The sequence below is a fragment of the Novosphingobium sp. BL-S-24 genome, from assembly GCF_055521575.1.
Genome location: NZ_CM145488.1, coordinates 848,336 through 903,564 on the forward strand (window position 1 = coordinate 848,336; position 55,229 = coordinate 903,564).

At 61.6% G+C, this 55,229-nt stretch carries 57 protein-coding genes, 3 tRNA genes, 1 other RNA gene and 1 pseudogene (2 of these 62 running past the window's edge); 14 read left to right on the forward strand and 48 right to left on the reverse strand.

Annotated features, from left to right (window positions below; all coding sequences use genetic code 11):
- From ACZ1JM_RS09270 to ACZ1JM_RS09285, 4 genes are all read right to left on the reverse strand, one after another.
- On the reverse strand, positions 1-338 hold the 5' portion of the coding sequence (locus ACZ1JM_RS09270) for an ABC-type transport auxiliary lipoprotein family protein (protein ID WP_465135023.1). Its footprint begins 235 nt before the window's first position; the window shows 338 of its 573 coding nt (coding positions 1-338); its start codon is at positions 336-338; the stop codon falls past the left edge of the window.
- Positions 339-424: 86 nt separating this feature from the next.
- On the reverse strand, positions 425-1,363 hold the full coding sequence (locus ACZ1JM_RS09275) for an MlaD family protein (RefSeq protein WP_465134535.1): 939 nt from the start codon (positions 1,361-1,363) through the stop codon (positions 425-427).
- A 10-nt stretch (positions 1,364-1,373) separates the two neighbouring features.
- Complete coding sequence (locus ACZ1JM_RS09280) at positions 1,374-2,300, reverse strand: ABC transporter ATP-binding protein (RefSeq protein WP_465134536.1); 927 nt, start codon at positions 2,298-2,300, stop codon at positions 1,374-1,376.
- Positions 2,297-3,412 (reverse strand): MlaE family lipid ABC transporter permease subunit, encoded by a 1,116-nt coding sequence (locus ACZ1JM_RS09285; RefSeq protein WP_465134537.1) that lies wholly within the window; start codon positions 3,410-3,412, stop codon positions 2,297-2,299. Before ACZ1JM_RS09285 ends, ACZ1JM_RS09280 begins: the two co-directional genes overlap by 4 nt.
- Before the next feature lie 182 nt (positions 3,413-3,594).
- On the opposite strand from ACZ1JM_RS09285, the gene ACZ1JM_RS09290 reads away from it, so the two are divergent.
- From ACZ1JM_RS09290 to ACZ1JM_RS09300, 3 genes are read left to right on the forward strand one after another with little or no spacing between them, the layout of a single operon-like run.
- The gene (locus tag ACZ1JM_RS09290; RefSeq protein ID WP_465134538.1) at positions 3,595-6,297 is read left to right on the forward strand and encodes a valine--tRNA ligase; all 2,703 of its coding nucleotides are present in this window, start codon (positions 3,595-3,597) and stop codon (positions 6,295-6,297) included.
- A 42-nt stretch (positions 6,298-6,339) separates the two neighbouring features.
- On the forward strand, positions 6,340-7,086 hold the full coding sequence (locus tag ACZ1JM_RS09295; RefSeq protein ID WP_465135024.1) for a 7-carboxy-7-deazaguanine synthase QueE: 747 nt from the start codon (positions 6,340-6,342) through the stop codon (positions 7,084-7,086).
- On the forward strand, positions 7,083-8,537 hold the full coding sequence (locus ACZ1JM_RS09300) for an MATE family efflux transporter (RefSeq protein WP_465134539.1): 1,455 nt from the start codon (positions 7,083-7,085) through the stop codon (positions 8,535-8,537). The genes ACZ1JM_RS09295 and ACZ1JM_RS09300 overlap by 4 nt, the downstream gene beginning before the upstream one ends.
- Positions 8,538-8,554: 17 nt before the next feature.
- On the opposite strand, the gene ACZ1JM_RS09305 is transcribed toward ACZ1JM_RS09300, so the two are convergent.
- The 6 genes from ACZ1JM_RS09305 to ACZ1JM_RS09330 form a co-directional block, all read right to left on the reverse strand.
- Positions 8,555-10,231 carry an ATP-binding protein gene (locus ACZ1JM_RS09305; RefSeq protein ID WP_465134540.1) on the reverse strand — a complete coding sequence of 559 codons (1,677 nt, stop codon included), beginning with the start codon at positions 10,229-10,231 and terminating at the stop codon, positions 8,555-8,557.
- 80 nt (positions 10,232-10,311) lie between these two features.
- Entirely contained in the window at positions 10,312-11,076 is a 765-nt protein-coding gene (locus tag ACZ1JM_RS09310) for a TIGR02186 family protein (RefSeq protein WP_465134541.1), read from the reverse strand.
- Positions 11,073-11,987 carry a sulfite exporter TauE/SafE family protein gene (locus tag ACZ1JM_RS09315; protein WP_465134542.1) on the reverse strand — a complete coding sequence of 305 codons (915 nt, stop codon included), beginning with the start codon at positions 11,985-11,987 and terminating at the stop codon, positions 11,073-11,075. Before ACZ1JM_RS09315 ends, ACZ1JM_RS09310 begins: the two co-directional genes overlap by 4 nt.
- Positions 11,988-12,034: 47 nt before the next feature.
- Positions 12,035-13,201, reverse strand: a complete 1,167-nt coding sequence (locus ACZ1JM_RS09320) for a hypothetical protein (protein ID WP_465134543.1) — start codon at positions 13,199-13,201, stop codon at positions 12,035-12,037.
- Entirely contained in the window at positions 13,198-14,670 is a 1,473-nt protein-coding gene (locus ACZ1JM_RS09325) for a glycosyl transferase family protein (RefSeq protein ID WP_465134544.1), read from the reverse strand. Before ACZ1JM_RS09325 ends, ACZ1JM_RS09320 begins: the two co-directional genes overlap by 4 nt.
- 120 nt (positions 14,671-14,790) lie before the next feature.
- The gene (locus tag ACZ1JM_RS09330; RefSeq protein WP_465134545.1) at positions 14,791-15,222 is read right to left on the reverse strand and encodes a VOC family protein; all 432 of its coding nucleotides are present in this window, start codon (positions 15,220-15,222) and stop codon (positions 14,791-14,793) included.
- Positions 15,223-15,333: 111 nt separating this feature from the next.
- On the opposite strand from ACZ1JM_RS09330, the pseudogene ACZ1JM_RS09335 reads away from it, so the two are divergent.
- Positions 15,334-15,912, forward strand: a pseudogene (locus ACZ1JM_RS09335) (metallophosphoesterase); the annotation flags it as partial.
- 212 nt (positions 15,913-16,124) lie between these two features.
- Here the strand turns inward: ACZ1JM_RS09335 and rnpB are convergent.
- The 4 genes from rnpB to ACZ1JM_RS09355 form a co-directional block, all read right to left on the reverse strand.
- Positions 16,125-16,573, reverse strand: an RNA gene (rnpB, locus tag ACZ1JM_RS09340) — RNase P RNA component class A.
- 8 nt (positions 16,574-16,581) lie between these two features.
- Entirely contained in the window at positions 16,582-17,286 is a 705-nt protein-coding gene (locus tag ACZ1JM_RS09345) for an N-acetylmuramoyl-L-alanine amidase (RefSeq protein ID WP_465134546.1), read from the reverse strand.
- An 18-nt stretch (positions 17,287-17,304) separates the two neighbouring features.
- Positions 17,305-17,949, reverse strand: a complete 645-nt coding sequence (locus ACZ1JM_RS09350) for a histidine phosphotransferase family protein (RefSeq protein WP_465134547.1) — start codon at positions 17,947-17,949, stop codon at positions 17,305-17,307.
- Between the two features lie 60 nt (positions 17,950-18,009).
- Positions 18,010-18,414 carry a M67 family metallopeptidase gene (locus tag ACZ1JM_RS09355; protein WP_465134548.1) on the reverse strand — a complete coding sequence of 135 codons (405 nt, stop codon included), beginning with the start codon at positions 18,412-18,414 and terminating at the stop codon, positions 18,010-18,012.
- Positions 18,415-18,432: 18 nt separating this feature from the next.
- On the opposite strand from ACZ1JM_RS09355, the gene ACZ1JM_RS09360 reads away from it, so the two are divergent.
- From ACZ1JM_RS09360 to mtgA, 3 genes are all read left to right on the forward strand, one after another.
- Complete coding sequence (locus ACZ1JM_RS09360; RefSeq protein ID WP_465134549.1) at positions 18,433-19,401, forward strand: RluA family pseudouridine synthase; 969 nt, start codon at positions 18,433-18,435, stop codon at positions 19,399-19,401.
- 96 nt (positions 19,402-19,497) lie between these two features.
- A complete protein-coding gene (gene rpoH / locus ACZ1JM_RS09365) occupies positions 19,498-20,400 on the forward strand; it encodes an RNA polymerase sigma factor RpoH (protein ID WP_465134550.1) in 903 nt (300 codons plus the stop codon).
- Between the two features lie 172 nt (positions 20,401-20,572).
- The gene (mtgA, locus tag ACZ1JM_RS09370) at positions 20,573-21,238 is read left to right on the forward strand and encodes a monofunctional biosynthetic peptidoglycan transglycosylase (RefSeq protein WP_465134551.1); all 666 of its coding nucleotides are present in this window, start codon (positions 20,573-20,575) and stop codon (positions 21,236-21,238) included.
- On the opposite strand, the gene ACZ1JM_RS09375 is transcribed toward mtgA, so the two are convergent.
- The 9 genes from ACZ1JM_RS09375 to ACZ1JM_RS09415 form a co-directional block, all read right to left on the reverse strand.
- Positions 21,235-21,888: a tetratricopeptide repeat protein gene (locus ACZ1JM_RS09375; RefSeq protein WP_465134552.1), complete on the reverse strand. Its 654-nt coding sequence runs from the start codon at positions 21,886-21,888 to the stop codon at positions 21,235-21,237. The two genes, mtgA and ACZ1JM_RS09375, sit on opposite strands and share 4 nt — an antisense overlap.
- A complete protein-coding gene (locus tag ACZ1JM_RS09380) occupies positions 21,885-22,295 on the reverse strand; it encodes a cytochrome c-type biogenesis protein (protein ID WP_465135025.1) in 411 nt (136 codons plus the stop codon). The genes ACZ1JM_RS09375 and ACZ1JM_RS09380 overlap by 4 nt, the downstream gene beginning before the upstream one ends.
- Before the next feature lie 11 nt (positions 22,296-22,306).
- The gene (locus ACZ1JM_RS09385) at positions 22,307-22,861 is read right to left on the reverse strand and encodes a DsbE family thiol:disulfide interchange protein (RefSeq protein ID WP_465134553.1); all 555 of its coding nucleotides are present in this window, start codon (positions 22,859-22,861) and stop codon (positions 22,307-22,309) included.
- Entirely contained in the window at positions 22,858-24,828 is a 1,971-nt protein-coding gene (locus ACZ1JM_RS09390; RefSeq protein WP_465134554.1) for a heme lyase CcmF/NrfE family subunit, read from the reverse strand. The genes ACZ1JM_RS09385 and ACZ1JM_RS09390 overlap by 4 nt, the downstream gene beginning before the upstream one ends.
- Positions 24,825-25,274 (reverse strand): cytochrome c maturation protein CcmE, encoded by a 450-nt coding sequence (gene ccmE / locus ACZ1JM_RS09395; protein ID WP_465134555.1) that lies wholly within the window; start codon positions 25,272-25,274, stop codon positions 24,825-24,827. Before ccmE ends, ACZ1JM_RS09390 begins: the two co-directional genes overlap by 4 nt.
- Positions 25,274-25,414 carry a hypothetical protein gene (locus tag ACZ1JM_RS09400; protein WP_465134556.1) on the reverse strand — a complete coding sequence of 47 codons (141 nt, stop codon included), beginning with the start codon at positions 25,412-25,414 and terminating at the stop codon, positions 25,274-25,276. Before ACZ1JM_RS09400 ends, ccmE begins: the two co-directional genes overlap by 1 nt.
- A 4-nt stretch (positions 25,415-25,418) precedes the next feature.
- Positions 25,419-26,150, reverse strand: a complete 732-nt coding sequence (ccmC, locus tag ACZ1JM_RS09405; protein WP_465134557.1) for a heme ABC transporter permease CcmC — start codon at positions 26,148-26,150, stop codon at positions 25,419-25,421.
- Between the two features lie 106 nt (positions 26,151-26,256).
- Positions 26,257-26,333 (reverse strand) — tRNA-His (locus ACZ1JM_RS09410).
- 280 nt (positions 26,334-26,613) lie between these two features.
- Positions 26,614-27,087, reverse strand: coding sequence for a superoxide dismutase family protein (locus ACZ1JM_RS09415; protein ID WP_465134558.1), 474 nt, complete (start codon positions 27,085-27,087; stop codon positions 26,614-26,616).
- Between the two features lie 59 nt (positions 27,088-27,146).
- Here ACZ1JM_RS09415 and ACZ1JM_RS09420 point away from each other — a divergent pair, with 59 nt between their 5' ends.
- Positions 27,147-27,491 carry a hypothetical protein gene (locus tag ACZ1JM_RS09420; RefSeq protein WP_465134559.1) on the forward strand — a complete coding sequence of 115 codons (345 nt, stop codon included), beginning with the start codon at positions 27,147-27,149 and terminating at the stop codon, positions 27,489-27,491.
- Here ACZ1JM_RS09420 and rpmE read toward each other — a convergent pair.
- From rpmE to ACZ1JM_RS09495, 15 genes are all read right to left on the reverse strand, one after another.
- Complete coding sequence (gene rpmE / locus ACZ1JM_RS09425; protein ID WP_465134560.1) at positions 27,478-27,705, reverse strand: 50S ribosomal protein L31; 228 nt, start codon at positions 27,703-27,705, stop codon at positions 27,478-27,480. The genes ACZ1JM_RS09420 and rpmE overlap by 14 nt on opposite strands.
- Positions 27,706-27,820: 115 nt before the next feature.
- Positions 27,821-28,276, reverse strand: a complete 456-nt coding sequence (gene fabZ, locus ACZ1JM_RS09430; protein ID WP_465134561.1) for a 3-hydroxyacyl-ACP dehydratase FabZ — start codon at positions 28,274-28,276, stop codon at positions 27,821-27,823.
- Between the two features lie 19 nt (positions 28,277-28,295).
- Positions 28,296-29,003: an OmpH family outer membrane protein gene (locus ACZ1JM_RS09435; protein WP_465134562.1), complete on the reverse strand. Its 708-nt coding sequence runs from the start codon at positions 29,001-29,003 to the stop codon at positions 28,296-28,298.
- Positions 29,003-31,651: an outer membrane protein assembly factor BamA gene (gene bamA, locus ACZ1JM_RS09440; RefSeq protein WP_465134563.1), complete on the reverse strand. Its 2,649-nt coding sequence runs from the start codon at positions 31,649-31,651 to the stop codon at positions 29,003-29,005. The genes ACZ1JM_RS09435 and bamA overlap by 1 nt, the downstream gene beginning before the upstream one ends.
- A 174-nt stretch (positions 31,652-31,825) precedes the next feature.
- Positions 31,826-33,205 (reverse strand): RIP metalloprotease RseP, encoded by a 1,380-nt coding sequence (rseP, locus tag ACZ1JM_RS09445; RefSeq protein ID WP_465134564.1) that lies wholly within the window; start codon positions 33,203-33,205, stop codon positions 31,826-31,828.
- A 15-nt stretch (positions 33,206-33,220) separates the two neighbouring features.
- The gene (gene dxr / locus ACZ1JM_RS09450) at positions 33,221-34,372 is read right to left on the reverse strand and encodes a 1-deoxy-D-xylulose-5-phosphate reductoisomerase (RefSeq protein ID WP_465134565.1); all 1,152 of its coding nucleotides are present in this window, start codon (positions 34,370-34,372) and stop codon (positions 33,221-33,223) included.
- Between the two features lie 5 nt (positions 34,373-34,377).
- The gene (locus tag ACZ1JM_RS09455) at positions 34,378-35,154 is read right to left on the reverse strand and encodes a phosphatidate cytidylyltransferase (RefSeq protein WP_465134566.1); all 777 of its coding nucleotides are present in this window, start codon (positions 35,152-35,154) and stop codon (positions 34,378-34,380) included.
- Complete coding sequence (gene uppS / locus ACZ1JM_RS09460; protein ID WP_465134567.1) at positions 35,141-35,830, reverse strand: polyprenyl diphosphate synthase; 690 nt, start codon at positions 35,828-35,830, stop codon at positions 35,141-35,143. The genes ACZ1JM_RS09455 and uppS overlap by 14 nt, the downstream gene beginning before the upstream one ends.
- A gap of 30 nt (positions 35,831-35,860) precedes the next feature.
- The gene (gene frr / locus ACZ1JM_RS09465) at positions 35,861-36,418 is read right to left on the reverse strand and encodes a ribosome recycling factor (protein ID WP_465134568.1); all 558 of its coding nucleotides are present in this window, start codon (positions 36,416-36,418) and stop codon (positions 35,861-35,863) included.
- 2 nt (positions 36,419-36,420) lie between these two features.
- Positions 36,421-37,143: a UMP kinase gene (gene pyrH, locus ACZ1JM_RS09470; protein WP_465134569.1), complete on the reverse strand. Its 723-nt coding sequence runs from the start codon at positions 37,141-37,143 to the stop codon at positions 36,421-36,423.
- 189 nt (positions 37,144-37,332) lie between these two features.
- Positions 37,333-37,875 carry a carboxymuconolactone decarboxylase family protein gene (locus ACZ1JM_RS09475; RefSeq protein WP_465134570.1) on the reverse strand — a complete coding sequence of 181 codons (543 nt, stop codon included), beginning with the start codon at positions 37,873-37,875 and terminating at the stop codon, positions 37,333-37,335.
- 206 nt (positions 37,876-38,081) lie between these two features.
- Positions 38,082-39,005: a translation elongation factor Ts gene (gene tsf, locus ACZ1JM_RS09480; protein WP_465134571.1), complete on the reverse strand. Its 924-nt coding sequence runs from the start codon at positions 39,003-39,005 to the stop codon at positions 38,082-38,084.
- A 115-nt stretch (positions 39,006-39,120) separates the two neighbouring features.
- Complete coding sequence (rpsB, locus tag ACZ1JM_RS09485) at positions 39,121-39,873, reverse strand: 30S ribosomal protein S2 (protein ID WP_465134572.1); 753 nt, start codon at positions 39,871-39,873, stop codon at positions 39,121-39,123.
- 979 nt (positions 39,874-40,852) lie between these two features.
- Complete coding sequence (gene pssA, locus ACZ1JM_RS09490) at positions 40,853-41,581, reverse strand: CDP-diacylglycerol--serine O-phosphatidyltransferase (protein ID WP_465134573.1); 729 nt, start codon at positions 41,579-41,581, stop codon at positions 40,853-40,855.
- Positions 41,582-41,673: 92 nt separating this feature from the next.
- Positions 41,674-42,423 (reverse strand): phosphatidylserine decarboxylase, encoded by a 750-nt coding sequence (locus tag ACZ1JM_RS09495; protein ID WP_465134574.1) that lies wholly within the window; start codon positions 42,421-42,423, stop codon positions 41,674-41,676.
- Between the two features lie 385 nt (positions 42,424-42,808).
- On the opposite strand from ACZ1JM_RS09495, the gene ACZ1JM_RS09500 reads away from it, so the two are divergent.
- Positions 42,809-43,876: a hypothetical protein gene (locus ACZ1JM_RS09500; protein WP_465134575.1), complete on the forward strand. Its 1,068-nt coding sequence runs from the start codon at positions 42,809-42,811 to the stop codon at positions 43,874-43,876.
- A gap of 39 nt (positions 43,877-43,915) precedes the next feature.
- Here ACZ1JM_RS09500 and ACZ1JM_RS09505 read toward each other — a convergent pair whose 3' ends face one another.
- On the reverse strand, positions 43,916-44,494 hold the full coding sequence (locus ACZ1JM_RS09505; protein ID WP_465134576.1) for a recombinase family protein: 579 nt from the start codon (positions 44,492-44,494) through the stop codon (positions 43,916-43,918).
- Positions 44,495-45,683: 1,189 nt separating this feature from the next.
- Here ACZ1JM_RS09505 and ACZ1JM_RS09510 point away from each other — a divergent pair.
- The gene (locus tag ACZ1JM_RS09510; protein WP_465134577.1) at positions 45,684-45,899 is read left to right on the forward strand and encodes a hypothetical protein; all 216 of its coding nucleotides are present in this window, start codon (positions 45,684-45,686) and stop codon (positions 45,897-45,899) included.
- A 772-nt stretch (positions 45,900-46,671) separates the two neighbouring features.
- Here ACZ1JM_RS09510 and ACZ1JM_RS09515 read toward each other — a convergent pair.
- Positions 46,672-46,757 (reverse strand) — tRNA-Tyr (locus ACZ1JM_RS09515).
- 183 nt (positions 46,758-46,940) lie between these two features.
- Between ACZ1JM_RS09515 and rlmB the strand changes: the two genes are divergently transcribed.
- Positions 46,941-47,765: a 23S rRNA (guanosine(2251)-2'-O)-methyltransferase RlmB gene (rlmB, locus tag ACZ1JM_RS09520; RefSeq protein ID WP_465134578.1), complete on the forward strand. Its 825-nt coding sequence runs from the start codon at positions 46,941-46,943 to the stop codon at positions 47,763-47,765.
- 75 nt (positions 47,766-47,840) lie between these two features.
- Here rlmB and ACZ1JM_RS09525 read toward each other — a convergent pair whose 3' ends face one another.
- From ACZ1JM_RS09525 to ACZ1JM_RS09560, 8 genes are all read right to left on the reverse strand, one after another.
- Positions 47,841-48,113: an HU family DNA-binding protein gene (locus ACZ1JM_RS09525; RefSeq protein ID WP_465134579.1), complete on the reverse strand. Its 273-nt coding sequence runs from the start codon at positions 48,111-48,113 to the stop codon at positions 47,841-47,843.
- Positions 48,114-48,464: 351 nt separating this feature from the next.
- Positions 48,465-48,827, reverse strand: a complete 363-nt coding sequence (gene rplS / locus ACZ1JM_RS09530; RefSeq protein WP_465134580.1) for a 50S ribosomal protein L19 — start codon at positions 48,825-48,827, stop codon at positions 48,465-48,467.
- Entirely contained in the window at positions 48,824-49,570 is a 747-nt protein-coding gene (gene trmD, locus ACZ1JM_RS09535) for a tRNA (guanosine(37)-N1)-methyltransferase TrmD (protein WP_465134581.1), read from the reverse strand. The genes rplS and trmD overlap by 4 nt, the downstream gene beginning before the upstream one ends.
- Entirely contained in the window at positions 49,567-50,082 is a 516-nt protein-coding gene (gene rimM / locus ACZ1JM_RS09540; protein WP_465134582.1) for a ribosome maturation factor RimM, read from the reverse strand. Before rimM ends, trmD begins: the two co-directional genes overlap by 4 nt.
- Before the next feature lie 3 nt (positions 50,083-50,085).
- Positions 50,086-50,514, reverse strand: a complete 429-nt coding sequence (gene rpsP, locus ACZ1JM_RS09545) for a 30S ribosomal protein S16 (RefSeq protein ID WP_465134583.1) — start codon at positions 50,512-50,514, stop codon at positions 50,086-50,088.
- A gap of 39 nt (positions 50,515-50,553) precedes the next feature.
- The gene (ffh, locus tag ACZ1JM_RS09550; RefSeq protein WP_465134584.1) at positions 50,554-52,017 is read right to left on the reverse strand and encodes a signal recognition particle protein; all 1,464 of its coding nucleotides are present in this window, start codon (positions 52,015-52,017) and stop codon (positions 50,554-50,556) included.
- 155 nt (positions 52,018-52,172) lie between these two features.
- Positions 52,173-52,248 (reverse strand) — tRNA-Ala (locus tag ACZ1JM_RS09555).
- A gap of 164 nt (positions 52,249-52,412) precedes the next feature.
- Positions 52,413-52,733, reverse strand: a complete 321-nt coding sequence (locus ACZ1JM_RS09560; RefSeq protein WP_465134585.1) for a TIGR02300 family protein — start codon at positions 52,731-52,733, stop codon at positions 52,413-52,415.
- Between the two features lie 216 nt (positions 52,734-52,949).
- On the opposite strand from ACZ1JM_RS09560, the gene aroA reads away from it, so the two are divergent.
- The 3 genes from aroA to rpsA form a co-directional block, all read left to right on the forward strand.
- On the forward strand, positions 52,950-54,266 hold the full coding sequence (gene aroA / locus ACZ1JM_RS09565; protein ID WP_465135026.1) for a 3-phosphoshikimate 1-carboxyvinyltransferase: 1,317 nt from the start codon (positions 52,950-52,952) through the stop codon (positions 54,264-54,266).
- Positions 54,263-54,889, forward strand: coding sequence for a (d)CMP kinase (locus ACZ1JM_RS09570; RefSeq protein ID WP_465134586.1), 627 nt, complete (start codon positions 54,263-54,265; stop codon positions 54,887-54,889). Before aroA ends, ACZ1JM_RS09570 begins: the two co-directional genes overlap by 4 nt.
- Before the next feature lie 220 nt (positions 54,890-55,109).
- Positions 55,110-55,229: the 5' end (the start) of a 30S ribosomal protein S1 gene (gene rpsA, locus ACZ1JM_RS09575; RefSeq protein ID WP_465134587.1), read on the forward strand. Its footprint extends 1,596 nt past the window's final position; the window shows 120 of its 1,716 coding nt (coding positions 1-120); the start codon lies at positions 55,110-55,112; its stop codon lies beyond the right edge, outside the window.

The following is a 55,229-nucleotide window of genomic DNA, read 5'->3' on the forward strand; positions in this document are numbered from 1 at the left end:
CCGGTAACCTCGAAGTCGCCACCTTCCACGACCAGCCGCCCGGTCCGCGCCCGCAACGTTTCGCCAAGAAGAGAGCGGAACTGACGTGAAGGCTTCTCGATCCACAAGGCGTCCTTGAGGTACGCCACGCTGGAGGAATCGACTGTGACCGGAACGCGCAATACGTCCAGCCCGCGATCCGCCTCCGGATCGAGAACGACGATCGCGTCGGTCAACTGGCCACTGGCGGTCGAACCCGCAGGCGCCGACTCCGCAGGGGTCAGACGCATCAGTTCGTCCGGCGGTTTCGCCCCGAAGCTGATGCAGCCTGACAACGTCAGCGCGGCGGCTATCGCCATGAAGCCGGATGCGTGAACTCCGCGAATACGCATGCCGCCCAAACGGATCCCTGAACGGGTCATCGCCTTTTCCATCGTGCCCCTCGTCATGGCTTATAGTCCGGCAGCTTCTGCCCTTTGAGCAGCGCGCCCGCACCCTGTTCGTCGATCTTTTCGGTAACGCTGCGCAACGCCTTGCTGGTGGCCCGCAGATCGCGGATCGCCGCCTCAGCGGCCGGCAGCGTTTGCTGCGAGACCTGATCAAGCGCGGGTTGTGCATGCTGCATGGTCACGTCCAGCTGATCCATCGACTTCTGAGCCGACGCCAGCGTCTTGCGCAGCTGATCCGCCAGAGAATTGCCTTCGCTACCCAGCAGATCGTCAGCTTTGCCCGCCACGCCTTCAAACGCCTTCAACGTCTGCGTCGCTTGCGCCAAAGTCTTGCGCATTTCGACCATGGTGGTCCGGAATTCCGGCGTTGCCTGCGAGATATCGCGGGTCATCTTGTCGGTGTTCTTGAGAATGCCGGATATCGAGCGCCGATTTTCATCGCTCAACATCTGATTCAGGTTTTCGGTGAGCGTTGCCAGACGCTCCAGAAGAAGCGGCGCGTTGGACAGGATTTCCCCGAAACCACCGCGCTTGGTCGGAATAACAGGCACGCCTTCGGGCCCCGGTTCGGTCAGCAGCGGCGCGCCTTTCACGGCGCCTTCCAGCTGGATGTCGGACACGCCCGTAAAGCTGGCCTGGATCGTCGCGGTGGTGCCCACCGTAATTGGCACCTTTTCATCCACTTTCACACGAACGCGCACGAAGCTGGGATCCTGCGGCCACAACTCGATCTTCGTCACCTGACCAGACGGAACGCCTGCGTAGGCGACTTCCGACCCTTTCGCCAAGCCATCGACCGATTGTTTGAAGAAGATGTCGTACTCGTTCTGCGAGCCTTCGTTAAGACGCGCGATCCAGATGACGAACGCAGCCAGCGCCGCCAGCAACACCAGCGTAACGGCGCCGACCCAGACGTGATTGGCCCTTGTTTCCATCGTCTGTGCCCTATGCCCCTGTCTTGCCGCGGTCCGGATCGGACGGCTGCGCCTCGTTCGAGGTCGAAGAAGTTTCAACGGATCGGGTTGTCCCGTGTTCCGCCCCGTGTTTCGCGTCACGGTCCGGCATCACCGCCGGATCGTCCTTGGTGGCGAGTGCCGCCCGGCCGCGAGGGCCGTTGAAGTATTCCTGGATCCATGGATGGTCCAGTGCCAACAGTTCCGGGATCGTGCCCACGGCGATCACCTGTTTGTCCGCCAGCACTGCCACCCGGTCACAGATCGCATAAAGAGTGTCGAGATCGTGGGTGATCAGGAACACCGTCAGGCCGAGCGTTTCCTTAAGTTCCCGGGTCAGGCTATCGAAGGCCGCCGCCCCGATCGGGTCGAGCCCGGCGGTTGGTTCGTCAAGGAACAGCAGCTCCGGATCCAGCGCCAGCGCACGGGCAAGGCCAGCACGCTTTTTCATGCCGCCAGAAAGTTCGTTCGGATACTTGAACGCCGCCTCTTCCGCGAGACCGGACAGCCGGACCTTGAAGCGTGCGATGTCGGCCCGCAGCGAATCGGTAATTTCCGGGAAGAACTGCTTGAGCGGCACTTCCACGTTCTCACCCACCGTCAGCGTCGAGAACAGAGCGCCGCCTTGAAACAGCACACCCCAGCGCGACCGCAGGTCGATCGAATCTTCCTCGGTCGAATCGCCCATCTTGTGACCAAGGACGGTGATGTCGCCCGCTGTCGGCTGCTGCAGGCCGATGATCGAGCGCATCAGCACGGATTTGCCCGTACCGGAGCCGCCAACGACGCCCAAAATCTCGCCTTTGCGGACCTTTAGCGATAAATCTTCATGAATCACGTGATCGCCGAAGGTATTGCGCAGCCCTTCGACAATGATGGGGTATTCGCCCCGATCGGTATTGGTGGAAAGATCCGTCATTCCCAACCGATCTTCGTGAAGAACACGGCGAAGAAGGCATCGAGCACGATTACCGTGAAGATCGCGGTCACCACGGCCTGCGTTGTTCGCGCGCCAACTTCCTCGGCGTTGGAGGTGACCTGCATGCCCTGATAACAGCCTGCCAGCGCCACGATCAGCGCGAAAACCGGCGCCTTGATGAGGCCGACCCAGACGTCGGTGATCGGCACCACTTCCTGCGTGCGCTGGAGGAACGTCCAGAACGGGATGTCGAGAGCGAAGTTCGATATGAACGCGCCGCCGATGATCGCCAGCACCGTGCTGTAGAAGCCCAGCATCGGCATCATGATCATCGAGGCCAGCACGCGGGGCACGACCAGCGCCTCCATCGGCGACACGCCGATGGTGCGCATGGCGTCGACTTCCTCGGTCAGCTTCATGGTGCCGATCTGCGCGGCGAAGGCCGAGCCGGACCGGCCAGCCACCATGATCGAGGTCATCAGGATGCCCAGTTCGCGCATCGAAAGGCGGCCGGTCAGGTTGATGGTATAGATTTCTGCGCCGAACTGAGCGAGCTGCACCGCGCCCTGCTGCGCGATCACGATACCGATGAGAAAGCTCATCAAGCCGATGATCCAGAGCGAATTTACGCCCACGTACTGCATGTGGAAGACCAGCGCCGTGCCCCGCAGCTTCGATGGGCGGCGGATAACCGCGCCGAACGCGACCATCAGCTCGCCCAAAAAGCCGACCAGTTTGTAGAGGCCGTGCCCCCAGTTGGACACCAGATCGCCCAGTTCCCCTAGGGTTCGGGTGACCAATGGCAGTTGCGGTTCGGGTTTCGCCTGTTCTTCGCCGATATCTCCCAGCGAGGCGAAGAGGCGGCGGGCCTGGTCGCTTTCGCCGGTGATTTCGAGGCCCCGTTCGCTGGCGTAGCGGCTGACGAGCCAGGCGCCGGTCGTGTCGATGTCCGTCACACCGGACATGTCTATCCGCTTGAAATCCCCGGATAAACCGGCCAGCTTTGCATCGATGTTGCCAAGAGAATGGACGCGCAGCGGTCCCTTCAGCGCAAGGACATGGTCGCCGCCTTGGTCGTTTTCCGACAGGGTGAAGTCAGCCCATTCCCGCATGTATGCTCGTATCTGCGAAAAACCCCTAACCGGCAAGAGGTTCCATGCCAGCGACGAATTGTTCGTAAAGTCCCAAAACGCGGCACCTAAAACTACATAGGCCGCACCTACAACCACAGGACCGCCCTGCCCCTCCACTGTTGTCTTGCGCGCCATCCCGCGCGCTGGCAAAGCCCCGCGCCATGACCGACGCCATTACAGATGCCGCGCCCGAGGGCGGACTCGACAAGACTTTCGACCCCGCCCGGATCGAGGCGAAGTGGTACGCCCACTGGGAAGCGGGCAATCTGTTCCGGCCGGAACGCCCGGACGCCGCGCCCTTCACCATCGTCAATCCGCCGCCGAACGTCACCGGCTCGCTGCACATCGGGCACGCGCTCGACAACACGCTGCAGGACGTGGTGATCCGGTACGAGCGGCTGCGCGGCAAGGATGCGCTGTGGGTGGTCGGCACCGACCATGCCGGGATCGCCACGCAGATGGTGGTCGAACGCCAGCTGGAAGCCGCGCAGGACAAGCGAACCAACTATTCGCGCGAACAGTTCATCGAAAAGGTGTGGGACTGGAAGCGCGAAAGCGGCGGCACCATCACCGGCCAGCTGCGTCGCCTGGGCTGCTCGATGGACTGGAGCCGCGAGCAGTTCACCATGGACCCGCATTTCACCCGCGCCGTGGTGAAGGTCTTCGTCGATCTGCACAAGCAGGGCCTGATCTATCGCGACAAGCGACTGGTGAACTGGGACCCCAAGCTCAAGACCGCGATCAGCGACCTTGAGGTGGAAACGCGCGAAATTCAGGGCCATTTCTGGCACTTCAAATATCCGCTCTCGGACGGTTCGGGCCACATCATGGTCGCCACCACCCGGCCCGAGACGATGCTGGCCGACATGGCCGTGGCCGTTAATCCGGCGGACGATCGCTACAAGCCGCTGCTCGAACGCGGGGCGACCGTCACCCTGCCGATCACCGGCCGTGAAATCCCGATCATCGCCGACGAGCACGCCGACCCGGAACTGGGTTCGGGCGCTGTGAAGATCACGCCTGGGCATGACTTCAACGATTTTGAGGTAGGCAAGCGCGCCGGATTCAAGGCGGCGGACATGCTCAACATGCTCGATGCCGAGGCGAAAGTCTGCCAGACGTCGGACGGGCTGATCCCGCACGCTTTCCTTGGGCTCGACCGCTTCGACGCCCGCGCCGCCGTGATTGACCAGATGAAGGAGCTGGGTCTCCTCATACCGCACATCACGAAGGACAAGGAAGGCAACGAGGTTAAGCACGACGCCGAGCCGCGCACCATCGCGACGCCGTATGGCGACCGTGGCGGCGTGGTGATCGAACCTTGGCTGACTGATCAATGGTACGTCGATGCGCAAACCCTCGCCAAGGCGCCGCTGGAAGCGGTGCGCACCGGCCAGATCGAGATCGTCCCCAAGACCTGGGAAAAGACCTTCTTCAACTGGATGGAAAACATCCAGCCGTGGTGCGTTAGTCGCCAGCTATGGTGGGGACACCGGATTCCGGCGTGGTTCGCGGATGACGGGGAAATCTTCGTCGCCGAAACGGAAGAAGAAGCGCAGGCGCAGGCCGGCAACAAGAAACTGGTTCGTGACGAGGACGTGCTCGACACCTGGTTCTCCTCGGCGTTGTGGCCTTTCGCCACGCTCGGGTGGCCCGATCAGGACGCCCCGCTCCTTGCCAAGCACTACCCCAACGACCTGCTCGTCTCGGGCTTCGACATCCTGTTCTTCTGGGATGCGCGCATGGCGATGCAGGGCATCCATTTCATGAAGGAAGTGCCGTGGAAGCGGCTCTATCTGCATGGGCTGGTGCGCGCCGCCGATGGGCAGAAGATGTCCAAGTCCAAAGGCAACGTGGTCGATCCGCTGGGCCTGATCGACCAGTACGGCGCCGACGCGCTCCGCTTTTTCATGACCGCCATGGAAAGCCAGGGCCGCGACGTGAAGATGGATGAGAAGCGGGTCGAAGGGTACCGCAACTTCGCCACCAAGCTGTGGAACGCGGCGCGTTTCTGCCAGTCGAACGGCATCGGCGCGAGCACGTCGCTCGCCGCCCCCGCCGCCACGTCCGCCGTCAATCGCTGGATCATCGGCGAAGTGGTGGAGACCGTCGCCGCGCTCGACAAGGCGATGGCGGACTTGCGCTTCGATGCCGCCGCCAACGCGATCTACCACTTCGTGTGGAACCAGTTCTGCGACTGGTACATCGAACTGATCAAGGGCCAGTTCGATGACGAGACGAAGGCCGTCGCCGGCTGGGTGCTCGACCAGATCCTCGTCATGCTCCACCCCTTCATGCCGTTCGTCACCGAAGAACTGTGGAGCAAGATGGGCGCGCGCGAGAACGAGCTGATCGTCGCGCGCTGGCCGCAGCCGGGGGTGAAGGTCGATGCGGCCGCCAAGGTCGAGGTCGAGTGGCTGATCGCCCTTGTCGGCAACTTGCGCGGCGCGAAGTCGGAACTGGGCATTTCGCCCGGCGCGCGGCTGACCGCCTATCTCGCCCAGCCATCGGATGAGACGCGGGCCATCATCGAGCGTAACGCCCGGGCGATCGATCGCCTGGCGCGGCTGGATGCGATCCACTTCGAGGCTGCCCCTGCGGGCGCCGCGATGCAGGTGGGCGCAGGTGATGCGATGCTGGCGATCCCGCTGGAAGGCGTGATCGACATCGGAGCCGAAAAGGCGCGTCTGGAAAAGGCGCACGCCGCCTCAGTAAAGGAGCGCGATTCGCTCGCCAAGCGGCTCGACAATCCGGCCTTCGCGCAAAAGGCCAAGCCCGAGGCGGTGGAAAAGGCCCGCGCCGACCACGCCGCGCATTCGGCCGAGGCCGAACGGCTGGCAGCGGCGCTGGCGCGGTTGGGGTGAGTGATGCCGCCTGGACCTTGCTGACGCGCTGATGCTGACGCCCTGATGCTAACTCTAGCCACCACAACGCCGGGGCAACCGGAGATATTCGCCTCCCTTCAGGGCGAAGGTCCGTCGTTGGGGCGGCCGAGCACGTTCGTGCGCCTCTCCCGCTGCAATCTGGCGTGCCACTGGTGCGACACGGCCTATACCTGGCGCTTCACCGGCGACAATCGCCCCCATGACGACGGTCTGGCGTTCGAGCGTGCCGACAATCAGGTGACGATGGACGAGGCGGAGCTGGCCCGGAACGTGGCTGCGCTCCCCCCGGATCGACTGGTCATCACCGGCGGCGAGCCTTTGCTGCAGGGCGCGGCGCTGGCGCGGATGGTCATGGCGCTTGGCGATGTGCGGCCGGGCATGCACATCGAGATCGAGACCAACTCCACGGTCCCGCCGCATGCCGCGCTTGATCCGCTGGTCCACCAGTACAACGTCAGCCCGAAACTCGCGCACAGCGGCAATGCCGCCGAGCTGGCGCTGGTCCCTGCCCGGCTGGCGGCGTGGGCGGCGGAACCGCGGGCCTTTTTCAAGTTCGTGATCGCGCAGGAAGCGGACCTTGCCGAGATCATGGACCTGCAACAGACCTATGCCATCCCCGGCGAGCGGCTGTTCCTGATGCCGGAAGGCCGGTCCAGCGACGTGATCCGGGAACGATCCGGCTGGCTGGCCGATTTCTGTTCGCGCAACGGATTGCGGTTCTCGGATCGCTTGCACATCCATCTGTGGGGCGACACGAGGGGCACATGAACGAAGCATCCCCGATTCCCATCGCCGAGGCTCAGGCCATCGAGGCAGAGGCCAAGGCCCGGGAAGAAGCCGCGCGTCAGGGGCCGGCGCTGAAAGGGGACCTGACCCAGGGACCGATCCTCAAGACGCTGCTGATGTTCTCGGTGCCGATGCTGCTGTCCAACGTGCTGCAGACGCTGAACGGCTCGGTCAACGCGATCTGGGTGGGCCGCCTGCTGGGCGAAAGCGCGCTGGCGGCAACGGCCAACGCCAACATCGTGATGTTCCTGGTCTTCGCGGGCGTCTTCGGCTTCGGCATGGCGACCACCGTGCGCGTGGGCCAGCATTTCGGCGCGCGCAACATGGACGCGGTGCGCCGCACGTTCGGCACCGGCATGGGCTTTTGCATCGGCATCTCGATCGCGACCGGCCTGATCGGCTGGTTCGGTGCGGGTCCGCTGCTCGACACGCTGGGCACGCCCGAGGCCAGCCGCGCGGATGCGCTGTCGTACCTGCGGGTGATCTTCCTGACGATCCCGCTCGCGACGATCAGCATGATGGTGTCCATGGGCATGCGCGGGGCGGGCGATTCCAAGATCCCGCTCTATGCGATGATCCTGACGGTGGTGCTCGACATCGTGCTCAACCCGCTGCTGATCATCGGTGTCGGCCCGCTGCCGACGCTGGGCGTGGCCGGCTCCGCGATCGCGACGGCGCTGGCGAACACGGCGGGGATGCTGTTCCAGATATGGTTCATCTATCGCCGCGACCTGCCCCTGCGGCTGCGCGGCCCGGAGCTGGAGTACCTGATACCGAGCGGGCCGGATCTTCGCTATGTGCTCGGCAAGGGCCTGCCGATGGGCGCGCAGATGCTGATCATGTCGTCCGCCGGGCTGGTGATGATCAGCCTTGTCAACCGGCAGGGCCTGAACGCAGCGGCGGCGTACGGAGCGTCGTTGCAGCTTTGGAACTACCTGCAGATGCCCGCGCTGGCGATCGGCTCCGCCGTCAGCGCGATGGTGGCGCAATCGCTGGGCGCGGGCGATCATGGCCGGGTGGACAAAGTGACGCTCACCGGCCTCGCGACCAACCTCGTCATGTCGACCGTCGCGGCCGCGCTGATCGTCGGCTTCGATCGCCCCCTGCTTGCGCTGTTCCTGGGCGGCGACAGCCCGGCAATGCCGATCGCGGAACATATTCAGGTGATCTGTACCGCGTCCTTCGTGATCGTGTCCGTCACCATGATCCTGACCGGCACGATGCGCGCCTATGGTGCGGTCGTGGCTCCGCTGGTGATCCTGTTCCTGGGCCTATACCCCGGACGCCTGGGCTTTTATGCTCTGGCGGTGCCGTATCTGGGGAGCGATGCGGTGTGGTGGGCCTATCCGGTCGGATCGGCGCTCACCGTGGCGATTACCCTGGCGTACTATCGCTTCGGCAACTGGCGGGCGGCGTACAAGGCCCCCGCCTGAAACGGAAGCCTACGCGCTCACCGCCCCTGTGCGCGCCAGCGCTGGACGGTGCGCAGGACCATGTCCTCTTCCCCGCCGCTCGAATTCCATAGCTCGGTGAAGGACGGATCGGCCGAAGCGGGCCGCTTTTCCTCTTCCAGATCATCGAACGCAACGCGCATCGGGATGGCCACGCCTTCCCCGCAGATGATGCACTCGCGGTTGCGCAGCGCTGGGATCGAATCGAGGAAGCCGCGCGCGCCCTCGGGCATGGCGGCGCGCACGAACGCCTGATCGCGGTCGTTGTTGAGGCGCATCGAGATGATCGTGCCGCACTGCGACAGCACGCCTTCGGCAAGGTCGGACGGGCGCTGCGTGATCAGGCCGAGCGAGATGCCGTATTTGCGCCCTTCCTTGGCGATACGCGACAGGATGCGGCCGACGGAGGAACCATCCGCGTTCTTCTCGTTGGGCACGTAACGGTGTGCTTCCTCGCAAACGAGGAGGATGGGGCGCGTCTTTTCCTCACGCGCCCAGATGGCGAAGTCGAACACCAGTCGGCTCAGCACCGCGACCACCGTGGACGTGATCTCGGTCGGCACGCCGGACACGTCGATGATCGAGATCGGCCGCCCGCGCGACGGCAGGCGGAACAGGCGCGAGATGAACTCGGCCATGGTGTCCCCCACCAGCATGCCGGAGAACATGAACTGGTAGCGCGGATCGCCCTTCAGCTCGTCCAGCTTGTTGCGGATGCGCAAGTACGGCGCGCTGTTGTGACCCTTGTCCAGCTTGCCCATCGCGTTGTTCAGGATCATGCCCAAGTCGGACAACAGATAGGGGATCGGCGAATCGACCGTGATCCGGCCCAGCTGCTCGGCAAGCCGGTTCTTGGAACGCGCCTCCAGCAGCGCCTTGCCAAGGATTTCGGCGTCGAGCTGCCGGTCATCCCCGCGCGAGGTGAGGAGGACTTCGCACGTCTCCTCGAAATTCATCAGCCAATAGGGCATCTGCAGGTTCGACACGTCAAGAATGACGCCGGTATCCTGGAACGCGGCGGCGTATTCGCCGTGCGGATCGACCATAATGACATGGCCTTCGGGCGCGTGCTGGCAGATGCGATGCAGGATCAGCGCCACGCTGGTCGACTTGCCGGTGCCGGTCGATCCGAGCAAGGCGAAGTGCTTGCCGAGCAGCGCGTCGACGTACAGCCCGGCGCGAATGTCACGCGTAGGATAGACGTTGCCGATCTGGATCGCCGAGCGTCCGTCGCTGGCGTAGATCTGGCGCAAGTCGTCGCTGGTGGCGGGGTAAACGAGGGCGCCGGGAATGGGATAGAACGTCACGCCGCGACGGAAGGCGTGGATGCGGCCGGTCAGGCGTTCGACCTGGCCCTCACCCAGAAAGTCCGCATCCGAGAGGACGCCGCCCGCCATCTTGGCGTCCTGCCGCTGGTTGCGGACACTGGCGAGGAGCCAGCCGTTGCCGACGCGGATCTTGACCTGGCTGCTCACCTGTCCTGACATCGCCACTGACGGATCGCGGTCCTGCGCGATCTGGCCCAGCCGCTCCAGATCGAAAGCAATGCGCGTGCCCGATCCGCTGACATCAAGGATGACGCCGATCGGCTCCTGATCGCTGTGAAACGCGTGATCCGTCACCGGCGGGGCCGATGCGTGCGGGGTGTGGACCGGATCGAGACCATCGACATACATCTGCGTTCAACCGTCGGAAAAGAGGCAACCGATCCGGGGGGTTAGACGCGTTCCAGTTAATTTCAGACTAAGAGCCGAACTCAGATCAACGCAAACAGACGCCCCGCCAGCCAGCCCATGCCGACCGACACGAACACCGCCATCAGGCCATAAGCAAACCCGTAGTTCTCGGCAAAGTTGGCGATCGCCCGCTCCGCCCCCTGCTTGCGCACTTCGACCTGGCTGGTGGCAGAGGCGACGACGCGCCCTTTGGATATGGCGAACGTCTCGGCGGTGTAGACGCCGATCGGAACGCTGGACGGCAGGTCTATGCGCGCCTGATAGAGAACTTGCTCGCTCACTTTCACGCCGCCCTCCTCTTCGCGATAGAGGCCGTTTCGGCGGTTCAGATCGACCAGCCCGGCGGAAAACCGGGTCTGCTCCTCGGGATCGATGACGCCGATGGGAGAGAGCTGGAGCCATTTGAGGCCGAGTTCGTAGATCGCCGCCGTCTTGTCGTCCACGATCTGCGCGATCGGCCGGGTGGAGGCGATGGCGTAGTAACTGGGCGCGCTGCGCAATTCGGTGCTGTCCGCGTTGATCCAGATGCCGGCGACCTTTTCCTTTTCACGCAGAACGATAGATTGCGTCGGCCCTTTCAGCACCACCACGATGTCATAGTCCTGCGCGGCGCGCGAACCCTCCGGCGTCAGGATCGCGCCGAACAGCAGCAGTTCGGTGCCGGTGAAGCCCTGTTGCAGGTCGACTTCGTGCTGGGACACTTCGGTGACAAGGATCGGATCGCGCGCGCCGGTCAGCATCACCAGCGCGAGCGGGACGAACAGCAGGCTCAGCCACGCTCTCATAACGCGCCGACCGTGTAGATCTCGTCCGGGCGATAGCCGAGGCCCAGCGCCATGCGCCCCGCCACCAGCAGGACGATCACCGCCAGGATCAGGCGCAGCTTCACCGGGCTGGCCTTCTGCGCGAACTGCGCGCCGACTTGCGCGCCCGTCACAGAACCGAGCAGCAGCAGCGACGCCAGCACGATATCGACGGCGCGGGTCGTCAGCGCGTGCATCATCGTCGTCGCCATCGTCACGAACAGGATCTGGTACAGCGACGTGCCGACGACCACGTTGGCGCTCATGCCCAGGATATAGAGCATCGCGGGCACGAGGATGAAACCGCCGCCCACGCCCATCAGCATCGTCAGGATGCCGGTCCCCATGCCGAGCAGCAGCGGGGCGAGCGGCGAGATGTAGAGGCCCGAGCGATAGAACCGCCAGCGCATCGGCAGGTTGGCGACCATCGGGTGGTGGCGGCGCTTGCGGGCGGGCAGCGGCACGCCGGAACGCTCGGCCCGGATCGACTGGATGCTTTCCTTGCCCATCAGCCCGCCGATCGAACCGAGCATCACCACGTAGAGGATGTTGATGACGGTATCGATCTGGCCCCATTGCTGCAGCAGGTTGAACAGCAGCGCGCCAAGGCCGGTGCCGATGATGCCGCCGGCGACCATCACCGACCCCATCTGGTAGTCCACGTTGCCGCGTCGGGTATGCGCGAAGACGCCCGACACGCTGGCGCCGGTCACCTGGCTGGCGGCAGATGCGGCGGCGACGGTGGGCGGGATGCCGTAGAAGATCATCAGCGGCGTCGTCAGGAATCCGCCGCCCACGCCGAACATGCCCGAAAGCACGCCGGTCAGCGCGCCAAGGGCAACGATGATGAAACCGTTGACCGACAGGTTCGCGATGGGAAGATAAACATCCATTAGTGCCCTCTCGCTACCGCAGCGTCACGCGAGAGAAAAGGCGGGAATCAGAAACCTGCGGATAGCGTGAGCGCAGGCCCCGACCCCGGCACCGCATCGCCCGCCACGCGGAAGCGCCAGTCGAACGCGGCGCGCCCGAACAGACCGCGTCCCAGCGGCAGCGTGATCATCGCCGATGGCCCTGTGTCCAGCCGCGCCGCGCCTTTCTGGATGCCGCCCCAGATCCCGCCGCCCAACCGCGCGTCGACTTGTCCGAAGCTGAACAGGGAGCGGTCTGCCCGCAGTTGCCCATCGGCAAACGGCGTCGCGAATTTCCCGGCGACATAGCCTGCCTGCCCATACGCCTCGCCCCGGAAGTCCATCGGCAGGATGAAGGGCGGCAATTGGGTGACGGCCATGACCACGGGCTGGATCCGCTTCTGCCCGCCCGATTGAGTGAGCCGCCCCTCCACCGCCGCGATGACCGGCAGCGAGGGCAGCGGCCGCGCCGACAGGCCCAGCGCGGCGGACGTCTCCTGAAAACGGCCGGTCGTGGCGGTCGTGCGCAGATAGACGCTCGGCTGGTACGGGTTGGTGGTGGACAGGCGATAGCGCAGCACCGCGCCGGTCTGGCTGCCCCCGTAGGTCGAAGGCAGCAGGCCGGGTGACACTGCGCCGCCATCCTCGTCGCGGCGCAGGAACGCCCAAGCGTCCACCGACCAGCGTTTGGGACGAGGCGCGGCTGTCGGCGCGCCGCTGCCCACGGTCTGCCCCGCCATGCCGGGCGGCTCCGGCGCATAGAACGGCGGCAGCGGATTGGCGGGCGAGAATTCGTCCCCCATGCTGCGGGCGACACGCGGATACGGCTGCAATCCGGCGATGGCGCCTGATGCCGCGCGTGGTGCCATCCTGTAACTCGGCGCGGCGGCGTAGGGGTAATACATCATCGCAGGCGCATATCCACGCGGCGCATACCCCTGCGGCGCGTATCCCGGTGGCGGCCCATATTCGGGATAGCCGCCGTAAGCGGGCATCGATCCGGCGTAAGACTGGGGGCCGGGGCCAGTGTCGACGACATAGGCCGCTTCCTCCAGCGGCGGGGCGATCGGGGCGGGCTGCACCACGGCGCTTGCCGCAGGCTGCTCCCACGTGGCGGTGCGTCCGCCGATCCAGCCGCCGACGACGGCCAGCAGGGCAACCAGCGGATGGCCGCGCGTAATGGCCTGCCGGTTCATCGTACCAGCCCTCCGAGCGAGGACGCAGCGAGCGCGGGGTGCCCTTCATGGCGCGTCTTTTCCCAGCGCACCGCAACCCCGCGCAGCGACTGGACATAGCCCGCCAGCGCCCGGCGCCCCGCGAAAATCGCGATGAAGTTCGCCACGGGTATCCGCGCGATGGCGTTCAACCCCTCGATCAGGTCATACTCACGCGTGGTGAAGAAGACGCGAAAGGCGCTGCGCCACAGCAGCCCCAACAGGCACAGCCAGGCAACCCACTGCGTCAACGAGGACATCGGCTGGGGGGCGCGGATCCCCGCGAAACCGGCCAGCGCCAGGACCCCTTCGATCACGACGAGAAGGTAGGCGCAGGCCAGCACGATGGCGGTCAGCGGGCCGCGCCGGTCGCGCAGCGCCATCCATAATTCGGCCATCCGGCTGGCGGACCAGCCACCGTCGGTCCACCCCAGCCGGTCCCAGCCCTGAAAGGCGATGCCGTGGATCCAGCGCGACTTCTGGCGCACCGATGCCTCCAGCGTATCGGGGAAGTAGGCACGGGTCGCGACCAGCGCGCCGTCCGCATCGCGCATGCGCAGAAAGCGCGACCGGGCTCCTTCGCGGCGGACCAGCAGGCCCAGCTCGTAGTCCTCGGTCAGGCATTCGGCGGCGAAGGGACTGACCTGCCCGTGCGAGCCGTCGGCCCGTCCACGCCGCCGGGCGATGCGGGCGATCATGGCGCGAGAAAAACCGCAGCCGACGCCCGCTGCCGGGATCGAGACGCCCAGCGCATCGCGCACGACCATCACCTTTGCATGCGCTTCGGCAAACTCGTCGGAATAGTGCCCGGCGACCCACGGCGAGGATGGCTGCGTCTCTGGCAGGACCGGCAGTTGCACAAAATCGGCGTCGGCAAGGCCCGCGTCGATCGCCGCCAGTTCGGCCGAGTGCACCATGTCTTCGGCGTCATGCAGGATGATGGAACGAAACTGCCAGCCATACCGGCGCTCATCCGCGCAGAGCGCCGCATAGACCCGGTTGAGGCAGTCGGCCTTGGTGGTCGGCCCCGGGCGATCGGTGATGACCAGCCGCACGCGCGGATCGTCCCCGGCAGCTTTCATCGCCGCCGCGATCGTATCGGGATCGTTGCAATAGCAGCCGAGATAGAGCGTCACCTCGCGCTGCTTCCAGGCGGACAAGGCATGCGTGATCGTGGCGCCGATGACGCCCGCTTCCTGCCACGCCGCGATGAACACCGCCGCCCGGCCGGACAGCGGCGCCGCGGCGGCCTGGGCGGTGACCGCCCCTTCGCGCGCCCGGCCTGTCAGCTTCAGCCACAGCCAGCAGACGTCGATGCCGAAATCGTCGAGCGCGCCGAGGATGAACCAGAAACCTGCAAACAACAGCAATTCGTGCCGTATCGTCGCCAATGTGGCGACGACGTACTCCAACGCCTGCATTTCCTGAAATTCCCCTTGGTCACGGCGCATCCATCGGACGCCCCTCGCCAGTCACCACGGGGAACTATTACGAACCTTTATGGCTATTTAGCCAGAGCTTTCCGGTCAGGGTTTCAGTTTCTTAACCATGACCAGAATCGGCTGAGGACATTACCAGGACCCGACGTTGGGCATGTTCATCCACGGTTCCGCCGGTTCCAGATGCCCGTCCTGCAGCAGTTCCACCGAGATGCCGTCCGGACTTTTGACGAAGGCCATGTGGCCATCGCGCGGGGGGCGATTGATGGTAACGCCCGCATCCTGCAGCCGCTGGCACGTCTCGTAGATGTTATCCACTCGGTAGGCGAGATGGCCGAAGTTGCGACCGCCGGTATACTCCTCCGCCGGGGCGCCATCGGCCTGCCAGTTGTACGTCAGCTCTACTTCGGCGCCTTCCTGTCCCGGCGGGGCGAGGAAGATCAGCGTGAAGCGGCCCTGCTCGCTGGAAAAGCGCCGCGTCTCCTTCAGTCCGATCAGTTCGAAGAACCGGATCGTCGCGTCCGGGTCGCTCACGCGGATCATGGTGTGGAGGTAGCGGGTCATGGTCTGTCACTCATCGAATTGATTGCGAAAGCCCAAGATAGACGCCGTCGAACGCCACACAAGTGCGCGTCTTGTAAGCGGTGATGCGCAGATGTAATGTCGCCGCCTGCCATGCTCACCAAAATCCGCACCTTTCTGGCTCGCCGCGATCCCGGGCCGCCGCCCGCGATTCCAGCGGGCGAGCGGGTCTATGCGATCGGCGACATCCATGGCCGCCTCGACCTGTTCAAGGCTCTGATCGACCGGATCGAGCGGGACGATGCCGCGCGCGGGGCTGCGCGCACCACCATCGTGCTGTTGGGAGACCTTGTCGATCGCGGTCGGGACAGCGCCGGAGTGATCGCCCGCGCACGGCGCTGGCAGCAGCAGCGAGCGGTCGAGATCATCCAGGGTAACCACGAGGAGATGCTCCTCGCGAGCCGGGAGGATACCGCCGCTTTGCGCGGGTTCCTGACGTTCGGCGGGATGGAGACGCTGATATCCTACGGCGTCGATCCGCACGCGCTGGCGGCCGCCGACATGGACGAGGCCCAGCGCCTGATGATCGCGGCGATCCCGCCTGCTGACGTCGATTTCATTGCCGGATTCCGCCCCAGCATCGCCATCGGGGACTACCTGTTCGTCCACGCCGGGGTGCGCCCCCGCGTCCCGCTGGACCAGCAGGACGAGCGCGAGTGCCGATGGATTCGCGAGCCTTTCCTCAATCATCGCGGCGATTTCGGCGCGTTCGTGATCCACGGCCACACGATCAGCGCGGAGCCGGAAATCTGCGCCAATCGCATCGGCATCGACACCGGCGGATACCTCTACGGCACCCTCACCGCGATCGGGCTGGAGGGCGAGGACCGCTGGTTCCTGCAGGCCAACGAGGGGGCCGAGCGGGACGCCCAGGGGATCAGTAGTGCGCCGGGGAGCCTGTAAGCCGGGTTCTGTACCTGGCGTGGTCTCCCAATCGAGGGGACCTTACGCCGCGGCGGCAGCCATTCCTCTAGGCGACGCATTGCTGCGCCGCTCAAGCGACCAACCCGGGCTGCCTGGGTCCGAAACGAACCCGCCGATCCCCCCACTTGCGTGGACGCCGACGCGCAGCCCCTATTCGGTCTTGCTCCGGGTGGGGTTTGCCTTGCCGCTTGCCGTTACCGGTAGCGCGGTGCGCTCTTACCGCACCCTTTCACCCTTACCTGTTTCCTGACGGAAACGCGGCGGTCTGCTCTCTGTGGCACTTTCCCTAGGCTTCGCGAGGCCTGAAAACCCCACTCGCCCGGCGGGCGTTACCCGCCACCCTTGTTTCGTGGAGCCCGGACTTTCCTCGCGGTCCCAAAAAGGACCCCGCGGCTGCCCGGCTCCCCGGCGCGGGGGTCACCTAGCACGGCCTATGTCGCGCTCCAACAGGAGTTCGAACAGAATTCCGCCGATCTCGCCGTCGATCTCGCCATCGATGATCTGAGGCCGCCAGCGCCGCTGGAACGCCCGCACCGCCGCGCGGCCATCGGTGATGTCGTAGCCGAACCGCTCCATTCCCAGATAGAACGCGCCCGGATTGTCGTAGAACAGGTTCATCTTGGCCTTGGGCGTATCGAGCGCCAGGCCAAGGTCCGCCAGCCGGTTCCAGTCGAAATATTCGCCCGGATCGTCCTTGCGGGCAGGCGCGATGTCCGAATGGCCGACGACATTGGCGCGCGGAATGTCATGCCGGTCGAGAATGTCGCCGAGGAGCGGCAGCAGCGCGTCCATCTGCGGCTCGGGAAACGGGCGGTATCCCCATTCATGCCCCGGATTGACCAGCTCTATCCCGATGCTGGCGGAATTGACGTCGGTGATCCCGCGCCAATAGGACCGCCCGGCATGCCAGGCCCGCTTGTCTTCCGGGACCAGCGATGTGACCGTCCCGTCCTCGTCGATCATGTAATGGGCCGACACTTCCGCCGCCGGATCGCACATCCGCTCCAGCGCCTCGTCAGCGGTTTTCATGCCGGTGTAATGCAGCACCGCCATCGTGACCGGCAGCTTGCGCTCGTTGCAGTTGGGGGAGGAAACCCTGCGGTTGACGAGCCAGCGGTTCATCCCTTCCCCTCCCGATTATCAGGCCCCGGGCAGCACCGCGCCCAGCACGAGCGCGTCGTCCGCCAGAACGTACTGCAATTGTCCGCCGGTTGCCTTCGACAGCTGATGCAGCATTGCCGCGGGCGCCGTGCGGCTGGACAAGTCTCCATCCGGCAGGCTGCCTTCCAGCGCGCGGCCTACATCGCGATCGAAAGCGATGCGCGGCCCGGCCGAGCGGACCACGATCTCGCTCGCCCCGCCGCGATATTCCGCCGCGATCTCCAGCGTGCCGCCGCGGGGCAGCGCCTCCAGCCCGATCAGCGCGAAGTTCAGCAGCGTCTTGATCGCGGGCTTGGGCAGCGAATCGCTGTTCAGCGCCCAGTTCAGCGTGATCCGCGCGTTGTAGGCGACCAACGCATCGACCAGCACTTTGGCCTCGCTCACCGGCACCATCTCGCCAAAGCCGCCAGCCGCCCCGAACGCGAGGCGGAAGAACTTCAGCTTGTCTGCCGAGATGCGCGCGCTCTGCTCCAGCAGTTCGAAGCACCGCTGCCGCATGTCCGGGTCCTTCTCGTCCGCGAGAAGTTCCAGCCCGTTCGACAGCGCACCCACCGGGCTGAGCATGTCGTGGCAAAGGCGCGAACACAGAAGGCTGGCAAGTTCGACCGAACTCGATGAAGTCATGGGATTAGGGTACTTTCCGTATTCTTGTCGGGCCGGTTTCGGGCGATGCCACCCGCGCCGTCAATCGACGATGCGAATGGTCAATTGCGCAAATCCATTCCCGCTATCGCGCCAGAATGCAACCTCGCTCTCGCCGATGATCGCCCATACGCGCGAATCCCCGGTGGAATGTTCGCAGTCCGTGGCGGACGGAACCGGATGGCCTTTGGGGTGCGAGTGGTAATAGCCAAGAACGCGCGGGCCGCCATTACGCGCGGCCTTGTGTGCGCCCAGCAGCGCCAGCGGATCGATCTCGAAACGAATGAGGCGGTTTTCCGCGACATTGGCGGCGGCCTGCGCCCCTGCGATGCGCTCCAACCCCTCCTCCGGCGCGCCGAGCAGCAGGCCGCAGCACTCTTCCGGTGCGGCCTTGCGCGCTTCTTCCAGAAGTGTGGCGAGCACGCCTCTTGTCACCTCGATATCCATACCCAAATCCTACAAGCAATGGGGGCCGAAGCAATCAGCAACGACGCGCAGGACGGCGGCAGGATCGAAGGTCTTGTCGGCGATGCCGGTGGCCGCGTTGACAAGGCGCTGGCCGACGCGAGCGGCCTGTCGCGCGAACGGGTAAAGGCGCTGATGGGCGAAGGCCGCGTGCTGCTGGCCGGAAAGCCCGCAAAACAGGCGTCGCTCAAAGTCGAACCCGGTACCGCGTTCGTGATCGACGTGCCGCGGGCGATCCCCGCCGCAGCGATCGCGCAGGACATTCCCCTCTCCGTCGTTTTCGAGGACGAATACCTCATCGTGGTCGACAAGCCCGCCGGGCTGGTCGTCCATCCGGCAGCGGGCAATCTGGACGGCACGCTCGTCAACGCGCTGCTGCATCATTGCCGGGGGCAGCTTTCCGGCATCGGCGGCGTCGCGCGGCCCGGCATCGTCCACCGGATCGACAAGGATACGTCCGGGCTGCTGGTCGTCGCCAAGACCGACAAGGCGCACGAAGGCCTGGCCGCACAGTTCGCCGATCATTCCATCGCACGCGCCTACCTTGCTGTCGTTGGCGGGCGGCCCGTTCCGGCGGCCCGCACCGTCACCGGGGCCATCGCCCGCTCGCCTCACGACCGCAAGAAGATGGCGCTGGTCGAGGATGGTCGGGGCAAGCACGCCGTTACTCACTTCAAGACGCTGGAACCCCTGCGCGCGGCCACTTTGGTAGAGTGCAGGCTTGAAACCGGACGCACGCATCAAGTGCGCGTTCATATGGCGTCAATAGGTCATCCGCTATTAGGAGACCCTGTATATGGGCGAACTCCTTCAACGCTTCGGACGATTCTCCAGGGACTCGGTTTCTCCCGCCAGGCGCTCCATGCTGCGGAACTTGGCTTCGTCCATCCCGTTAATGGTAAAAGCGTCCATTTCGCGAGCCAACTGCCCGACGACATGCGGACATTGATCGACGAACTGCGACACTGAAATCGCTTTTATGTGCTATCACCATAAGGTGGCCACAAGCTAAGACGCCTTCAAGGGTCTTTGACCGTGGGCCGACCTAGAAAGGACGGATTTACCGTGAGCAACAATCGAAATCTGGCGACTGTGCCGGCTTTAGGCGGTGAGCAGAGCCTGAACCGCTACCTGTCCGAGATTCGCAAGTTCCCGGTGCTGGCTCCTGAGCAGGAATATATGCTCGCCAAGCGCTATGCCGAACATGAGGATCCCGCCGCCGCTGCGCAGCTCGTAACCAGCCACCTTCGTCTCGTCGCCAAGATCGCGATGGGCTATCGCGGCTACGGCCTGCCCGTGTCGGAACTGATTTCCGAAGGGAATATCGGGCTGATGCAGGGCGTGAAGAAGTTCGAGCCGGAGCGCGGGTTCCGCCTCGCCACGTACGCCATGTGGTGGATCAAAGCCTCGATCCAGGAGTACATCCTGCGTTCGTGGTCGCTGGTGAAGATGGGCACCACCGCTGCGCAGAAGAAGCTGTTCTTCAACCTGCGCCGCATGAAGAAGAACCTCGACGCGTACGAGGATACCGATCTGCACCCGGACGACGTCGCCACGATCGCGACGAAGCTGGGCGTGTCGCAGACCGAAGTGGTGAACATGAACCGCCGCATGATGATGGGCGGCGATGCCTCGCTGAACGTCTCCTTGCGCGAAGAAGGCGAAGGCCAGTGGATGGACATCCTGCAGGATGACCGCCCGCTGCAGGACGAAACCGTCGCCGACGCCGAAGAGGCATCGGTTCGCCACGACATGCTGGTCGAAGCGATGGGCTCGCTGAACGAGCGTGAGCGCGACATCCTGATGGAACGGCGCCTCACCGAAGATCCGAAGACCCTCGAAGAGCTAAGCCAGGTCTACTCGGTCAGCCGCGAGCGCGTCCGCCAGATCGAGGTGCGGGCCTTCGAAAAGCTGCAAAAGGCGATGAACCGCATCGCCGGCGACAAGAAGCTGCTCCCAGCCCTCTGATCGCTTACGAACAAACAAAAAACCGGGCCGCTCAAAAAGAGGTCCGGTTTTTTCGTGTTTCGGTTGATGACCCCCTGCCCGCATGTGTTTCATCAACTAAACCCGCTGGCACATTCCCGCCCGTTTGGACTAGAGCAAAGCCGATACTCCTCGATCAAGGCTTCCTGTGCCCATGCGTCTGATTGCCAAGCTTATTCTCTGGTTCGTGGCGATCAGCGTCGGCCTGGTGGTCCTGTACCGCTTCGTCCCGCCGCCCGTGACGGTAACCATGCTGGTGGACGGCAACGGGATCACCAAAGACTGGGAGCCGCTCACCCGCATCGACCGCAACATGGTCGCCGCCGCAATCGCCGCGGAAGACGGCAAGTTCTGCAGCCATAACGGCTTCGATACCGACGCCATCGAAAAGGCGATGGAACGCAACGCCAAGGGCGGCCGCCTGCGCGGCGGCTCCACCATCAGCCAGCAGACCGCCAAGAACGTGTTCCTCTGGCAAGGGGAAGGCTGGACCCGCTACGCTCGAAAGGGCTTCGAAGTCTGGTTCACCTTCCTGATCGAGAACCTTTGGGACAAGCGTCGAATCATGGAAGTCTACCTCAACGTCGCGGAAACCGGCATCGGCACGTACGGCGTCGAAGCGGGCGCCCAGCGCTACTGGGGCAAGTCAGCGTCCAACCTGACGCCGGCCGAGGCCGGGCGCATGGCTGCTGCCCTCCCCAGCCCGAAGACCCGCAGCGTCAAGAACCCCGCTGGCTTCACGCGCCGCTACGGTAACACCATCGCCGCCCGGATCGGCACGGTGAAGCGCGAAGGCTACGACGCCTGCGTCTACGATTAAGGCGTCGGCTTTTTCGCTTCGGCTTTTTGAGCCGCTATGATGAGATCAAGCCGCTTCAACTGCTCGAAAAGGGGTGGAAGGTACACCGCATCGTCCGGCGCCCGTTCCAAAACGCCAGCCCACAACTGCCGCGTCTCTTCCAGCTTACCCTCCTGTGCCAGCGCAAGGCCCAGGAAAAACGGTGGGCCGGGAGCATCCGGGTCGGCCACTATAGCCCGACGATAGGCATAGGAAGCAGCCGGGGTCAGAGCACCATCGGCATGGCCGACCAGCGCATTGGCCATCGCAAGCCAGGCTTCGGAACTCTTGGGATCTTCCTCGATAGCGGCCCGTAAAACCTCTGCCGCCGCCGCATAATCGCCGTTGCGTGCAAAAGCGTCCGACGTCACCACCCAGCGATTGAGGGTGGGGATGCTGCTGTTAGTGATCTTGGCCCGCGCGTCGACCAGCGCGACCGAGCCATTCGATCGGGTGATGGTAGCGTTCCTCGGAGCGCCGGCCAAGCTCGGCGCGCCTTGCAGACCATAACCGGCCAGCCCCAGCAGCAAAGCCGCGCCGATCGCCTCGCGCCCCCCGCGCGGAACCTTGGCCGTAAAGACGAGTCCGGCGAACACCACGATGGCGAGGCCGATGACAAGAAACCAGGTCACTGCTCGTTCCCCTTGGACCGGACGACAAATCGCCTTCGCACCAAAAGGAACGCGATCAAAAGCAGCACTCCGGGCACTGCAAACAAAGGCCAAGTCAGCCCGGTCAGTTGCGGTGCATAGCTGACATAGTCTCCATACCGTTCGATCAGCCAGGCCCGAATAGCCTCTGGCTTTTCGCCAGCCTTGATACGCTCTCGCACCAGGGACCGCATCGACCCGGCGATCGGCGCATCCGAATCGGCGATGGACTGCCCCTGACACTGGAGACAGCGAAGCGTCTCCATCAGGTCCTGTGCTCGCGATTCCTGGTCCCGATCGTCGAGCTGCCGGTACGCGTACGGTGCGGTGGACTGTTCCTGTTGCGCCAATGCAGGCAAAGCCAAGCCGAACACAGCCGAGATCGACATGAGCAGGCGTATCACTCGCCTGCTTCCCTCAATTTTTCGAGTATCAGTCCAAGATGTTCCGGTCTGATCTCACCGATGTGCTGGTACGTGATCTTGCCCTTGCCATCGACCACATATGTTTCAGGCACGCCGGACGATCCCAGGGCGAGCTGAACGCGGCCATCGTCGTCGGCGCCAATCCGCTTGAAAGGGTCGCCATTGGCCTGCAGGAAAGCCTGCAGGTCCTTCGCAGTGTCGCGCACTGATATGCCTTCAATCACTACACCCGCTTTGGCCAGCTCTGCCAACTGGGGGGCTTCGACCCGGCAGGGCAGACACCAGCTTGCAAAGATATTTACGAGCCTCGGCTGGCCCGCTGACAAGTCTCGGCTCGTCAGTCCCGGGCGGCCCGGCACCGCAGCTGGCAGATCAAACCGTGGCATCTGCTTTCCGACAAGGGCGCTGGCGACCGTACGATCCGCAGGGTGATACAAACCGATCACCACCAGGCCGACAAAACCGAGGAAGACGACCAGCGGCAACCAGATGGCCCAGCGCCGTGGTGGTGAAGGTTCAGCACCTGTCATCTTCCTTGCCCCTCCCGGCGGTAGGCAATCTTGTTCCGAGCGAAATATCGTCGCAGATCGGCTGAAACGCGACCGATCAGTGAAAGAACGCCGCCTAGCGCGATCATCAGGCCGCCTAGCCAGATCAGGGGTACAAACGGCTTCCACCACAGACGCAACTGCCAGCGCCCATCGTCGTCTGCACCCTTTGCTGATGGTGCCTCACCCCCCAAGACTGCATAAAGCTGGCCGTTCCACCGCGTCAGCAGGGCGGACTCGCTGGTCTGCTGCGGGGGCGCCCAGAAACTGCGCGATTGGGGCAGCATGCGGATCACTTTTCCATCAGCGCCATAGCGAACCAGCAGCCGCGCTTCCAACGCCGTCCAGTTCGGCCCGGCGACCGGCTCGACGGTATCGAGTTTGACCCCCCAGGGACCAACCTGCGTGATTTCACCAACCTTGATAGCAACCAGCTTCTCAACTGAAAAAGCGCTTTCGCTGCTCATCCCGAACAGCGCCACGGCAATGCCGAAGTGAGCCACTACCATGCCCCAGATCGGCAAGGGCGTGCGGCGCAGGTTGCGATCCTTCAGCGGCAGGACGCTCGCCCACGCCAGCCCCGCCGCGATGACGAACCCCAGGAACGGGAGCAGCGCCACGCCGCCGATCGCAATCAGGACGCCGCCCGCGACGACGATGAGCATGCCTGGAATGACCAGTCTACGTCCCACCCGCGCAAACGTATCGCGACGCCACCGCAGCATCGGTCCGACCATCAGCACGATCAGCATCGGCACCGCAAACAGGGCGCTGACCGGATTGAAATAAGGCGGACCAACGGAAACCTTCGCCCCCATCGTCTCAGCCACGAGGGGGTACAATGTCCCAAACAGGACGATGCCCAGGATCGCGCACAGCATCACGTTGTTGACGACCAGCGCCCCCTCACGGCTGATCGGCGCGAAGCGCTGCCCTTCACTGACGGTGGATGCCCTCAGCCCGAACAACGTGAGCGCCCCGCCGATGTAGGTCGCAAGGAGGAAGAGGATGAACGTCCCACGCTGCGGATCAACTGCAAAGGCATGGACACTCGTCAGAATGCCGGATCGAACCAAAAAAGTCCCGATCATCGACATCGAGAAAGCGACCACGCCCAGCATCACCGTCCACGCCCGCAACGCGTCGCGAGAGGCCAGCACAGTGCAGGAATGGAGCAACGCGGTCGCTGCCAACCAGGGCATGAGCGACGCATTCTCAACGGGGTCCCAAAACCACCAGCCTCCCCAGCCGAGTTCGTAGTACGCCCAGTATGATCCCGCGGTTATGCCGATGGTGAGAAATATCCACGCTCCCAGCACCCATGGACGCATCGCCTTTGCAAACGCAGGGCCGACCTCACGGGTGATCATTGCCCCGATCGCAAAGCTGAAAGCGATCGAGAGGCCGACATAGCCCAGGTAAAGCGTGGGTGGATGGAACGCGAGACCAAGATCCTGAAGCAGGGGATTGAGGCCGTTGCCCTCTATCGGTGCCGGCGACAGCCGCTCGAACGGGTTTGATGCCAACAGCAGGAAGGCATAGAATCCGAGGCTGACGAAAGCCTGCCCCACCAAAGTCGCCAGCATCGTGCGCTCGGGCAGGCGTCGCTCCACCAGTGCGACAAAGCTGCCGGCCAGGCCCATGACCGTCACCCAAAGCAGCATCGAGCCTTCATGATTGCCCCAGGCGCCGGCTACCTTGAACACGAGCGGCTTCATGGAATGCGAATTCGTCGCGACCAGCTTCACCGACAAATCGGTAACAGCAAAGACGTAAATCAGGCACGCGAACGAGACGAGCGCAAGCGCCCCCTGGACGATTGCTACCGGACGCACGACAGCGCCGATAGTCGACGCCCGCGCACCAAGACCCAGGCTGCCGGCAACGAGTTGCAGAGCCGCCAATGCGGCGGCGAACCAAAGAGCAGCCAGGCCAAGTTCGGCGATCATTTGGTTTCCGCCACCACTTGTTTTGCCTGCTCTGCCGTCATGTTCTGCATCTCGCGAGGCACGTAATTTTCATCGTGCTTGGCAAGCAGGTTGTCGGCGATGAACGTGCCGTTGGCTAAATGCCCTTCGGCGACTACGCCCGAGCCTTCGACAAACAACGAGGGTACAATGCCTCGGAAGGTCACCGGAACCCGAGCCTTGCCGTCACCCACGATGAAATTGATCGTGATCCCGTCGCTCGCCGTCTTGAGCGATCCTTTCTCGACCATGCCGCCAAGCCGCACGCCCTGTTCAGGTTGAGGAGGCTTGGCCACGATCTCGCTCGGAACATAGAAATAGCTCGCCTGGTTGCGAAGCGCCCATGCGGCGATAAGACCCGCACCGATCAGTATGACGAGCGCCCCCACCAATAGCACAAGACGCTGATGCTTCGCCTTGACTGCCATCAGCGCTTCCTAGCCTCGTCGCGGCGTCGCTCCGCCCGGCGCATGGTCAGGATGGACCACGCAACCATGCCTAGCGTCGCGCCAATTCCGACTGCGTAGGACGCGATGACGAAGGTCCATGGGTCCATAGCTTCGCGCATCGACCTAGAATTCCACTTCGCTGTATGCTTTGCGACGAAGTCTCGCCTCCGCCTGCTGAGTGGCCAGGATCGCGCGCATCCTTGCCAGGACGCAGCCCACGAAGATCAAGGTGAACCCCACCATCGACGCCAGCAGAGGCAGCAGAAAATCCCCCGACATCGCCGAACTGCCCATCGTGATGCTCGGAGGCTGATGCTGGCTGTTCCACCAAATCACCGAATAGTGAATGATCGGAATGTTCACAGCGCCGACCAACCCGAAAATTGCGGGTGCGCGGTTTTCCGCACCATCGTGCGCTTCGCTTGCCTGTGCGAGCGCCATCCATCCAAAATACAGAAACAGCAGGACCAGCATCGACGTCAGTCGCCCATCCCAGACCCACCATGTGCCCCAGGCGGGACGACCCCATAGCGATCCGGTAACAAGGCAAACGGCGGTAAATACAGCCCCGGGAACCGCGCAACCCCGCGCGGCAATCGCGGCAAGAGGATGGCGCCATACGAGTTGAGCGAAGCTTGAACTCGCAATACCGATCCAGCCCGCCATGCCCAGCCAGGCGGCGGGTACGTGGAGATAGACGATCCGAACGGTTTCGCCCTGAAGCCGCTCAGGCGGCGCGATGAACAGACCCCATGCCAGGGCTACCGTGGCTATGACCAAACCCAACCCCATGCTCAACGGCGTCAGCCATCGAGCAATGCGCAAAAACCGGGCAGGATTGGCTAAGCCATGCATAGTGAAGGCGCTTCTATCGTCCAAAGGCGCAGGAGCAAGAGGTTCCACGTCGCCCAACGGCTTTTCGCGCACAAACGTTCGGAAAATGTCTGAATAGTGGAAATAATGGGGCGATCGATGGGGTTCGAACCCACGACCTCCGGTACCACAAACCGGCGCTCTAACCAACTGAGCTACGATCGCCACACGAGCGCAGGAGCAATCCATACGCCAGAGAAATCACACTGGCTGGGCATGTAAGCTGCAACCTGTGCGGGAGCGCGCCTTTGCACAGAGAGAGCATTCTTGCAAAGCAAAAATTGGATCAAAGCGAATTCGTCGACGTTTGCCGGTCTGAATCAACAGCGCCTGACTCGCGGATTGAACTGGATGCCTTGGAATCCTCGCGAGTATTCCCTCCCCTCAGTCTGGCTTCAGGAAAGCAGGCTGAGAGCGAACCGTCGTCCCAGCCCGAGAATAGGCATTACTTTGCTTTGCTGATCACCGCGCAGCCGATGCGACCGCCAGCGTTCCCAGAAGGCTGGCTTGAATAATCGTCGGCTCCGGCATGGATGACCAGGGCGGTGCCATCGGCATCGTTCAAGGATCGGACGCCGGGGGACAATGTCACACCCGTATTCAGAACCTGCGTCTTCAGGGCTCCATCCGCCCCGACATGCTGGTTCGGCATATCACCCCCGTGCGGACCTTTCGTCGTCAGGTATCCATGCTGATGATCGCCGCCGGTGAAGTGACCGCCCGACGTTTCGAACTTGGCAGCCGGATCGCATATCCCTTTCTGGTGGAAGTGAAATCCATGCTCCCCAGCCGGAATGCCCTTCACATCAGCCGTGACAAGCACGCCCGCAGGCGTCTGCTGAAGCATCACAATGCCCATGCTTTTGCCATTCAGTCCGATGACATCTGCATGCACCATGCCCCCGGTCGACGAGTTCATGGCGGCACTGTGGTCGTGCTTAGAAGCAGCTTTGGCGGTCGTGGAAGAACTCTGAGCATTTGCCCCAACGCCGCAAGCAAGCAGAGCAGTCGCCGCCAGGGAAAACACAGAAATTCGAGATGCGCGCAATGTCATCGGGTTTCTCCAAATCGAAGCTCAAAAGCGTGCATAGTCAGATTTTCGTGCTGGCCATCGCAAAACGCGAATACCCGCACCGATGTTTCTGGCACTGCCCCATCGAATGGGCGCATGCTAATGGCTTATGTCTCAAACGCAATTATCGACTGTCGGCAAAGTTCCGGCGCGCCGCCGACGCCAATGCGAAAAAGGCGGCCCCGAAGGACCGCCGTTTCAAATCCAATCGTACGACACAGCCATTGGCCGCATCGATTACTTCTTGGTGAGAGAGAGACCGCCGAAACGCTTGTTGAACTGGGCAACGCGGCCGCCATCTTGCAGCTGCGCCTTGCCGCCGGTCCAGGCCGGGTGTGACGTGGGGTCGATGTCGAGCACCAGCGTGTCACCTTCCGAACCCCAGGTCGAGCGGGTCTGGAACGTGGTGCCGTCCGTCATCTGCACCGTGATCGTGTGGTAGTCGGGGTGAGTATCGGCCTTCATGATTCGTCTCTTTCGCATGTGGCCGGTTCCGACCGGCCTGCTTCGGAAAGCGGCGCCCTTAAAGCCAAGAGCGCCGAAATGCAAGAATGAGTTGGTTCGCGACGCCCCGCTGAGATCAGCTATCGGCGATCATCGCAGTAAAGTTTACTTCGCAGGTCACTTTACCCTCGATGGATGCTTTGCCCCAGAACTTGCAAACTCGCGAACGCTTCTGAACAAAGCCTGCGTGAAGAGTGAGCAAATGGCCGGGCGTGACGGGGCTGCGGAACTTCGCATCCTCGATCCCCATGAAATAGACCAGCTTGCCGGTCCCGGCCAAGCCAAGTGATTCGATGGCCAGAATGCCCGCCGCCTGAGCCAGTGCCTCGATCTGGAGGACGCCAGGCATGATCGGTCTGCCGGGAAAATGACCCTGGAAGAAATCCTCGTTGAAGCTGACAGCCTTGATCGCGTGGATCCCCTCCTCCTCAGAGATGGAAACCACGCGGTCGACCAGCAGCATCGGATAGCGATGCGGAAGCGCCGCCAGGATCTTCGCGGTATCGTAAACCGTCTCGGTAGGCTCGCTCATGCCCGTTCCTGCCGAACTATCAGCGACCGGTCGGTGCAGGTGCGGCAGCTGCCGGTGCCGCCTGCGGCTGCGCCTGACCTTGCGCCTGTGCACGCTGTTCGCGAACCTGGCGCGGTTCCCAGCCAGCCGGCGGGACCAACTGCGCAGACGGAAGTGCCGTGTTCAGCTCGTTCAGGATGTCCTGGTTGAGGTTGTACGCGCCGCCGTTTACGGCAAGGATCGCTTCGGGCGAGATGAGGATCGAGACGCTCTTCTTGCTCATCGCTGACTTAACTGCATCGTTCAGCTTGTCTTCGATCTGCTCGTTGACGTACGCCTGTGACAGACCAACGGGCTGAAGAATGCGCTGAAGTTCGGCCTTGCCGCTTTCCTGAAGCTGCTGGATGGCGTTTGCCTGCTGCTCAAGCTGTGCCTGCGTAGCCTTGCCGCCCTGACGGTCGGCATTGAACTTGTCTACCAGCGGCTTGATCTGGGCGTTGAGCGCATCATTGCGCGTCTTGGCCTGATCGAACTGCGCCTTGTAGGTTGTCTGGCGCTGGGTTTCAGCCGCCTTGTAGGCGTTGGAGTTGGCGATCACCGCGTCGAAGCTGGCGACGCCCAAGCCCTGAACGATCGTGCCGCCCGTAGCTGCAGCGGCGCCTTTCTTTTGAGCCATAGCGGGCTGCGCAGCGACAGTGGCGAGCGCGAGGCCAGCGGCCAGGGCGATGGTCTTGGTCATGGTGCTCATCAGAATTGTGTTCCCACGTTGAAAGTGAATGCCTTTGGATCATCGCCCGGCTGTTTGAGAAGGACGCGCGAGAAATCGATACGGAAAGGGCCGAAGGGCGAATTCCAGTTCACGCCGATGCCGATGGCTACGCGCGGTTTCCACGTATCGCCTGTGAATTCCTCGATGAAGGAATATTGGAAGTCGCCCGTCGCGACGTTTGGAGCCCCGGTGATGGTATTGGTAGGGGAAGTTACGACCGTCTGATTTCCGGACGCATCGGTCTGAGTGTAAGTAGGGTTACAGCCGGGCTTGCATTGCGTCAGTTCTGGTTGACGGACGCTCCATACGGCGCCGACATCAGCAAAGATTGACGGACGAAGCCCCATTTCGCGAGCGCCAGATCCCAACGGAATTTCAAGCTCTGCGCGGCCCATGTAGTAGTAGTTGCCGCCCAATGCATCGTCCGACCATTCGCTGCGCTTGGTCGACGGATTTCCATCTGCATCAAGGAATTTACGCAACACACGTGGTCCGACACCGCGGATGGCGAAGCCGCGAATTTGGGGTTCGCCCAGATAAAACCGGTCGGTCAAACGAACATTGTCGCCATTCAGCCCCTTGATTGCACCACCTTCCGCCGAGAGCGAGAAGATGAAGCCTTTGCCCAGGTTAAAGAACTGAGATGCGTTGCCACGAATGCGCGCATACTTCACGTCGCCGCCAAGCCCCGCGAAGTCGAAATTGAGAGATGCGGTGTGGCCACGCGTCGGGCGTACGCGGTTATCCAGAGTATCGTGGACAAGCGATAGGCCAAGGATGGACGACAGGCGCTTTCCGATCGCATCGCAAAGATAGCGGCCGGCTACCAAAGGATCGCAAGTCCCGTCCGGGCGGAAGTACTCGCTGCCAAGGCTCACGTCGTCGTAGTTCAGCGTGTAGCGAGCGACCGCAGTGAAGTACTCGGTCAGGGGCACACCAGCTCTGATTTGGAACCCGGTGGTTGACTGTTCGTACGTCGTATTACGGTTAGAGTTCAAGTAGTTGAAGCTGTTGAAATCGCGACGATAGATGTCGACGCCCATCGAGATGTTTTTGTCGAACAGATACGGTTCGACGAAGCTGGCTTCAACGCTCTTGGAATAGCGCGAAATGCTGCCGGAAAGGCCGACCGTCTGCCCGCGTCCACGGAAGTTGCGCTGGCGGATCGATGCCTGGAAGATGAAGCTTTCAAGGCTGGAGAAGCCTGCCGACAGCTGCAGTTCGCCCGTCGGCTTTTCCTCGACGTTCGCTTCAAGGATGATGCGATCTTCGGCGCTGCCGGGCTTCTGCGCGACTTCGAACTTCTCCTGGAAGTAGCCGAGCGACTTGATGCGGTTGGTTGAACGCTTGACCTGAAGCGAGTTGAACGCGTCACCCTCGGCGATACGGAACTCGCGGCGAATGACCTTGTCTTGCGTCAGCGTATTGCCGTTGATGTCGATGCGCTCGACATAGACGCGCGGCGCTTCCTGGATCACGAAGGTCAGCCCCATGGTGAGGTTTTCCTTATCGCGATCGTACTGCGGGCGGACATCGGCGAACGCGTAACCGAACGCTCCAGCGGTCTCGTTCAGGCCTTCGATCGTATCTTCGACCTGCTTGGCGTTGTACCAATCGCCCTTCTTCATGACGAGATTCTTCGCCATCTTCTCGCCATCGAAGTCGCGCAGCTGGCTTTCGACCTTCACATCCCCGAATTTGTAACGTTGGCCTTCCTCCACCACGTACGTGATGATGAAGTCCTTCTTGTCGGGCGTAAGCTCCGCCACTGCGGACACGACGCGGAAATCAGCGTAGCCTTGCGTCAGATAAAACTGACGCAGCTTCTGCTGGTCGAACGCCATGCGATCGGGATCGTAGCTAGTCCCTGAGCTGAACAGACGGGTGAAGCGCGCCTGCTTGGTGACCATTTCGCCACGCAGCTCACCGTCCGAGAAATGCTCGTTGCCGATGATGTTGATCTGGCGGACCTTGGATTTGTCACCCTCGGTAATCTCGAACACGATATCGACGCGGTTCTGGTCAAGCGCGACCATCTTCGGCTCGACGGTCGCGGCGTAACGGCCCTGACGCTTGTACAGTTCGATGATACGAGCCACGTCGGCGCGGATCTTGGAGCGCGTGAAAATCTGGCGCGGCGCGACTTTGATCTCCGGCAGGATCTTGTCGTCTTTGATTCGTTTGTTGCCTTCAAGGATGATGCGGTTGACGACCGGGTTTTCCTGAACCTGGATCGTCACGATCCCGCCATCATTGCTGATCTGAACATCCTTGAACAGTTCAGTGGAATACAGGTCCTTCAGCGCAGTATCAGCGGCACCCTTGGTGTACGGCTGGCCGACACGAAGCTTGATGTAGGACAGCACCGTCTGCGCCTCGAGACGCTCGGCCCCCTTCACGACGATCGTCTGGATCGGAATGCCCGCGTCCGGTTCAGCCGCAGACGCTACCGGGGTGGGGCTTGCGGCTGCAGGACGGGCCGACGCCGCCTTTGCGGCAGGCGACTTCGCCGTTTGTGCTGCTGCGACAGCCGGGGATCCAGCGAGTATCGTGGTTCCCATCAGCACCGCCGCAAGCTGCGAAGCGCGGCGCCCGTCAGTGCAGCGAACCATTTCCCATCCGATCATTCTACGCAAAATCCCGTGTTCGCTTTCGCGATTAAAACAGATCACTTCCGGCCAGCACTACCCTTGGGTGCGCACCCGACCCCGCAGGCAACCGCAGCCATCTGCCCGATGGAGCGCATCCGATCAAGCAGACAAAACTTGGCAACAATGTGATCGCTGAACAAAACCTCCCGGCTATCCCCCGAAAATCGGGAGTTGAGCCAGATCATTGACTGTGACGAAAAGCATCAGAGCAAGCACCAAAGCGACACCTGTCCGGATCGCCCATTCCTGACTACGTACTCCCAAGGGTTTCCGACGGACCGCTTCAGCCGCGTAGAATGCCAAGTGACCGCCATCCAGGCCGGGAATTGGCAGCAGGTTGATGAATGCCAAGTTAATCGAAATCAGCGCGGCGAAGGTCACAAAGGCTTCCCAGCCCAAGCTGAATTGCTGGCCCGAATATTGTGCAATTTTCACCGGTCCACCTAGCTCGCGGACTGACCGGTCGCCGGTGATAATCTGGGTTATGCCGGTGACCATGGAACCCATGACCTTGAAGCTCTGATCGAAGCCCAGGAATACCGCCCGCACCGGCCCGACCTGTTCAACCCGGCCGGCCCTCACCCCGATCTGACCAACTTCCCTTTTAGCCCCCTGCTCGTCGGTCATGACGGCTCGCCCGGTCGTTAACGGGACCGTCAGTACGTCACCGCCACGGCGCACCGTGACGTCGATACTACGCCCGGGTTTGGGCATGACGAGGGGAGGAATCTGATCAAACCCGCTGACGGGAGTGCCGCTGACGGCGATGATCCGGTCACCCAGCTTGAGCCCTGCCCGTTGGGCTGGCGAATCGTTCGAGAACCCACCAACCACCGGAGGCAGCATGTCCACCCCCAGATCGCCAATCTTGGCCTTGTTACCGAACTTGTCGCTCACCTCTTCAGCTTTGAGCCTCACCGGGATGACAAGAGTGCGGCCATCGCGCTCCACCGCGACGGACAACGTCTTCCCAGGATAGTAGATCGTATGATCGCCGATCTGCGAGGCATCCTCGATCTTGTCGCCATCAATGGCGACAATGCGGTCACCTAGTTGGATGCCTGCTTGCTGAGCGGCAGACGTGGGCCTGAAGCCGGTGACTTCCGCATCAGCGACTACACGCCCGTAAGAGCCGTAAAAGGCGGCGAAGATCGCAACGCAAACGATCAGGTTGGTCATCGGGCCGGCGAGCACGATAAGGGCGCGTTGCCACAGCGGCTTTACGTGAAACGTCTGCGCCCGTTCTTCCGGGGTCAAGCCATCGGTCCGCGGGCTTGGCGCACTGGACGGGTTCATGTCGCCGGCAAACTGGACATAGCCGCCCAAGGGCAGTGCCGAGAGCTTCCAGCGAGTCCCGCGTCGATCCGTCCAGCCCGCAAGCTCCTTACCGAAGCCGATCGAAAATGCGTCCGCCTTGACGCCGAAGAAGCGCCCGACGAGGTAATGGCCCAGCTCGTGAATCAGCACCAGGGGTCCAAGCACCAGGAGAAATGCGAAGATTGTCGTCAGTAATCCTGGTGATCCGGTCAAGCGGGCAATCTTTCGTCAGGGGCTGGCGACGAGAACACGCGCCTTGGCCCTAGCTTCGCTATCTACTTCCAGCACGTCGGCGAGGCAACCGGGCGTTGGTGGCGCATAGGAACCCAGAACTTCTTCCACTTGTGCAGCAATACTGGTGAACGAAATCTGACCGCCCAAAAATGCGGCGACCGCCACTTCATTCGCGGCGTTCAGCACTGCGGGGACGCCCCCGCCCGCCTCGGCGGCACAGCGCGCCAGCCGCGTCGCAGGAAAGCGCACTTCGTCGGGCTTTCGGAACGTGAGTTCGCCAATTTCAGCAAGATCGAGAGGAGCGCACGGCGTGTCCATCCGCTCCGGCCATGCCAAGGTCGACGCGATCGGAACGCGCATGTCGGACGGACCTAGCTGTGCCAGCGTCGACCCGTCGCGATACTCCACCATGGAATGGACCACGGATTGCGGATGGACGATAATGCGCAAACGATCGAGGCCGACCGGGAAAAGATGGTGAGCCTCGATCAGTTCCAGGCCCTTGTTGAACATCGTGGCCGAATCGACGCTGATCTTCGCTCCCATGTCCCAGTTGGGGTGGCGAACCGCCTCAGCTGCAGTTGCGGCGCGAAGCCGCTCCCAAGACCAGTCCCGGAACGGGCCTCCGCTGGCGGTGAGAGTGATCCAGCGTACGTGCGCGGGATCGTTGTCCGCTAGGCACTGGAAAATCGCGTTATGTTCGGAGTCCACCGGCAGCAACGTGGCACCATGGAGTGCGACGGCAGCGGTCATCACCTCACCTGCCGACACCAGGGCTTCCTTATTGGCCAGAGCGATGATCCCGCCCTGCTCGATGGCCGCCATGGTCGGTGCAAGGCCTGCACAGCCGACGATCGCCGCGACTGTGATGTCCGCCCCCCGGCCTGCGGCCTCGACCAGCGCTTCGGGACCGCCAGCTGCCTCAACGCCGCTTCCGGACAACGCCTCACGAAGAGCCGGCAATTGCGTTTCATCCGCGACAACCGCGAGGTCCGCGGAAAACTCTCGAGCGAGCCGCGCCAACTCCTCGGCGTTTGAGTGCGCGGTAAGCGCGACTATGCGCCAGTCGCCCCGATTGCGGCGGATCAGATCGAGGGTCGATGCTCCAATCGATCCGGTAGCGCCAAGAACTGTAAGTGTGCGCATCGATCTCATCGTGGCTGAAAAAGGATCATGAGGCCTAGCACGAAGAGTACCGCCAGTAACCCGTCCACCCGATCGAAAAAGCCACCGTGCCCAGGGATGAGGTTACCCGAATCCTTCACACCGGCCCTGCGTTTCATCCAGCTTTCGAAGAAATCGCCAATCTGCGCGCAAACAGCCACCAGAATTCCGGTCATGAGACAGGTGGCGAAGAGCGGAACCGGGTGCGCCGTGGCGTACCAGCAAGGTTGCGTACCGAAACACGCAACCGCGTCACCTGCGGATGAGTCCGGGGTGAGACGTATGGTCTCGTCCTGCCAAAGCCGGGCAGCCGCAAACAACGCCAGCGCCGCGCCCAAGGCTCCGCCGCAAAGGCCGGACCAGGTCTTGGACGGGCTGATGGATGGCGCGATCTTCGGACCACGCAAAGTGCGGCCCGTAAAATAGGCTCCGACATCCACTGCGATCACTGTACCCAACAACGTCAGGACAGGCGCGAGGGTGAAGGCGTCGTTATGCAGAAAGAGCAGCATCGCTGCGCCGACGCCGACATAAAGCATCCCAGCAAAGTTCCAGGCGGCTCGACCGCCTGGCCCCGGGGTGGCTCGACGTGCCAGTCTGATCCATTCCCACAGAACGCCGACCGATACTGCGCATACGAAGGCGATCCAGACCGCCCCTCCCAACCACAACGCGGTACCGGCAACCACTGCCATGATAATGGCTGAGGCAGTTCGCACGCCCAGATCGGAAATGGCCCGCCGTGGCGGTTCAGCGCCCGCCATAACGCCTCTCACGTGTGGTGAATGCCTCAAGCGCGTCGCGCAGATGATCAGCCGTGAAATCAGGCCAGAGAACGTCGGTAAACAGCATTTCGGCATAGGCTGCTTGCCACAACAGGAAATTAGAGAGCCGCACTTCGCCGGAAGTCCGGATCAACAGATCAAGCGGGGGCATATCCGCCGTGTCCAATTCCGCAGCGATGGTTTCCGGCGTGATGGCGCCCTTTGCCGCGGCTTGGGTGGCAGCGCGTGCGATCTCATCCTGCGAGCCATAGTTCAGGGCGACCGCAAGTGTAGTGCCAGTGTTTTTAGCAGTGCGCGCCACGGCGCCTTCCACCAGTTCGACGACGTCGGACTTGAATGCCTTGTAATCGCCAATGATCTTCAGCCGCACACCGGCCTGCGCAAATTCGTCCAGGTCCGAAAGGATGAACCTCTTCATCAGGCTCATCAGGTCGGACACTTCCTCTTCCGGCCGCCGCCAGTTCTCCGTCGAGAAGGCGTAAAGGGTCAGGGCATCAAGCCCGAGTTCGCGGGCACCGCGCACAACGCGGCGCACCGCCTCAACCCCGCGCTGGTGACCCAGTGCGCGAGGAAGGTGGCGTTTTTTTGCCCAGCGTCCATTGCCATCCATGATGATGGCAACATGCCGAGCGCGGACTGGATCATCCTTGGCCATCAGGCTTCTTCAACACGAGGCGGTGAAACCTCACTTGCCGAGGATTTCCTTTTCCTTGCGGCCAAATTCTTCGTCCAGCAGCTTGATCATGTCGTCGGTCAGCTTCTGCACCTCGGTCTCGCCGCGCTTGCGATCATCTTCCGAGATTTCTTTCTTTTTCTCATCTGCCTTCAGGTTTTCGATGCCATCGCGACGGACGTTGCGAACGGCCACCCGCGCCTTTTCGGCATAGGAACTGGCGAGCTTTGCCAGCTCCTTGCGGCGGTCCTCGGTAAGATCGGGGATCGGGAGACGCAGGGTATTGCCATCGTTGATCGGGTTGAGGCCAAGCCCCGCCGAACGGATCGCCTTTTCGACCGGGCCGATATTCGATTTGTCCCACACCTGCACCGACAGCATCCGCGGCTCGGGTGCGGAAATGGTGGCCACCGAGGTCAGCGGCATCGCGCTGCCGTACACCGTGACGGTGATGGGCTCCAGCAGCGCGGTGTTCGCGCGACCAGTGCGCAAGCCGGAAAGGTCGTGGCGCAGCGCATCGATGGCGCCCTTCATCCGGCGCTCGAGGTCTGCCTTGTCGTACTTGGCCATTGTCAGGCTCCCTTCTGAACGAGCGTCTTGGTGCCACCACCGGCGAGAACGGTGGCAAGATTGCCCTTCTCGCGGATGGAAAACACGACGATCGGAATCGCATTGTCGCGGCACAAGGCCACGGCGGAGGCATCCATCACCTTCAAATTGTCGGCGAGGACGGTGTCGTAATCGACGGATTCGTAGCGCTTCGCGCCCGGGTTGGTTTTCGGATCGCTGTCATACACACCATCAACACTGGTGCCTTTCAGGAGAGCGTCGCACCGCATTTCGGCGGCACGCAAGGCGGCGCCTGAATCGGTCGTAAAATACGGAGCCCCGACTCCGGCAGCGAAAATCACCACACGCCCCTTCTCGAGATGGCGCTCGGCTCTGCGCCGGATGACCGGCTCACACACCTGATCCATCTGAACGGCTGATTGCACACGGGTTTCCACGCCAATCTGCTCGAGCGCGTTCTGCATAGCCAACGCATTCATCACAGTCGCCAGCATGCCCATGTAATCCGCTTGAGCGCGATCCATGCCCCTCGCCGCGCCGGCCATGCCCCTGAAGATATTGCCGCCGCCAATGACCAGGCAGATTTCCAGCCCGGTATCCTTCGCCGCCTTCACTTCCTTGGCGAGTTCGGCCACGAAATCGGGATCAATGCCGAACTGCTGGCTCCCCATAAGCACCTCGCCCGAAAGTTTGAGCAGGACGCGTTTGTAGGGGGAGGATGACATGCCGCTGGGTCTCCTTGGAACGGGGTGGCCCGGCTTTAGGAGCGCGGATGACAATTGCCAAGGGGAGAGCGACAGGAACCTCGGCCGCGCGCCACGTGGTCTGAACCGGTGCCGGCTTGCAACGGCATAGGAATTGGTGCGCCAGGGCGGATCAGCGATTCGCTCGTCCGCCCCAGCACAATGAATGGATCAGGCCGCTTCGGCGAGAGGCCCACCGATCGAGCAAGCCGCATCGACTCCAAGAACATGGGCAACACGGCCCATCGCCATCCACGCAGCCGTGCAGTGCGTCAGTTCCACAATCTCCGCATCGGTCATCACGGATTTGAATTCACGCCAGAATGCTTCATCTTCGCCCAGACCACGTGGGTCGGTGCCCATCGCTTGCGAGAATTGGACCGCCAGCCGCTCTTTCTTGCTGAGTGCGCTGAGGTCGCCATTCAGGACCGCCTGATACATGGCTTCGTCCGGGGCCGGCCCCGCTTGATCGATGACACCGCCTTCCACACCAAGCGCTCGCAAGTCCCTCTGCGCCCGCCAGTTCATGCATACGGTGCATCCATTGATGACGGCCGTCGCGATTCGACAAGCCTCAAACAGACGCAGCGGGAGTGTGGAATGGCGATAGGCAGACAAAGCGAACATATTGCCCGCTCTGACGATGTCGGCCGAATATTGCTGCGCCAGGTCAGGGATCGCATTATTTGGTTGGGGTTCTAATTCGATGCGCATGACAGCCTCTCCGGGTTGCGGCCCGGCCGCTGCGCGGGCCTTTTCAAACCGGTGTCGTTCACTGCACCGGCGTGGGGAAAGCTACGCCGACGTCAGGCGAAGTCAATCATGCATGTTTGTTTTGTAACGTCGCGGAGGACACTCACGAAAGAGGGGCCGAAAAGCTCACGCTTCCCGGCCCCTCTTCAATAGTGATCTAGCAAGGATCAGCCTGCGACAGCAGCAGCCACTTCCGCTGCGAAGTCGGAAACTTCCTTTTCGATGCCTTCGCCCAGCTGAAAGCGGGCGTAATCCTTCAGGACGATCTTCGCGCCAGCTTCCTTGCCCGCCTGATCGACGACCTGCTGGATCGGGGTCTTGTTATCGAGCACGAAAAGCTGGCTGAGCAGAGCGTTTTCCTTGGCATACTTGGAAATCGCGCCTTCAACCATCTTCGCCTGGACCGCTTCAGGCTTGCCCGATTCGGCAGCCTTTTCCTGAGCGATCTTGCGTTCGCGCTCGATCAGTTCCGAATCCAGATCTTCGGCGTTCAGTGCCAGCGGGAATGCTGCCGCGATGTGCATGGCGATCTGCTTGCCCAGCGCCTCAAGCTTGTCAGCCGGTACTTCCGATTCGAGCGCCACCAGAACGCCGATCTTGCCGAGGTTCGGCGCAGCAGCGTTATGCATGTAAGGAACGATAACGCCGTTGGATACCTCGACCGTCTTGAGACGACGGACCTGCTGATTCTCGCCAATGGTCGCGACGTTGTTCGTCAACGCATCGGCAACGGTACCGCCGTTGGGATAGGCGGCCGCCTTGAGCGCGTCGACATCGTCACCCGACACGCCAAGCGCAACTTCCGTGGTCTTGCGCACGAAGTCCTGAAACTGTTCGTTCTTGGCAACGAAGTCGGTCTCGGAGTTGACCTCGACCGCAACGCCCTTGGTGCCGGACACGGCAACGCCTACCAGCCCTTCGGCTGCGGTACGGCTGGACTTCTTGGCGGCGGCAGCCAGCCCGCGGGCGCGCAACGCGTCCACAGCGGCTTCAAGGTCGCCATTGGTTTCGTCCAGAGCCTTCTTGCAGTCCATCATGCCGGCGCCAGTGCGCTCGCGCAGATTCTTTACGTCAGCGGCGGTGTAAGCCATCGCACAGATCCTTTAAGTTTGGGTGGAGCACGGAAACTCCACATGGATGCGCGCCAGGTCCATTGGACCCGGCGCGCGACAATTCCATGACGAAAGTGCCGTAGTGCCGGGCCTATCAGGCTTCGACGGCTTCCTCGACCGGGGCGTCAAGCGCACCAATGTCGATACCGCTGTCAATCACGGCGCCGCGGCCGCCCTTCGTCGCGGCCTGGGCGATCGCATCGCAGTACAGGCGAACGGCACGGCTGGCGTCGTCGTTACCTGGGATCGGGAACGCGATGCCCTGCGGGTTAACGTTCGTGTCCAGCACGGCGACGACTGGGATGCCAAGGACATTGGCTTCCTTGATCGCCAGCTCTTCCTTGTTGGCGTCGATCACGAACATCACGTCCGGAATGCCGCCCATGTCGCGGATACCACCGAGCGACAATTCAAGCTTGTCACGCTCGCGAGTAAGCTGGAGAACTTCCTTCTTGGTCAGACCAGCAGTGTCACCTGCAAGCTGCTCTTCCAGCGCCTTGAAACGCTTGATCGAACCAGAAATGGTCTTCCAGTTGGTAAGCATGCCACCAAGCCAGCGGTGGTTGACGAAGTGCTGTCCGCAAGCGCGCGCCGCCTGAGCGATAGGCTCCTGAGCCTGGCGCTTGGTGCCGACGAAGAGAACCTTGCCGCCAGCCTGGACCGTCGACTGCACGAAATCGAGAGCGCGCGCGAACAGCGGCACCGTCTGCGACAGGTCGATGATGTGGATACCGTTACGCGCACCGAAGATGTACGGCTTCATGCGCGGATTCCAGCGATGGGTCTGGTGACCGAAGTGTGCGCCAGCTTCAATGAGCTGCGACATCGTGACGACGGGAGCCGCCATAATCATATTCCTTTCCGGTTAAACCTCTGGAAGACTGGAACCGTGCGGAAATCCCGCTTCGGCACCGGTATGGTTGCCTTCCATGTGGATTGCATGCTTTCAATCGTACGCCGAAAAATGGCGGCCGACCGGCATGGGTCGCCCCATAGCGAAAGGTCATTCCAAAATCTAGACCCATTTCGACGCACGAGACGGTCATCTCATCGTCAAATCGACTGATTTCGTTTGAAAACAACGGTGTATGCGGGAACTCGTCCGATCGCACTAATGTTAGTGCTGCAACGATCCAGTTGGTTAACCGAATACAATATTCGAGATCATATCGGATTAAACAGAAACATCTGTTGGGGGCAGCAGCGACACAAGGCAATCAGCATGAATATCGTAGCGTCTCTTTTATTCACGATAGCAGTTACGACCGCCCTACTAGTGATCTGTCTGAGCATCCGCCGCGCGTTTCCAGAAATTTCAGTATTAAGAGAAAAGCGTATTGCAGCTATGTCAGACAGGTCGATCGCCTTCTCCAGACTCGAGACGCGAGACCCTATCGAATGGCATGACAATCGTCACGGTGTGGCGAACTGCCGTCGCAATACAGTGTCCGCCTGACCAGAATTTATGGCTGAGGCATCGCCCGGAAATATAATCCAATCTCAATCCACTTGACAGCGCGAGAACAAAAAGCGAACTAACACCTCACGGAACATAATGAGAACTGGCTGACAGCGCGTACTGCGAATGGCGTCGGGTTCGAAAGGAATGATCGTGACGGTATTGGCTTCGACTATCTTCTTCTTGACTATGTCTGCATCACTATGGACCATACTGGCCACGTTAGGTCGCTTCACCCGCAGCGCGTTAATGCTGAACCAGGAACTCCGCCAAAACCAAGAGCCGAAAATCTTGCGTTGGAAAGTCGGCGCTCTCAGACATTCGCTGTCAGGTGTCTGCCCAGCGCGAGAGACCATGGAAAAGGATGTCAGGTCACTTTGCCTTGAGTTCGCCGCTTGATGTTGAGGTAGCTGTAAACTCCCACTGGAAGAAGTATCAAGTAAACCAAAGTGATCGCCGCGAGGGTCAGCCATGGCTCTGTAAGCAACGCTGCTACGGTCAGACCAACCAGCGCGATGACCCCTAACCGCAACGATCCGGGCGGGCGTAAACGTGACCATCCAAGTGTGGGAATGGATGAGATCATGAGAAACGCAATCAACACCATCCACAGGCTGACGATAACCGGATTAGCGAAATCCGCTTCTCCGGTGGCAATCCCCAAGTACATCGGAAGAAACGCAAGCCCGGCGCCCAAAGGTGCGGGAACGCCGGTGAGAAACCCGGCCTGTTTGTGTGGTTGATCGAGCATATCCAGACGAGAGTTGAACCGCGCCAACCGCAGAACGCAGCAAATTGCAAAAGCGAGTGATGCGATCCAACCCAAGCTGGGCAAATGGTGCAATGTCCAGAGATAGACGATCAACGCCGGCGCTACTCCAAAAGAAATGGAATCCGCCAAGCTGTCCAGTTCCGCGCCGAATCTTGTCTGCGCATTCAGCAATCGCGCAGCACGTCCATCAATACCGTCCAATAGCCCAGCAAGGATGATGGCCAGAACAGACTTCTCGAAATCATCTGCGATCGCGAACCGAATACCTGTCAGCCCGGAGCACAGAGCGGCTGCCGTAATTGCGTTTGGAACGATCGCTCGCATTGAAAGACCTGCTGACAGCTTCCGGCGCGAAGATGCGACTGGTATCGCTGAATGGTCCGCTGAACCGTGCCCGGGCCGATCGTCTGACCCGATCACTGGGCTACACCTTCGATTACCGGCGCCACTCCGGCTCGTGCAAGTATGGTTTCGCCTGCAATGACCTTCTGGCCCATCAAAACGTCAGGCTCAGTTCCCAGCGGCAGATAGATGTCAACGCGGCTTCCAAATCGAATCAATCCGATACGCTGGCCTGCGGCAATAATGTCGCCGGGCTTGATGAAAGGAACAATTCGTCGCGCCACCAGTCCTGCAATCTGCGTGAAACATAGGCGGAGTCCATCACTCCGTTCGACTAGTACATGGTGGCGTTCGTTCTCGTCACTAGCCTTGTCCAAATCCGCATTTACGAATTTGCCGGGAATATAAATCACGCGAGTGACCGTACCCGCGATGGGCGTTCGATTGATGTGCACATCGAACATCGACATGAAAATCGATATCCGAGTCACTGGTTCGTGCGCCATGGGAGCGGATCCCGACCCATCCTCGACAGTCAGTTCCCGGGGCGGCGGCACTTTGCCGATCAGCGTAACCAGCCCATCCGCAGGTGAAATGATCGCAGTCTCATCCTGAGGAGTGACGCGTACGGGATCCCTGAAGAACGCAAAGGTACATGCTGCCAACGCAGCAAAGGGCCATCCCAACCATGGCCCGAAAATGACCCATACCACCAGCGCCACCGCAGCCGCGATCGCTCCGAATTTTCGGCCCTCAGGGTGTATGGAAGGCCATTGCCACGATGCTTCGCCGCGGCCCTGATTGTCAAAAATTTGTCCGGGCATGGCTCTCATCTAGATAGAGGTTACGAGTACCGCAATGCCGCTAGCACGTCGGCGTTCCAGGCGGCTATCTTAGATCGCCGATAAAGCCTGCTCCATCTTCAAGCCCAACGATGCATTGCGAGATGTTGAGAGCTAAAAGAAATGGTGGTGGACAGGGCTGGATTGCCGGACCATCCGTAGAAACCGCAGAATTCCGAGGCTTTGCAACCTCGAATGAGGAGGCGTGTGTAGCAGTGCAGCGCGGCGGCCGCAATCCACATCGTTTTATATACAGAGCAATTGCCGGTGCCTTGTTTTGCATACGACGCTTGGTAGTAGGCTTGGCATTAAATCGCGCCCCCCAGGATGGAGGGGTAGCCAGCGGAATTTTTGCAGGAGGCCACGAATGGACTTGGGGCGTGCGACCCGCTTGTTAGCGAGCATTTTAGAAGTTGATGCGTCCCTCAGTATTCCTGCGAAGTTCGCCGAACTGCGGATCGCAGCCGAGCAACTAACATCAAGTCCTTCAGACACAAGCAATCAGCTAAACGTAAACTCCTCTGCTACAGCTTTACTTGCGGCACTTTCTGTCGCAGAGGAGCATTTCTCTCCCGAAGAAATAATTGATGCCTCAGAGCTTGTGGGTGACGACCTCTTTTCACTCCAACCTGTTCAAAATTTTGCTATTACACTTCGAGACAATCCAGCTACCCCGGCTGTCGCGCGCGATATGATTACATCGGCGGAGAATCGGCGGAATTCGATCCTCTCAAATGTATCCTCACTCGTAACAGCGGGAGCCTCGCTGGGCTGGAAGAACGAGCCTGTGGACGTGCCTTGGGAAGCAGAGGTCGGCTTCAAAATTCCGCGAGCGATATTTTCAAACGAATTCGACGGCCTGATAGGTGAAATGCGTTTCATTAGAAGGTTCGTAAGTGACGTCTCAGAAATCGACGGAATTTCCATTTCCGATGTGAAGCTTGCATCGCTTTCGACCACTGACCCCCTCATCTTATTGGGCGTAGGTGTGCTGGTCGCAGAGAGGATAGGAAAGCTAACCACCTGGGCGTTGAACTGCTGGAAATCGGTAGAGGAAATTCGCAAAATACGCGCAGAGACCAGTAAGCTGGCTTCCTTTAGCGAAACTGAAATAGAGAATATTTTTGGCAGTAAAATAAAGGGCGAAGTCGCTGCGGCAATCGAGGAGAAAGCGAACGAACTTACATCCTCCGTCACTGATTCCGGTCGCCAGAACGAACTAAAAAATGCTTTCGTTAAAGACCTTCGGGAGTTTTTAGGGAGAATTGAACGGGGGATGACGGTGGAAGTGAAGCTAATATCGCCGCCTAATGCCGAAAATGACCCGGAAGTTTCAAACCTTGTGGATAGGTTCGATATTCTTGCGAGTGAGTTACGCTTCCCACCCCCATCTGATTCGCCGGTCCTACAAATTAGCCAGCAAGGAGGTGCTTGACGAAGGTGGAAAAAAGCAGGGCAAAGGACAGGCTTGCTTTCACCTAAGGCGCTTCTCAATTCTTTGTATAGCAGCGCGGCTGACGCCATACGTCCTAGCTAGCGTTCCTAGTGAGACCCCTTCGGCCCGCTTTCTGCGTACTTCGTCCTGCTCCTCCTTCGAGAGCACCGGGGGTCTCCCGAGGACCTTCCCCTCAGCCTTGGCCCGGCTCAAACCGGCTTGCGTCCTCTCGATAAGGAGGTCCCTCTCGAACTCTGCGACGGCCGACAGGACGCCCATTGTCATCTTGCCCGCCGCGCTCGTGAGGTCGACACCGCCAAGTGCGAGGCAGTGAACCTTCACTCCATCCGACGCCAGCCGCTCAACGGTTGCTCTAACATCCATCGCATTGCGGCCGAGACGATCGAGCTTGGTGACGATCAGCACGTCCCCCTCCTCCATTCGATCGACAAGCCGAGCAAAGCCTTTCCGCTCCACGGCAGAGACCGAACCTGAGACGGTCTCCTCCACCACCCGCCTTGCATCTACGCTGAAGCCTGCAGCGGCGATCTCGCGGACCTGGTTGTCGGTCGTCTGGTCGGAGGTGCTAACACGGCAGTAGGCGAAGGTGCAAGCCATCGTTCGATCCTTTGTAACGAAAACATGGCTCGTTATATGAGCTGCATCCAAATGCCTGTCAAGCTAATTTCCGATACAGCCTACGGCGGTGTACCGTAATCGTTCGTTTTCGAGCCGACATTGCCCACCCAGCGTAAAAGCCCGTGACTTCAACTCGCCGCACAAAGGACTCGGCTGGACTCAAAGCGCTCCTGCAAGTGGAACCATCGGGTTTCGTCGGTTAACCGTTCCGCTAGATCGATGAAGCGTGATCGGCGCAGCAGGGGAATGACAGAAGATGATCCACGAACGCATTGCACTAGACGCTATCGAAGCCAATGACCGGACAGAATGGCTGCAGTTCAACCGTATAGCCGTAGGGCTCGATAGCATCGAACGCCGGTCACATAGTGCCCGCCGCCGCCTTAACCTGCTCCTTCACGGCGTCGAGACGGCCACCCGTTTAGACAGCGCGCATTGCCTATCAGAAATGTCCCGCGATGCTGCAATGGAGAGGGTCCGGGAAATGGCGGCGGAGGATCAAGGAGCATTGAACCGTGAGCGAGCCCGCCGTCGTGCGGCTGGCCTCCCACGGTTCGCCCACAGATGAGCTGAGGATTAGAGTGGAGGCTCCCCAACATGAACCCGAGCCCGTAGAGTGCGCCCATGCCTGCGCCAGTGGTGACTGCCCCCTTGATGCCCTTGCCAGCAGCGAGCTTGCCGCCCACCGGAACGAAGGCACCGGCAATCTGACCAGCCAGGAAGGCATTACCATGACGCTCTTGAGCATCCCCGAGGATCGTCCGGTTGGCGTCGGTTGCTGTCGAGGATTTCCCCGAAGCCACGTTCGCTGTTCCTTCCGCGTCCTGCGTGACGTGTTCGCCGGTCGTGAGGTGGCAACCGTCACGCGAGAGGACGCCAGAGGCATTGTAGAGCTATTGCAGCGGCTCCCGACTATGCCGGGGAAACGGAGAGAGCTGGACGGCCTCACAATGCCGCAGGCTGCCGATCGAGCGCGAAAGCTAGGGCTACCGACGCTTTCGCCCAAAACAATCAACGATGGCTACCTCCTTCACATTGCCTCAGTCTTCAATTGGGCTGTTCGGGAACAGTGGATAGCCTCCAGCCCGTTCAAAGCGCTTTCGGTTCGATCTCACTCACAACTGAATAGCTCACCATCGTGGGAGGCAAAATGCCTACTAAACAATTCATGGCTCAGTATGACGAACTGGAGCCAGCCACCGAGTCGTACAACCCTGCCGGTCGAGACATCCGATCCAACCGCGTCCTACGGGATGGCGAAGGGCCGGACACTGCCGGTAGCTTCATGCTCGGCGTGGGCGACACCCTCTCCTTCGGCTGGCTTGATGAGGCCGGCGCGTTCGTTGACAGCATCGGCCTGACTGCAGGCCGTGAAAACGTCTGACAGGAACCACAGCCTTCTTAGACGACCCGCTCCACCCAGCCGCCTTGTCGGCTTCATAGGCCGCCAATAGGTTGTCTAGGGTTCGCTCCGGGGCAGCGGTAGTTTCATCCGGGACAGCGAGCAGGGCATGCCCCACAGGGATTCGTTCCTGATTCCCTGCCAGGGCCGCTAGTGCATCTTCGTGCAACGCCACAAACGCCTGCATCAGCATTGGATAGAAACGGCCCCACGCCTCTGAATCCTCGGGCAAGTCCACCCCTGCCTGTGCAATGAGTGTCCGTGCGACACCAAGAATAGGCGTGAACTCGTTCCGCCCTGACATAAGGCGGACGGCGGCCAATCGTTCTTTAGTGTCTAGCAGCAAGGACTGCTGCTCAATCGTGTCGATCTGTCGCTTAACGATGAACCGGGGCAGGTTGTCCCGATAAAAGTCTGCGGTCATGCGCCGCAATTGAATTTCAGATATTTCGGAAACAGGCTTGGCCGCGATTTGCGCTCGGGCCTCTGCAACCCGCCGCTCATACTCTGCCGCGATCAGGACAAGCTGCTGCTGCGCTTTGGCTCGCTCCTCCTCGCCCGTGGAGGCGTTGAACTCGCCCGCAAGGATCGCTGCAACGTCGGTCGGCCAGCGCTTCCGGACCTGCCACTTTGTCAAGCCTTTGCGCCGGGAGAGTTTGAACACCGCTTCCATGCCTTCCGTGTAGCGCTTTTGTGTAGCACTCGGAAGCTATCAAGCTCGGTTTTCTGCGATTCTCAATGGCTTGAGAAATGGTGGTGGACAGGGCTGGATTCGAACCAGCGTACGCTTGCACGGGCAGATTTACAGTCTGCTGCCTTTAACCACTCGGCCACCTGTCCACACCATTTGCTGGCTGCTGAAATTCCTGCCGTAGCAGAAAGATCGAGCGTTGGTCGAGGCTCCGAAAGGGGCCTCGTTGCCGAGGAGCCGGGCCTTTGCCGAAGCGAGCCTTGCCTGTCAATGGCCTCCCTGTCAGAGGGGACAAGAATTTCGCATTATTTCGACTTCGAAAGGACCAATGGATGAACAAGCGCAGCGGTGCTCGCGGTGACGCTGACGAACGGCCGGCCAAAGCTTTGCGTGGTCGAGCGGGCCGCATGAAGAATGGTCGTGGCAGCGGCCGGGCGAGTGCGGGCGCGGTTCGTCTGTGGGGTCGTCATGCTGTGGAAGCAGCGTTGACCAACCCGGACCGGGTGCACCGCAAGCTATGGGCCACCCGCGAAGGCGTAGAATCATTGAACGGCGATCTGCCTGCGGATTTCCCGGTCGAATGGGCGCAACCGGCAGACCTGGCGCGCCTGGTCGCCAAAGATGCCCCGCATCAAGGCCTGGTTCTGGAATGCGAGCCGCTCGACGATGTCTTCCTTGCCGATGTTTTGGATGGCGACTCGTTTCGCCCTCTTATCCTGTTGGATCAGGTAACCGATCCGCACAATGTTGGTGCTATCATGCGGTCCGCTGCGGCATTTGGGGCATGCGCAATCGTTACCCAGGACCGCCACGCGCCTCCGGAGTCTGGTACGTTGGCGAAGTCAGCATCGGGCGCCTTGGAAGTCCTGCCTTGGGTCAGGGTGGTCAACCTTGCACGTGCGATGGAAGAAATCGCAGAGGCTGGCTACTGGCGCATCGGCCTGGACGGAGCAGCTGAGACGACGCTGCAGGACGCATTGCCGGCGGGGCCTGTTGCTCTGGTCCTTGGCGCGGAAGGCGACGGAATGCGCCACAATATTGTGCAACACTGCGATGCCATTGCGAAACTGCCGATCAGCGACGCTATGGAAAGCCTTAACGTCAGCAATGCCGCTGCTATCGCGCTCTACGCCGCCGCGACCAGAACCATCGACTAAAAGCCAATAACAGAAACGCCGTGCTGCCTTAGGCTTCACGGCGTTTTTAAATTGGCTGCTACTTAGGATCAGGGCTTAATTGACCGAATCCTTCAGGCCCTTACCGGCTTTGAACTTTGGCTGCACGGATGCCTTGATTTCCATTGGCTCTCCGGTGCGGGGATTACGTCCGGTTGACGCTTTACGCTTGGCTACCGAGAAGGTCCCAAACCCCACAAGCCGGACCTCATCGCCCTTTTTAAGCGAACCTGAGATTGCGTCAAAAACGCCTTCGACCGCCTTGGTTGCATCGCTACGCGTCAAGCCACTTGAATCGGCCACAGCGCTGATCAGATCGTTCTTGTTCATCAATGAACCCCCTTATTTAAAATTCAGCTCAAGACGAAACCCAAAAAGATTCGTCGTTGAATGCGGAGGAATTGAGCCGCTTTTGATTTAGCTGGCAAGGCCTAAACAGGCTGAAACGCCGGACTTTGTCGCGTTTTCTGGCCAGTTTTTGCAAACATTCCTGTTGTGCGGCGCAGCATTGGCGTTGGAGTAATCCACCAACACCGCTTTACAAAACCTTAGCCCAAAACATTTTCTGTTTCTTTTTGATACGATATTTGCCGCCATGCGCTCCATCGAGCGGGTACGAAAAAAGGCGGCTCAATCGAGCCGCCTTTCTTAATTTTCAAACCCAAGTCAGCGTTGCGCTGCTCAGGCCTCGTTGATGCGACGCTCGGCGATACGCGCGCGCTTGCCGGTGCGGCCACGCAGGTAGTACAGCTTCGCGCGACGCACGACACCACGGCGAACCACAGCGATCGAATCGATGTTCGGCGAGTACAACGGGAATACGCGCTCCACGCCTTCACCGAAGCTCATCTTGCGGACAGTGAAGTTGGAACCCATGCCACGGTTCGAGCGCGCGATGCACACGCCCTCGTAGTTCTGGACGCGGGTACGCGTGCCTTCGACAACCTTGACGCCTACGCGCACGGTGTCTCCGGGACGAAACTCAGGAATATCCTTGGCGGCCTTGGCGATTTCCTCGGCCTCGATCTGTTGAATCAGGTTCATGAACCCAAGTCCTCATTTTCATGCCGCGCGCCAGAGGCAGGCCGAACCCGAGCGTCCCTTTGACGCTCCCACAGATCGGGCCTGCGTAACCGTGTATCATCGTCCGCCTGCCGTTTCCGCCAGGCAGCGATTTTCGCATGATCCCCCGATCGCAGCACTTCAGGGATCATGCGCCCTTCCCAATCAAGGGGTCGGGTGTAATGCGGATACTCAAGGAGGCCGTCCTCGAACGACTCCTCGGCACCGCTGGAAGGGGCGCCCATTACGCCGGGAAGCAGGCGAATGCAAGCATCCAGCACCATCAGCGCAGCGCATTCGCCGCCAGACAGGACGATGTCACCCACCGACACTTCTTCAACATTGCGGCCAGCAAAAATGCGCTCGTCAAAACCTTCGAACCGTCCGCACAGGATCGTGACACCTGGGCCTGCGGCAAGTTCGCGAATGCGGGCTTGGCTGATCGGTTTCCCGCGGGGCGTCATCGCCAGGACAGGCGCTTCAGGAGACTGCGTCCGCGCGTGATCGATGGCTGCTGCCAAGACATCGACCTTGAGCACCATACCAGCGCCCCCGCCTGCAGGCGTATCATCCACGGTGCGATGCTTGTCGCTTGCAAAATCACGGATCTGGATCGGCGTGAGCGACCACTTTCCGTCGGATAGCGCCCTGCCCGCCAGGCTTACGCCCAGAGGCCCCGGAAACATGTCGGGATAAAGCGTAAGAACAGTCGCCGCGAACGTCATGGCTCAACGAAAGCGCTGTTGACGATGATCCGGTCGTCATTCCATTCCGGCACGGCCGCAGACGTCATCGGGACCATGAACCGACGGGTTTTTGTTTCACCCTCGGCGGGCCGTTCGATCTCGAGCACGTCGCCAGCGCCGTAGTTATCGACGGCGACACAGGTCCCCAACGCTTCGCCCTGGTCGGAGATCGCCGAAAGGCCCAGCAGGTCTGCATGATAATATTCGCCGTCCTCGAGCGGCGGCATCGCCGAACGCGGAACGGTCAAAACAGTGCCGCGCAATTTCTCAGCCGAGGTGCGATCGGTGACTTCGGCGAAGCGGGCGATAGCGCCGCCCTTCCCGTCATCCTTCAGTTTCGAGACTGTCAGACTGGAATCGTTGAAGGCACGGTAGCGCTTGAGCGCCGCCACGCCTTCTCCGAACAGCTTGAGGCGGACTTCGCCCGTCACACCGTGCGCGCCAGTAACGGCCGCAAGCGTGACGGGACGATCCTTGCCTGAAGTCGACAAGGCTTAGGCCTCGGTCGATTCCTCGGCAGCGGCTTCTTCAGCCGGTGCTTCTTCAGCTGGAGCAGCAGCGGCGGCCGCAGCGGCTTCTTCAGCTTCGCGCAGCTTGGTCGCGCGGTCTTCAGCGCGTTCCTTCGCCTTCTTGCCCGGCTCAGCCTTGTTCGGGTTCACCGTGGCAGTGCGCTCCTTGATGCCGGCCTTATCGAGCATGCGGGCAACGCGGTCGGTCGGCTGGGCGCCAACGCCAAGCCAGTAGCGCACGCGGTCTTCAATCAGACGCACGCGGTTCTCATCGTCCTTGGCAAGGACCGGATTGTAGGTGCCGACCTGCTCAAGGTAGGCGCCGTCACGCGGAGCGCGCGAGTTGGCGACGACGACCTTGTAGTAAGGGCGCTTCTTGGCACCACCGCGCGAGAGACGGATCGAAACGGACATTGCAATTACCTTTCTGTCAAACTGTACAAATACTTGAAATTACTTCTTGAGGAATTTGCTGAGATCAGGGGCGCCCCCGCCCATGCCGCCAAGCCCGGAGAGACCACCGGCCCCAGCGCCGAGTCCCTGCCCGCCCAGGCCGGGCATCGCAGCGTCGAGGCCGCCCTTGCCGAACATCGCAGCCAGGCCCTTGAGGCCGCCCATCTTCTTGATCTGCTTCATCGCCTTGGACATTTCCATGTGCATTTTCAGCAGCTTGTTAACGTCTTGAACCTGCGTGCCCGATCCATTCGCGACCCGAATCTTGCGCTTGGCGTTCAATAGCGCTGGATTGACACGCTCTTTCGGTGTCATCGAGCCGATAATCGCGTCCATGCGCAACAGGACGCGATCGTCCATGCCCGACGCCTGCATCGCCGCCTTGGCTTTCTTCATGCCGGGCATCATGCCGGCAAGCATGCCCAGGCCGCCCATGCTTTGCATCTGCTTGAGCTGCATGCGCAGGTCGTTCATGTCGAACTTGCCCTGGTCCATGCGCTTGGCCAGTGCCTCGGCATCCTCGGCCTTGACGACTTCCGCCGCCTTTTCGACCATGGAGACGATGTCGCCCATGCCGAGAATGCGGTTGGCGACACGGCTGGGATGGAATACCTCGAGCGCTTCCATCTTCTCGCCCGTACCGGCGAACTTGATGGGCTTCCCGGTGACCGCACGCATGGAAAGCGCCGCGCCGCCGCGGGCATCGCCGTCCATTCGGGTCAGCACGACACCGGTCAGGTCCACCTGACCGGCAAAAGACTGCGCGACGTTAACGGCGTCCTGGCCTGTCAGCGAGTCCACCACCAGCAGCGTCTCGCGCGGGGTCGAGATCGCGGCGACCGCCTTCATCTCATCCATCAATTGCTGATCGACGTGGAGGCGGCCCGCCGTGTCGAGCAGGAGAATGTCCACGGCCTGCAAACGTGCGGCCTGCATCGCGCGGGTCGCGATTTCCGTCGGCTGCTGTCCGGCGATGATCGGCAGCGTCGCCACGCCGACCTGCTCGCCCAGAACCTTCAGCTGCTCCTGCGCTGCGGGACGATTGACGTCCAACGACGCCATCATGACCTTCTTCGCCTGCTTCTCCTTTAGAAGCTTGGCGATCTTGGCGGTGCTGGTCGTCTTGCCGGACCCCTGAAGGCCGACCATCATGATGACGACCGGCGGCACGGCTTCAAGCTCGAGGCCCGGCGTATCGTCGCCGCCGAGCGTCTCGATCAGGGCGTCATTGACGATCTTGACGACCTGCTGACCCGGCGTGACCGAGCGCAGGACGTTCTGGCCCACGGCCTTTTCAGTGACCTGATCGACGAAGCGACGCACGACAGGAAGAGCGACGTCCGCCTCAAGCAGAGCGATGCGCACTTCGCGCATGGCATCGAGAACGTCCTGCTCCTTGAGCGCACCACGCCCGCGCAGCTTGTCGAACACCCCACCAAGGCGATCTGATAGGCTGTCGAACATGGCCGCTCTCTCCATCAACACGCGACGCCGAAACGCCAAAAACGCCGGTGGGCGAAACCTCGCTGACCGGCGTGCATGACTTTATGCGAAAAACGCCGGTGAACGAAACCTCGTCGACCAGCGTGTCGCAATCATGCGAAACAATAATGTAGAAATGGTGGAGCCTAGCGGGATCGAACCGCTGACCTCCTGCATGCCATGCAGGCGCTCTCCCAGCTGAGCTAAGGCCCCGTCCATTTCAACCAGCCGATCCTGGGAGGTTCGACCCGTTTCCCTTGCTTTCCGGCGTTTCAGGAAGCGCCTCCGCTTGGGAGGCCGCCATCTAGTGGCGGCCGGAAATGTTGGCAAGTGGAAAATTCAGAGCGCCGGATTTTTTCAACCCGGCGCCCGTACCGTCAATTATCGTGGTCGTTGTCGTCGTCCGCAGCACCAATGCCGAGGTCATCGTCGCCGCCAAGATCCACATCGTTGTCCGGCGAATCGCCATCCTCGTCGATGTCCAGATCCTCTTCGGCGAGATCGGCGTCTTCACGCTCGACCACTTCCTTCTTCTGGATTTCTTCATACGGAATGGGCTGCTTCGATTTCAGCACCGGCTCGGGATGCCATTCGTGGCCGCATTCGATGCAATGGACCGGGTCATCCTTGCCCAGGTCATAGAAACGGGTGCCGCATTTCGGGCAGCCGTGCTTGGCGCCCCATTCAGGCTTGGCCATGGAAAGTCCTCGTCTTGCCCGACCCAAACGGCGCGGGCGTGAAATTGCAGTCTTGATGGTAGGGCACGCGCGCTAAATCAAGCGTGACGAGATCGAACGCAGCCGCCGCATCAGGGCGCGCGCCTTGCCATAGGCGGCGGTCGCTGTCAAAAGCCGGCCCGAATTTAGACCTCCCCACCGGAAAGAACCGATCCCGTGAGCCACGACATATCCGACATGCGCCCTCGCCGCTTCCTGTCAGCGGGACCGTTAAGGGGCACGATCCGGGTTCCGGGCGACAAGTCGATCAGCCACCGATCCATCATGCTAGGCGCATTGGCTATCGGCGAAACGCGCGTGACGGGGCTGCTCGAAGGAGAAGATGTGCTGGCCACGGCCGCCGCCATGCGAGCCATGGGCGCGCAGGTGGAACGACGCGAGACGGGCGAATGGGTCATCCATGGCGTGGGTGTGGGCGGCCTTCTTCAGCCGGAAGCGCCCCTCGAAATGGGTAACTCGGGCACATCGACGCGACTGCTGATGGGGTTGATCGCCAGCCACCCCATTACCGCGACCTTCACCGGAGACGCTTCATTGTCGAAACGTCCGATGGGCCGGGTCATCGATCCGCTATCGACAATCGGCGCGAGTTTCGACGCAAGCGAGGGCGGGCGGCTGCCCCTGATACTGAGAGGCGCCACCACCCCGGTGCCCATCCGATACCGCCTGCCGGTGGCCTCCGCGCAAGTGAAGAGTGCGATCCTGCTCGCTGCCCTCAATACGCCCGGCATCACTAAAGTTATCGAACCGGTCCCTACGCGCGACCACTCGGAGCGGATGCTGCGGGGATTTGGTGCCGATCTCACCGTGGACATCGATGCCGACGGCGCCCGTGTCATCTCTATCCGTGGTGAAGCGGAACTGCGGCCACAGACGATCGAGGTTCCCGGTGATCCGTCATCCGCGGCATTCTTCATCGTCGCCGCCCTGATCGTTCCGGGTAGCGAAGTGCTGATCGAGAACGTCGGCCTTAATCCCACGCGCGCCGGGATCATCGACGTGCTGCGACAGATGGGCGGCTCCATTGAAGAGGTGAGCCCGCGCGAAGTCGGCGGCGAACCGGTAGCCGATCTGCTGGTCCGGCATTCCGCCTTGAAAGGGGTCGAGGTTGATCCGGCGATCGTGCCGAGCATGGTGGATGAGTTTCCGGCGCTGTTCGTTGCCGCATCGGTCGCTGAGGGGGTCACCACAACGCGCGGCCTCGATGAGCTTCGTGTAAAGGAGTCGGATCGCCTTGCCGTCATGGCGACGGCCCTCACCGCTGCTGGTGTGCGCTTGGAAGAACGCGAGGACGGCCTTGTCATCAAAGGCTCGGACGGCGAACTCCTGCGGGGAACGGACGGGCCGGTTGCCACGCATCTGGACCACCGGATCGCTATGTCGATGGCCATCGCGGGTCTGGCCAGTCGTTCCGGCGTCGAAGTGGACGACACTCGGCCTATCGCTACCAGCTTCCCCGTTTTCGAGCCGATGCTTGACGGCCTGACAACATGATCATCGCCGTCGATGGCCCCACCGCGTCCGGCAAAGGCACAATCGCCAAGGCTCTGGCGGCACACTTCGGGCTGCCGCACCTCGATACCGGTCTCCTTTATCGTGCGGTTGGCCGGCAGTGCCTGCTGAATGGGGGCGACCCGGACGATGCAGGCTCGGCTCTCGCCGCCTGTGCGTTTTCCGAAGCTCTGCTTCAGGACCCGGAACTGCGTTCGGAAGCCACCGGCGGACTGGCCAGTCGCGTTTCGATCCACCCCGCCGTGCGTCAGGCGCTTTATGAGCGCCAACACAGCTTCGCCGTCCAGCCCGGCGGCGCAGTGCTGGACGGACGTGACATCGGCACCGTAATCGCGCCCGAAGCACAGGCCAAGCTGTTCGTGACCGCCTCGATTCCGGCCCGAGCCCAGCGCCGTTTCCTCGAAATGCTCGCCCATGGGCGCGATGTGTCACTGGACGATATCACCGCCGACCTTGCTGGCCGGGATGAGCGTGATCGCAACCGCAGGGATGCGCCATTAATCGCCGCCCCCGATGCCGTCGTCATAGACACATCCGATTTGCGCCGCGAAGAGGCGATCGCCGCCGCCATCGCTGCTGTCGAAGCCAAGCGCGCCACCGCCTGAACGGTCGCTTCTGGAAGCCATTTCCCTTGCATTTGAACGGGCCGAGGCATACACGCCGCCGGTCCCGACAGTCATATGTCTGAAGGGGCGCCGCGACCGGCATCCGGCCGCCGCGGCAGTACGGCCCTTTTGGCCCGCCTTCCGCAATGGTGCGGACAGCGGAGAAAAGACCGGCGGAACCAACCGCCAGGCCGGAAAATCGAACGAAGGAAATGTCTTAATGGCATCTGCTGCCAATCCGACTCGCGACGATTTCGCGAAAATGCTTGACGATCAGCTCGGCGGCGTCGCCGATGACGGCTTCGAAGGCCGCGTCGTCAAGGGTACCGTCACCGCCATC

Coding starts and splice junctions, on each gene's coding strand:
- rpmE (WP_465134560.1), bottom strand. CDS start 27,705: ATGAAGGCCGATACTCACCCCGACTACCACACGATCACGGTGCAGATG.
- ACZ1JM_RS09355 (WP_465134548.1), bottom strand. CDS start 18,414: ATGGATATCGAGGTGACAAGAGGCGTGCTCGCCACACTTCTGGAAGAA.
- pssA (WP_465134573.1), bottom strand. CDS start 41,581: ATGCGAGCGATCGTTCCAAACGCAATTACGGCAGCCGCTCTGTGCTCC.
- ACZ1JM_RS09475 (WP_465134570.1), bottom strand. CDS start 37,875: ATGCGCATCGAATTAGAACCCCAACCAAATAATGCGATCCCTGACCTG.
- ACZ1JM_RS09495 (WP_465134574.1), bottom strand. CDS start 42,423: ATGCCCGGACAAATTTTTGACAATCAGGGCCGCGGCGAAGCATCGTGG.
- dxr (WP_465134565.1), bottom strand. CDS start 34,372: ATGCGCACACTTACAGTTCTTGGCGCTACCGGATCGATTGGAGCATCG.
- rplS (WP_465134580.1), bottom strand. CDS start 48,827: ATGAACCTGATTCAACAGATCGAGGCCGAGGAAATCGCCAAGGCCGCC.
- rpsP (WP_465134583.1), bottom strand. CDS start 50,514: ATGTCCGTTTCGATCCGTCTCTCGCGCGGTGGTGCCAAGAAGCGCCCT.
- rpsB (WP_465134572.1), bottom strand. CDS start 39,873: ATGGCGGCTCCCGTCGTCACGATGTCGCAGCTCATTGAAGCTGGCGCA.
- ACZ1JM_RS09330 (WP_465134545.1), bottom strand. CDS start 15,222: ATGACCCGCTACCTCCACACCATGATCCGCGTGAGCGACCCGGACGCG.
- ACZ1JM_RS09380 (WP_465135025.1), bottom strand. CDS start 22,295: ATGTCGATCTCGGCTGTGTTCGGCTTGGCTTTGCCTGCATTGGCGCAA.
- ACZ1JM_RS09290 (WP_465134538.1), top strand. CDS start 3,595: ATGACCGACGCCATTACAGATGCCGCGCCCGAGGGCGGACTCGACAAG.
- ACZ1JM_RS09275 (WP_465134535.1), bottom strand. CDS start 1,363: ATGGAAACAAGGGCCAATCACGTCTGGGTCGGCGCCGTTACGCTGGTG.
- aroA (WP_465135026.1), top strand. CDS start 52,950: ATGCGCCCTCGCCGCTTCCTGTCAGCGGGACCGTTAAGGGGCACGATC.
- ACZ1JM_RS09325 (WP_465134544.1), bottom strand. CDS start 14,670: ATGCGCCGTGACCAAGGGGAATTTCAGGAAATGCAGGCGTTGGAGTAC.
- ACZ1JM_RS09390 (WP_465134554.1), bottom strand. CDS start 24,828: ATGATCGCCGAACTTGGCCTGGCTGCTCTTTGGTTCGCCGCCGCATTG.
- ACZ1JM_RS09320 (WP_465134543.1), bottom strand. CDS start 13,201: ATGAACCGGCAGGCCATTACGCGCGGCCATCCGCTGGTTGCCCTGCTG.
- ACZ1JM_RS09305 (WP_465134540.1), bottom strand. CDS start 10,231: ATGTATGTCGATGGTCTCGATCCGGTCCACACCCCGCACGCATCGGCC.
- tsf (WP_465134571.1), bottom strand. CDS start 39,005: ATGGCTTACACCGCCGCTGACGTAAAGAATCTGCGCGAGCGCACTGGC.
- ACZ1JM_RS09525 (WP_465134579.1), bottom strand. CDS start 48,113: ATGAACAAGAACGATCTGATCAGCGCTGTGGCCGATTCAAGTGGCTTG.
- frr (WP_465134568.1), bottom strand. CDS start 36,418: ATGGCCAAGTACGACAAGGCAGACCTCGAGCGCCGGATGAAGGGCGCC.
- ACZ1JM_RS09360 (WP_465134549.1), top strand. CDS start 18,433: ATGGGGGCCGAAGCAATCAGCAACGACGCGCAGGACGGCGGCAGGATC.
- rlmB (WP_465134578.1), top strand. CDS start 46,941: ATGAACAAGCGCAGCGGTGCTCGCGGTGACGCTGACGAACGGCCGGCC.
- ACZ1JM_RS09510 (WP_465134577.1), top strand. CDS start 45,684: ATGGCTCAGTATGACGAACTGGAGCCAGCCACCGAGTCGTACAACCCT.
- ffh (WP_465134584.1), bottom strand. CDS start 52,017: ATGTTCGACAGCCTATCAGATCGCCTTGGTGGGGTGTTCGACAAGCTG.
- ACZ1JM_RS09400 (WP_465134556.1), bottom strand. CDS start 25,414: ATGCGCGAAGCTATGGACCCATGGACCTTCGTCATCGCGTCCTACGCA.
- trmD (WP_465134581.1), bottom strand. CDS start 49,570: ATGACGTTCGCGGCGACTGTTCTTACGCTTTATCCCGACATGTTTCCG.
- ACZ1JM_RS09310 (WP_465134541.1), bottom strand. CDS start 11,076: ATGAGAGCGTGGCTGAGCCTGCTGTTCGTCCCGCTCGCGCTGGTGATG.
- ACZ1JM_RS09560 (WP_465134585.1), bottom strand. CDS start 52,733: ATGGCCAAGCCTGAATGGGGCGCCAAGCACGGCTGCCCGAAATGCGGC.
- ACZ1JM_RS09505 (WP_465134576.1), bottom strand. CDS start 44,494: ATGGCTTGCACCTTCGCCTACTGCCGTGTTAGCACCTCCGACCAGACG.
- ACZ1JM_RS09385 (WP_465134553.1), bottom strand. CDS start 22,861: ATGACAGGTGCTGAACCTTCACCACCACGGCGCTGGGCCATCTGGTTG.
- ACZ1JM_RS09315 (WP_465134542.1), bottom strand. CDS start 11,987: ATGGATGTTTATCTTCCCATCGCGAACCTGTCGGTCAACGGTTTCATC.
- ACZ1JM_RS09345 (WP_465134546.1), bottom strand. CDS start 17,286: ATGAACCGCTGGCTCGTCAACCGCAGGGTTTCCTCCCCCAACTGCAAC.
- ACZ1JM_RS09435 (WP_465134562.1), bottom strand. CDS start 29,003: ATGAGCACCATGACCAAGACCATCGCCCTGGCCGCTGGCCTCGCGCTC.
- bamA (WP_465134563.1), bottom strand. CDS start 31,651: ATGATCGGATGGGAAATGGTTCGCTGCACTGACGGGCGCCGCGCTTCG.
- ACZ1JM_RS09570 (WP_465134586.1), top strand. CDS start 54,263: ATGATCATCGCCGTCGATGGCCCCACCGCGTCCGGCAAAGGCACAATC.
- ACZ1JM_RS09455 (WP_465134566.1), bottom strand. CDS start 35,154: ATGGCGGGCGCTGAACCGCCACGGCGGGCCATTTCCGATCTGGGCGTG.
- mtgA (WP_465134551.1), top strand. CDS start 20,573: ATGCGTCTGATTGCCAAGCTTATTCTCTGGTTCGTGGCGATCAGCGTC.
- ACZ1JM_RS09415 (WP_465134558.1), bottom strand. CDS start 27,087: ATGAACTCGTCGACCGGGGGCATGGTGCATGCAGATGTCATCGGACTG.
- fabZ (WP_465134561.1), bottom strand. CDS start 28,276: ATGAGCGAGCCTACCGAGACGGTTTACGATACCGCGAAGATCCTGGCG.
- ACZ1JM_RS09350 (WP_465134547.1), bottom strand. CDS start 17,949: ATGACTTCATCGAGTTCGGTCGAACTTGCCAGCCTTCTGTGTTCGCGC.
- ACZ1JM_RS09300 (WP_465134539.1), top strand. CDS start 7,083: ATGAACGAAGCATCCCCGATTCCCATCGCCGAGGCTCAGGCCATCGAG.
- ACZ1JM_RS09285 (WP_465134537.1), bottom strand. CDS start 3,412: ATGCGGGAATGGGCTGACTTCACCCTGTCGGAAAACGACCAAGGCGGC.
- ACZ1JM_RS09500 (WP_465134575.1), top strand. CDS start 42,809: ATGGACTTGGGGCGTGCGACCCGCTTGTTAGCGAGCATTTTAGAAGTT.
- ACZ1JM_RS09280 (WP_465134536.1), bottom strand. CDS start 2,300: ATGACGGATCTTTCCACCAATACCGATCGGGGCGAATACCCCATCATT.
- ccmE (WP_465134555.1), bottom strand. CDS start 25,274: ATGGCAGTCAAGGCGAAGCATCAGCGTCTTGTGCTATTGGTGGGGGCG.
- pyrH (WP_465134569.1), bottom strand. CDS start 37,143: ATGTCATCCTCCCCCTACAAACGCGTCCTGCTCAAACTTTCGGGCGAG.
- uppS (WP_465134567.1), bottom strand. CDS start 35,830: ATGGCCAAGGATGATCCAGTCCGCGCTCGGCATGTTGCCATCATCATG.
- ccmC (WP_465134557.1), bottom strand. CDS start 26,150: ATGCATGGCTTAGCCAATCCTGCCCGGTTTTTGCGCATTGCTCGATGG.